Annotated in this window: 53 protein-coding genes (1 of these 53 cut by a window edge); 17 read left to right on the forward strand and 36 right to left on the reverse strand. The window is 61.6% G+C overall.

What is annotated here, in order from left to right; translation table 11 throughout:
• Positions 1–176: 176 nt before the first annotated feature.
• Positions 177–950: an SDR family oxidoreductase gene (locus tag AB4Y36_RS31190; RefSeq protein ID WP_069267258.1), complete on the reverse strand. Its 774-nt coding sequence runs from the start codon at positions 948–950 to the stop codon at positions 177–179.
• A 93-nt stretch (positions 951–1043) separates the two neighbouring features.
• Here AB4Y36_RS31190 and AB4Y36_RS31195 point away from each other — a divergent pair, with 93 nt between their 5' ends.
• Positions 1044–1679, forward strand: coding sequence for a TetR/AcrR family transcriptional regulator (locus tag AB4Y36_RS31195; protein ID WP_069267259.1), 636 nt, complete (start codon positions 1044–1046; stop codon positions 1677–1679).
• A 12-nt stretch (positions 1680–1691) separates the two neighbouring features.
• Here AB4Y36_RS31195 and AB4Y36_RS31200 read toward each other — a convergent pair whose 3' ends face one another.
• The 11 genes from AB4Y36_RS31200 to AB4Y36_RS31250 form a co-directional block, all read right to left on the reverse strand.
• Entirely contained in the window at positions 1692–2726 is a 1035-nt protein-coding gene (locus AB4Y36_RS31200; RefSeq protein WP_368685040.1) for an XdhC family protein, read from the reverse strand.
• 49 nt (positions 2727–2775) lie between these two features.
• On the reverse strand, positions 2776–3159 hold the full coding sequence (locus AB4Y36_RS31205) for a BON domain-containing protein (protein ID WP_069267261.1): 384 nt from the start codon (positions 3157–3159) through the stop codon (positions 2776–2778).
• Positions 3160–3186: 27 nt separating this feature from the next.
• A complete protein-coding gene (locus AB4Y36_RS31210) occupies positions 3187–4332 on the reverse strand; it encodes a porin (protein ID WP_368685041.1) in 1146 nt (381 codons plus the stop codon).
• A gap of 64 nt (positions 4333–4396) precedes the next feature.
• Positions 4397–5683 (reverse strand): MFS transporter, encoded by a 1287-nt coding sequence (locus tag AB4Y36_RS31215; RefSeq protein WP_342950003.1) that lies wholly within the window; start codon positions 5681–5683, stop codon positions 4397–4399.
• A 148-nt stretch (positions 5684–5831) separates the two neighbouring features.
• Positions 5832–6419: an SRPBCC family protein gene (locus tag AB4Y36_RS31220; protein ID WP_368685042.1), complete on the reverse strand. Its 588-nt coding sequence runs from the start codon at positions 6417–6419 to the stop codon at positions 5832–5834.
• Positions 6407–7981 carry an alpha/beta fold hydrolase gene (locus AB4Y36_RS31225; RefSeq protein WP_368685043.1) on the reverse strand — a complete coding sequence of 525 codons (1575 nt, stop codon included), beginning with the start codon at positions 7979–7981 and terminating at the stop codon, positions 6407–6409. Before AB4Y36_RS31225 ends, AB4Y36_RS31220 begins: the two co-directional genes overlap by 13 nt.
• Entirely contained in the window at positions 7978–9225 is a 1248-nt protein-coding gene (locus tag AB4Y36_RS31230; protein WP_368685044.1) for a CaiB/BaiF CoA transferase family protein, read from the reverse strand. Before AB4Y36_RS31230 ends, AB4Y36_RS31225 begins: the two co-directional genes overlap by 4 nt.
• 4 nt (positions 9226–9229) lie before the next feature.
• Entirely contained in the window at positions 9230–12175 is a 2946-nt protein-coding gene (locus tag AB4Y36_RS31235) for a molybdopterin cofactor-binding domain-containing protein (RefSeq protein WP_368685045.1), read from the reverse strand.
• Positions 12176–12182: 7 nt separating this feature from the next.
• Positions 12183–13049: a xanthine dehydrogenase family protein subunit M gene (locus tag AB4Y36_RS31240; protein ID WP_368685046.1), complete on the reverse strand. Its 867-nt coding sequence runs from the start codon at positions 13047–13049 to the stop codon at positions 12183–12185.
• A 3-nt stretch (positions 13050–13052) separates the two neighbouring features.
• A complete protein-coding gene (locus tag AB4Y36_RS31245) occupies positions 13053–14225 on the reverse strand; it encodes a thiolase family protein (RefSeq protein WP_083245486.1) in 1173 nt (390 codons plus the stop codon).
• Positions 14222–14632, reverse strand: coding sequence for a Zn-ribbon domain-containing OB-fold protein (locus AB4Y36_RS31250; RefSeq protein ID WP_176732962.1), 411 nt, complete (start codon positions 14630–14632; stop codon positions 14222–14224). Before AB4Y36_RS31250 ends, AB4Y36_RS31245 begins: the two co-directional genes overlap by 4 nt.
• Before the next feature lie 198 nt (positions 14633–14830).
• On the opposite strand from AB4Y36_RS31250, the gene AB4Y36_RS31255 reads away from it, so the two are divergent.
• From AB4Y36_RS31255 to AB4Y36_RS31275, 5 genes are all read left to right on the forward strand, one after another.
• Positions 14831–15508 (forward strand): TetR/AcrR family transcriptional regulator, encoded by a 678-nt coding sequence (locus AB4Y36_RS31255; protein ID WP_342949997.1) that lies wholly within the window; start codon positions 14831–14833, stop codon positions 15506–15508.
• 85 nt (positions 15509–15593) lie between these two features.
• A complete protein-coding gene (locus tag AB4Y36_RS31260) occupies positions 15594–16499 on the forward strand; it encodes a LysR family transcriptional regulator (RefSeq protein WP_342949996.1) in 906 nt (301 codons plus the stop codon).
• A 118-nt stretch (positions 16500–16617) separates the two neighbouring features.
• Positions 16618–17295 (forward strand): HAD-IA family hydrolase, encoded by a 678-nt coding sequence (locus AB4Y36_RS31265; protein ID WP_368685047.1) that lies wholly within the window; start codon positions 16618–16620, stop codon positions 17293–17295.
• A 4-nt stretch (positions 17296–17299) separates the two neighbouring features.
• Entirely contained in the window at positions 17300–18436 is a 1137-nt protein-coding gene (locus AB4Y36_RS31270) for a DSD1 family PLP-dependent enzyme (protein ID WP_368685048.1), read from the forward strand.
• Positions 18426–18830: a RidA family protein gene (locus AB4Y36_RS31275; RefSeq protein ID WP_069267273.1), complete on the forward strand. Its 405-nt coding sequence runs from the start codon at positions 18426–18428 to the stop codon at positions 18828–18830. The genes AB4Y36_RS31270 and AB4Y36_RS31275 overlap by 11 nt, the downstream gene beginning before the upstream one ends.
• A 23-nt stretch (positions 18831–18853) precedes the next feature.
• Here AB4Y36_RS31275 and AB4Y36_RS31280 read toward each other — a convergent pair whose 3' ends face one another.
• The 6 genes from AB4Y36_RS31280 to AB4Y36_RS31305 all read right to left on the reverse strand — a co-directional run bounded on the left by AB4Y36_RS31280 (position 18854) and on the right by AB4Y36_RS31305 (position 26249).
• On the reverse strand, positions 18854–20410 hold the full coding sequence (locus AB4Y36_RS31280) for a methyl-accepting chemotaxis protein (protein WP_368685049.1): 1557 nt from the start codon (positions 20408–20410) through the stop codon (positions 18854–18856).
• Positions 20411–20506: 96 nt separating this feature from the next.
• The gene (locus AB4Y36_RS31285) at positions 20507–21124 is read right to left on the reverse strand and encodes a hypothetical protein (protein ID WP_368619745.1); all 618 of its coding nucleotides are present in this window, start codon (positions 21122–21124) and stop codon (positions 20507–20509) included.
• A 417-nt stretch (positions 21125–21541) separates the two neighbouring features.
• Positions 21542–22621 (reverse strand): galactofuranose ABC transporter, permease protein YjfF, encoded by a 1080-nt coding sequence (yjfF, locus tag AB4Y36_RS31290; RefSeq protein WP_368685050.1) that lies wholly within the window; start codon positions 22619–22621, stop codon positions 21542–21544.
• On the reverse strand, positions 22618–23658 hold the full coding sequence (locus AB4Y36_RS31295) for an ABC transporter permease (RefSeq protein ID WP_368606101.1): 1041 nt from the start codon (positions 23656–23658) through the stop codon (positions 22618–22620). The genes yjfF and AB4Y36_RS31295 overlap by 4 nt, the downstream gene beginning before the upstream one ends.
• Positions 23655–25169: a sugar ABC transporter ATP-binding protein gene (locus AB4Y36_RS31300; protein WP_368606100.1), complete on the reverse strand. Its 1515-nt coding sequence runs from the start codon at positions 25167–25169 to the stop codon at positions 23655–23657. Before AB4Y36_RS31300 ends, AB4Y36_RS31295 begins: the two co-directional genes overlap by 4 nt.
• A gap of 111 nt (positions 25170–25280) precedes the next feature.
• Positions 25281–26249, reverse strand: coding sequence for an ABC transporter substrate-binding protein (locus tag AB4Y36_RS31305; RefSeq protein WP_368685051.1), 969 nt, complete (start codon positions 26247–26249; stop codon positions 25281–25283).
• A 675-nt stretch (positions 26250–26924) separates the two neighbouring features.
• Here AB4Y36_RS31305 and AB4Y36_RS31310 point away from each other — a divergent pair.
• From AB4Y36_RS31310 to xylB, 7 genes are all read left to right on the forward strand, one after another.
• A complete protein-coding gene (locus tag AB4Y36_RS31310; RefSeq protein WP_368685052.1) occupies positions 26925–28196 on the forward strand; it encodes a sugar ABC transporter substrate-binding protein in 1272 nt (423 codons plus the stop codon).
• 94 nt (positions 28197–28290) lie between these two features.
• Complete coding sequence (locus tag AB4Y36_RS31315; protein WP_368685053.1) at positions 28291–29169, forward strand: carbohydrate ABC transporter permease; 879 nt, start codon at positions 28291–28293, stop codon at positions 29167–29169.
• Positions 29157–29969: a carbohydrate ABC transporter permease gene (locus tag AB4Y36_RS31320; RefSeq protein WP_069267282.1), complete on the forward strand. Its 813-nt coding sequence runs from the start codon at positions 29157–29159 to the stop codon at positions 29967–29969. The genes AB4Y36_RS31315 and AB4Y36_RS31320 overlap by 13 nt, the downstream gene beginning before the upstream one ends.
• Before the next feature lie 10 nt (positions 29970–29979).
• Positions 29980–31014, forward strand: coding sequence for an NAD(P)-dependent alcohol dehydrogenase (locus AB4Y36_RS31325; RefSeq protein ID WP_342949986.1), 1035 nt, complete (start codon positions 29980–29982; stop codon positions 31012–31014).
• A gap of 3 nt (positions 31015–31017) precedes the next feature.
• Complete coding sequence (locus AB4Y36_RS31330; protein WP_368685054.1) at positions 31018–32190, forward strand: ABC transporter ATP-binding protein; 1173 nt, start codon at positions 31018–31020, stop codon at positions 32188–32190.
• A 54-nt stretch (positions 32191–32244) separates the two neighbouring features.
• On the forward strand, positions 32245–33135 hold the full coding sequence (locus AB4Y36_RS31335; RefSeq protein ID WP_368685055.1) for an AraC family transcriptional regulator: 891 nt from the start codon (positions 32245–32247) through the stop codon (positions 33133–33135).
• A gap of 48 nt (positions 33136–33183) precedes the next feature.
• Positions 33184–34644 (forward strand): xylulokinase, encoded by a 1461-nt coding sequence (xylB, locus tag AB4Y36_RS31340; protein WP_368685056.1) that lies wholly within the window; start codon positions 33184–33186, stop codon positions 34642–34644.
• 110 nt (positions 34645–34754) lie between these two features.
• Here xylB and AB4Y36_RS31345 read toward each other — a convergent pair whose 3' ends face one another.
• The 3 genes from AB4Y36_RS31345 to gluP form a co-directional block, all read right to left on the reverse strand.
• Positions 34755–35897, reverse strand: a complete 1143-nt coding sequence (locus AB4Y36_RS31345) for a porin (protein ID WP_368685083.1) — start codon at positions 35895–35897, stop codon at positions 34755–34757.
• 75 nt (positions 35898–35972) lie between these two features.
• Complete coding sequence (locus tag AB4Y36_RS31350; RefSeq protein WP_368685057.1) at positions 35973–37175, reverse strand: ADP-ribosylglycohydrolase family protein; 1203 nt, start codon at positions 37173–37175, stop codon at positions 35973–35975.
• A complete protein-coding gene (gluP, locus tag AB4Y36_RS31355; protein ID WP_368685058.1) occupies positions 37172–38245 on the reverse strand; it encodes a glucose/galactose MFS transporter in 1074 nt (357 codons plus the stop codon). The genes AB4Y36_RS31350 and gluP overlap by 4 nt, the downstream gene beginning before the upstream one ends.
• Here gluP and AB4Y36_RS31360 point away from each other — a divergent pair.
• A complete protein-coding gene (locus AB4Y36_RS31360) occupies positions 38211–38414 on the forward strand; it encodes a hypothetical protein (protein ID WP_368685085.1) in 204 nt (67 codons plus the stop codon). The two genes, gluP and AB4Y36_RS31360, sit on opposite strands and share 35 nt — an antisense overlap.
• Positions 38415–38618: 204 nt before the next feature.
• On the opposite strand, the gene AB4Y36_RS31365 is transcribed toward AB4Y36_RS31360, so the two are convergent.
• Both AB4Y36_RS31365 and AB4Y36_RS31370 read right to left on the reverse strand, forming a co-directional pair.
• Positions 38619–39677 carry a LacI family DNA-binding transcriptional regulator gene (locus tag AB4Y36_RS31365; protein ID WP_368685059.1) on the reverse strand — a complete coding sequence of 353 codons (1059 nt, stop codon included), beginning with the start codon at positions 39675–39677 and terminating at the stop codon, positions 38619–38621.
• A gap of 133 nt (positions 39678–39810) precedes the next feature.
• Positions 39811–40827: a LysR family transcriptional regulator gene (locus AB4Y36_RS31370; protein WP_141710806.1), complete on the reverse strand. Its 1017-nt coding sequence runs from the start codon at positions 40825–40827 to the stop codon at positions 39811–39813.
• A 41-nt stretch (positions 40828–40868) separates the two neighbouring features.
• On the opposite strand from AB4Y36_RS31370, the gene speB reads away from it, so the two are divergent.
• The 3 genes from speB (at position 40869) to AB4Y36_RS31385 (ending at position 44745) form a co-directional block, all read left to right on the forward strand.
• Positions 40869–41846 (forward strand): agmatinase, encoded by a 978-nt coding sequence (gene speB / locus AB4Y36_RS31375; RefSeq protein WP_368685060.1) that lies wholly within the window; start codon positions 40869–40871, stop codon positions 41844–41846.
• A gap of 45 nt (positions 41847–41891) precedes the next feature.
• The gene (locus AB4Y36_RS31380) at positions 41892–42992 is read left to right on the forward strand and encodes a polyamine ABC transporter substrate-binding protein (RefSeq protein WP_368685061.1); all 1101 of its coding nucleotides are present in this window, start codon (positions 41892–41894) and stop codon (positions 42990–42992) included.
• 205 nt (positions 42993–43197) lie between these two features.
• Positions 43198–44745, forward strand: coding sequence for a DUF3138 family protein (locus AB4Y36_RS31385; protein ID WP_368685062.1), 1548 nt, complete (start codon positions 43198–43200; stop codon positions 44743–44745).
• Positions 44746–44784: 39 nt separating this feature from the next.
• Here the strand turns inward: AB4Y36_RS31385 and AB4Y36_RS31390 are convergent, their stop codons facing one another.
• From AB4Y36_RS31390 to AB4Y36_RS31450, 13 genes are all read right to left on the reverse strand, one after another.
• Positions 44785–45552 (reverse strand): MBL fold metallo-hydrolase, encoded by a 768-nt coding sequence (locus AB4Y36_RS31390; protein ID WP_368619758.1) that lies wholly within the window; start codon positions 45550–45552, stop codon positions 44785–44787.
• A 190-nt stretch (positions 45553–45742) separates the two neighbouring features.
• Positions 45743–46243 (reverse strand): aromatic-ring-hydroxylating dioxygenase subunit beta, encoded by a 501-nt coding sequence (locus tag AB4Y36_RS31395; RefSeq protein WP_368685063.1) that lies wholly within the window; start codon positions 46241–46243, stop codon positions 45743–45745.
• Positions 46240–47577: an aromatic ring-hydroxylating dioxygenase subunit alpha gene (locus tag AB4Y36_RS31400; protein WP_368606114.1), complete on the reverse strand. Its 1338-nt coding sequence runs from the start codon at positions 47575–47577 to the stop codon at positions 46240–46242. The genes AB4Y36_RS31395 and AB4Y36_RS31400 overlap by 4 nt, the downstream gene beginning before the upstream one ends.
• Positions 47578–47594: 17 nt before the next feature.
• On the reverse strand, positions 47595–48578 hold the full coding sequence (locus AB4Y36_RS31405; protein ID WP_368685064.1) for a 2Fe-2S iron-sulfur cluster-binding protein: 984 nt from the start codon (positions 48576–48578) through the stop codon (positions 47595–47597).
• Complete coding sequence (locus AB4Y36_RS31410; protein ID WP_368685065.1) at positions 48575–49900, reverse strand: Rieske 2Fe-2S domain-containing protein; 1326 nt, start codon at positions 49898–49900, stop codon at positions 48575–48577. The genes AB4Y36_RS31405 and AB4Y36_RS31410 overlap by 4 nt, the downstream gene beginning before the upstream one ends.
• Positions 49897–50460 carry a V4R domain-containing protein gene (locus tag AB4Y36_RS31415; protein ID WP_368685066.1) on the reverse strand — a complete coding sequence of 188 codons (564 nt, stop codon included), beginning with the start codon at positions 50458–50460 and terminating at the stop codon, positions 49897–49899. Before AB4Y36_RS31415 ends, AB4Y36_RS31410 begins: the two co-directional genes overlap by 4 nt.
• Before the next feature lie 14 nt (positions 50461–50474).
• A complete protein-coding gene (locus tag AB4Y36_RS31420; protein WP_368685067.1) occupies positions 50475–51815 on the reverse strand; it encodes an MFS transporter in 1341 nt (446 codons plus the stop codon).
• A gap of 52 nt (positions 51816–51867) precedes the next feature.
• On the reverse strand, positions 51868–52794 hold the full coding sequence (locus tag AB4Y36_RS31425; protein ID WP_368685068.1) for an amidohydrolase family protein: 927 nt from the start codon (positions 52792–52794) through the stop codon (positions 51868–51870).
• Positions 52795–52831: 37 nt separating this feature from the next.
• Positions 52832–53758, reverse strand: coding sequence for a VOC family protein (locus tag AB4Y36_RS31430; RefSeq protein WP_368685069.1), 927 nt, complete (start codon positions 53756–53758; stop codon positions 52832–52834).
• Positions 53755–55335, reverse strand: a complete 1581-nt coding sequence (locus AB4Y36_RS31435; RefSeq protein ID WP_368685070.1) for an FAD-dependent monooxygenase — start codon at positions 55333–55335, stop codon at positions 53755–53757. The genes AB4Y36_RS31430 and AB4Y36_RS31435 overlap by 4 nt, the downstream gene beginning before the upstream one ends.
• 22 nt (positions 55336–55357) lie before the next feature.
• A complete protein-coding gene (locus AB4Y36_RS31440) occupies positions 55358–56113 on the reverse strand; it encodes an SDR family NAD(P)-dependent oxidoreductase (protein ID WP_368685071.1) in 756 nt (251 codons plus the stop codon).
• Entirely contained in the window at positions 56110–56982 is an 873-nt protein-coding gene (locus AB4Y36_RS31445) for a fumarylacetoacetate hydrolase family protein (protein ID WP_368685072.1), read from the reverse strand. The genes AB4Y36_RS31440 and AB4Y36_RS31445 overlap by 4 nt, the downstream gene beginning before the upstream one ends.
• A gap of 67 nt (positions 56983–57049) precedes the next feature.
• Positions 57050–57117: the 3' portion of a RidA family protein gene (locus tag AB4Y36_RS31450; RefSeq protein ID WP_368619768.1), read on the reverse strand. Its footprint extends 331 nt past the window's final position; only the last 68 of its 399 coding nucleotides appear in the window; its start codon lies beyond the right edge, outside the window — the gene reads right to left on this strand; it ends in the stop codon at positions 57050–57052.

Genomic DNA, 57117 nt, shown 5'->3' on the forward strand with positions numbered 1-57117 from the left:
TAAAACCCTTTCATTTGCTGTCACAGCTTTTTTGTAATGTCTGATTCTGGCTATTTACAGATGTCGTGTTTTTGAGCGCTGGCAAGCTGGCAGACTGCCGCAACCGCTGCGGGGCCTGCCATGAAGCCGGACACGACGCTGGTCGCACACTGGTGCGGCCTTCATGTCAGAGGGACTTAGAGCCGGGCACCGCCCGTCGCATCGATCACCTGCCCCGTCGTCCAGCGTGCCTCATTCGATGCGAGGAACGTGACGACATCAGCGACATCAACAGGTTGACCCACTCGTGAGAACACCGACATGGCCTCCGCGCCGGCACGTGCCTCCGGCACCTTGATCCACGCCGCATTCATGTCGGTCTCCGTGACGCCCGGCATGACCGCATTCACCGTGATGCCACGAGGACCGAACTCAGGGGCAAGCGCCAGCGTCAGCGTTTCAATCGCACCTTTCGAAGCGGCGTAGGCGGGATGCGTTGGAGCCGCGACACGCGTAAAGCCCGTCGAAACATTGATAATTCGCCCATTGTCGCGGATGTGATCTGCAATAGCCTGGATCAGGAAGAACGGTGCCTTGAAGTTGATCGTCAGGACCTCGTCGAATGCGGACTCACTCGTCTCAGACAGGCGGATGGCCGGTGCCACGCCAGCATTGTTGACGAGGATGTCTAGCCTCGGCTCGCCCGTGGCGTCGATGGCAGCGGCCTTGAACTGTTCCCAGATACTGTCCGTTGCTTCCTTTCCGCGACTTAGGTCCGCTTCGATCGCGACGGCTTTCGATCCGAGAGCTTCGATTTCACGGATGGTGGCGTTCGCCGCATCCCGATTGGCGCCGTAGTGCACGCCGATGAGCGCAGCCCCCTCTTTCGCAAATGCCAGGGCTACGGCATGGCCGATGCCACGCGAGCCTCCCGTAATCAGGGCCACCTTGTTTGAAAGCTTCGCAGACATCGACCACTCCTTCCTGACTGAATTAGTAGTGGTCACTATAATATTGACGTCGAAACACGCTTGTCAACGATTTTTATAGGACTCGATATAAAAATGAGCGAACCCGCCCGGAAACGCGGCAGGCCGAGGTTGCTGGACCGCGACGTGGGACTCGATGTCGCCGCTCGGCTGTTCTGGGAGCATGGATACGAGGGCACCTCGATCGCCGATCTGACCGAGGCCATGGGTATCCCGCCGCCGTCCCTCTACGCAACCTACGGCTCGAAGGAGGACCTTTACAGACAGGCGCTCGACCATGTCAGCGAGCGTGAAAACAAAGCCGTGCTGGAAGCGCTAAGCGGAAAGTTGCCGGCGCACGATGCGATAGCGTTCTATCTGCACGACGCTGCGGCACGCTTCACCGACCCGGGAAGGCCGCGCGGCTGCATGATTTCGACTGCTGTTCTCCAACACGCCGAAAAGAGCGAGTCGGTCGCCCAATTGGTCTCCGCGCGACGGGAGCTTGGGCTGCAGACCATCAAGGTACGCTTCGACCGTGCCGTCGCTGAGGGCGAACTTGCCCCGGATACCGACACCGAAGCGCTCGCACGCTTCTATGCCGCAGTGGTGCAAGGCATGTCCGCGCAAGCCTGTGATGGGGCATGCAGGGAAAGACTGAAGCGGCTGGCTGATATTGCGATGTCTGCATGGCCTTCGCCTCCAGTTCGCCGCCGGAAGCCGGTTTCATGAGAGAACCCGCTTTCACCAAACACGATCCAGCGCACTGATCGGTGTGCCATCATTCGTGATTGCCTTTGCCGTCTTCCCACGCTCGACCCTAAGGATTGCCGGCAGCGACACACGATTCTTCGCGGCCGTGACTTCTGCGAGAATCGATACCGCGATTTCGGGCGGCGTGCGGCTGCCGATATAGATCCCGGCCGGACCGCGCAACCGTGCAAGTTCTGCGTCGCTCAGATCGAACTCTTTAAGCCGCTCGCGCCGTGCAGCATTGTTGCGCCGCGAGCCAAGCGCACCGACATAAAACGCGGGTGTCTTCAGCGCTTCCATCAGCGCGAGATCATCGAGTTTAGGGTCATGCGTGAGTGTAATGATTGCACTGCGTTCGTCGGGTCTCATTTCCAGGACCGTATCGTCCGGCATCGTGCGCACGAGTTGCGTGCCGGGTACATTCCATGTCTGCACATACTCCTCGCGTGGATCGCACACCACCACCTGATAGTCGAGTCCTGTCGCGACCTGGCATAAGTAGCGCGATAGCTGTCCCGCGCCAATAACGAGCATACGGTAACGGGGCCCGTGAATCGTCGTCAGATGCATCCCGTTGAAGTGCACACCGTCAGTCGTGCCCGGTGGCCCAAGTGTGACGGCACCCGTTGTCATGTCTAACGTGCGCGCCACCAGTTCGCCACGACTGAGCGCTTCGTGCAGGGCCTGAATACGGCTTTGCCGCGTAATCGGCTCAAGCACGAGTCGCATCGTGCCACCGCAAGGCAACCCGAACCGATGCGCTTCCTCGGCACTAATGCCGTATTCGACCACCTTCGGCACCCCTTGCGCGACGCCGTACCGACGCACCTGGTCGATGAGATCATCTTCGATACAGCCGCCTGAAATGGAGCCCACCACACGACCGTCATCGCGCAGGACAAGCATCGCCCCCTCCGGGCGAGGCGACGAACCCCAAGTCTTCACGACCGTAACAAGCAGCATTCGGTGGCCCGCATCAAGCCAGTGCATCGTAGCTTCCAGCACCTCGAAATCGACACTGCTCATGCTCACATTCTCCTACGGTACGCAGTCGAGCCGCGTCATGCACGTGCGCCTACTGACTGCCGAACGGCGTTTTGACCGTCAGCCGGTTGGTCACGGACCTCACGCCGGGAACGCCCCGCGCGATCTCCGTCATCTCACCGATGTGTGAGGCATCAACCACCGTCCCGTCGAGCGTCACCGCGCCGCGCTTCACCACCACGCTGATGGCGCCCGCGTCGATCTCCTCGTGCTGTGCGATTGCCGCGTAGACCTTGCGGCGCAGCGCAAAATTGTCCTTCCGGCTACTCGTCTGCGTGACGCTGCCGGAGGCTTCGGTCGCTGTGCCTTTCGACACGGTGCGCGCTTCGCTCTCGCTGGCCTGCGCCCAGACGTGAATAGATGTTGATCCAACCAGCAACCCGACAGCGATTTTCAGTGCCCTGCTTGTCTTCATTCATTGCTCCAATCAGCCACGGTGGGATCAGAAGGTGTGCCGAATGCCAATCATCGCGGCGGTGCTGGAGGTACCCTCAGGAACCGGCGCGGCGTAGGCGATCGCCTGGCTCATCTTGCCCCGGTTATTGACATGGCCAATCTGTACATAGGCGATGGTGGTCCTGGACAAACTGTATTCGGCGCCCACCGCGTACGCATCCGATTGATTGGATGAAACGTTGCGGTCCTTGAGGTAATAAAAGCCAGAGGTGACCTTGAAAAACGGCGTGAACTTGTAGCCGAGCCCCGCGGAAATCATCTCGAAGTCGGCCTGACCGCTGTTCGCCGGATCCTTGCCGATGCTGTATGACGTCGATACTGACAGGTCGTGGAACGTGTACATCGCGCCGAAATAGTAAAAGCGATTGTTATCGCGCCCGGTGGACGGTGCCGTGATGATCGCGCCGATCGCTGTCGTCGTGAAGGGATTGCTGTCGTGGCCGTTGTAGTAAGCAGCCGAGAGATTGAGACCGTAGTTCGAATACCTGAGCACGGCAGACTCGCGCGTGCCACCCTGGGATTGACCGGCGACGCCGCCCGGCGCATATTCGAGTCCCAGCGATAGACCGTGAAATTTCGGCGACTGGTAAACGATCGCGTTAGAGTCGTACAGCGCACCTATCGCTCCGTTTGTACTGGTGCCCTGCCAGCCTGCAGCCTGATTCATGCCAAGCCATGCGGTGAGGATACTGCCGAAGAATTGCGCGCCCCGTACGTCGGTGTCGGCCATCGCAAATATTATCGGCACGAACTGACGGCCCGCATCGATCGAACCGAAAGGACCGGAGATGCCGATCGTCGCTTGCTGGTTGAAGATTGCGCTGACGCCCGGTGTGTCGGACAGTCCGAACTTCCCGTTGGTACTGGTGAATGCTCCCTGGAGCTTGAAGTTGACCTTGTAACCACCGCCAATGTCTTCAACGCCCTTGAGCCCCCAGAAACTGGTGAAAATACCCGCGTCCTTGAGTGCGTATAGGTGGCCGAGATTCATTTTCGACTGGAAATTCGGCGCATTCGCGCTTTGATACAGCAATCCCGTATCGAGCGCGCCATACAGCGTCACCGACGATTGCGCGTGTGCCGCGACCGTCCACACAAAGACCGTCGAGGCGACGATCACTTTCATTTTCATGCTGTCTCCAATGTCATATTTTTTGGTGGATGCGTGCCACGCTTCGAACTTCCACGTCGTCTTTTCAGCCCGTTTCCGGCCCGAAAAATATGGCGGCCAATCCCATTCCGAATACGGTTGCGAGAGTGATTCCCACCACACGGAATCCCAGATTCGCCGACGCAAACGACACGAGCAACGGTCCGAACGCGGTAAAGAGACGGGCCATATTCCAGGCGAAGCCTTGTCCTGTGGCGCGAACATGGAGCGGAAAAAGCTCAGTCAGGTACAGAGCGACGATCCCAAATCCGCCCATTGCGAAGAAACCGAATCCAAGCATTGAGAAATAGAACGTCCCCAGTGTTTTCGCCGCTCCAAAAAGGACAACGACTGCAATCCAGGCGCCAGCACAAAACACTGCGTAGACGATCCGTCGGGAGACACGCGGCATCAGACTGACGAGGAGCAGAATCGAGGCGTATCCAAGCACCGCACCGGCGTTGGTCGCCATGAAAGCGATGCCCGTCTGTCGCGTGAATTCCGCGCTGCCGGCGGATGGGAAGAACTCTCTCAGCAACGTGGGAAAGATGATGGATGCCCCCCAGCCACCGATCATCATTGCCGAGGCAATGAGCGTTCCGACAATGGTTCGACGGCGCAACGGGCTGCCAAATATCTCCGATATCGAACCCATTTTCGGACCTGCGTGACGCATTGCGGCCGCACGTGACTGCTCCCAACTCGCCGATTCCGGTGTGATGAACCGCAGGCCAAGGCTCGCGAGCGCCGGTGCCGCCCCCACGCCAAGCACCCAACGCCATCCAGCGCCTGAAAGCAGGATCGCGAGCGCGGAGGCGGCAACCAGCCCTGCCACATTGGCAACCTGCATCACCTGAACGGCCTTCGCCCTGTGTTTTTCTGGCCAGGTCTCCACGACAAGCGCGGCGCCGGCGGCCCACTCACCACCGATTCCAAAGCCCGCCAGCATCTGAAACAGGAGGAGTTGATACCAGTCTCGCGCGAAGGCACCGGCTGCCGTGAATACCGAATAAATCAGCATCGTGCCGAGCATCACTCGCGCTCGCCCGAACCGGTCTGCCACGATACCGGACAGAATCCCGCCGATGCCCCAGCAAAGCAGTTTCGCGCCGACAATGAGCCCTCCAATCCGCATGACGCTGCCCTGTGAAGCCCCGAGCAGGTCGTGAAGGGCCGGAACCATGATCATGGTGAACAGGTAGAGATCCATTGCATCGAACATCCACCCCACAAACGCGGACGCAAGTACTATCCAGGCGGCCTTGCCCACGACAGGAGCACCAACATTGCTCCCATGGTCTGTCGACTCGAAAGGAGTCGAGTTCGTTTCCATCTTCCCATCTCCTGCTTTGCACTACTTATGATTAGACAAAGAGTTCCGGACACTTCGATGGCATCGCGTGCTGGCATGACAGGGTTCAGTAGAAGCGGCTGCCGTTTGCCCGCCTGACCAAACTGATCAGAAACATGAACAAAGGGAACTATGACGAACGCGGTCTGGCAAACCACCGCCTGCACTTCAAAACCAGCATTTTCCACAACAAGCCGAGTACGGAAATCTCGTTCGTTGAGCGTGCTGAGTTGTCGCGGCGTGTTGCCGCCACGGGTTCTCTGTCTCCAAGTTTCTCCAGCAAATTCGCCGCGAATTGACGGACCATCTGTTCCGATACGGCATTGATGATTCCAACTCCGCGGCCATACTGCGCCACCTGCCCCGCCATCTGCACACTGGTGCGAACGTCAACCTGGGTGCCGGCGGCTTCATTGAGGCGTGATAGAGAAAACGTGGTCACCGTCTTGGCCGATCCGCGGTTTTTGGTCTCCTGCCATGTGGCCTCAACGGTCGCCGTATGCGCGTCACCCCGCGGGGCGCTCAAGGTGACATTGCCGGAGAACTCCATCGCGATTGGACCCAGCTTGACGCGAATCAGCCCCCTGTACGAGTCCTTGCCGAGTGTGTCCGTGAGCGTCGCACCGGGAAAGCAGGACACCACCAGCGGAACGTCGAGTAGTGCGTTCCAGGCGTTCTCGATAGTCGAGTCGACCGAAAAGCGATTTACGATCTCCATACTTCTCCACCTTCATCCGTGTATTGCTCAAACTGGCTTAATAAAACGTCCGCGTACGCATCGGGCGCGTCGACACATGCAAGGTGCCCGGCAGCGCGCAGCGTCCGTTCCTCCGCCCCATGGATTCCTTGCGTCAACTGCGCCGATACGGTTCTGGGTACACTTCCGTCGAGTTCGGCGTTGAGCACGAGTGTCGGGACCTCGATGTCGCACAGAAGACTGGAGACGTCATCCGTGGCAATGGCGTGCAATATCTCCAGGTAATCCTTTGAAGCGATGGCCGCAATCTGCTGGGCAAGTCGCTCCCGCTTCGGGTACGCAGTGTTTCTGTGGAGGGTCTGCTCCACGTACATGCGCGCAAAGAGATGCATTGGCAGCTTTTTCAACATCCCTTCGGTTGCTGCGAGCCGCCTGGCTACCGTCGGTCCGGAAACGCTTGCGTAAGCACTCGACAAGACCATGACAGCCACGCGTCGACCCAGCTTCGCGGCAACGCGGATTGCAGTGAGTCCCCCCATCGAGATACCCACCAGGCCAAAACGGTCGAGACCGATGGCCCCCGTCACCGCAACAACGTCGCTGGCAACCGCGTCTGCATTCCACGCGCTTCGCTTCGTCGAGTCGCCGTGACCGCGGGCATCTATTGCCACGACTCGATAATTCGCGGTGAGTGCGGGCAGAATATCGTCCCACAGCGCGCTCGATGTCCCGAGACTATGGAGCAAAACGACCGCGGGCCCGTTGCCGATGTCGATATAGGCAATGCGCTCGCCGTCGACGCTCAGAAACCGCTTGTCGTGGGACGGCGCGAACGGCGCTGTCACGTCGAGGCGAGCCGCAATCGATTCCGCCAGAACGTCGGCGGCAAGCTTTGACGAATCCGGGCCGGCCGATTCGCGCAGGAAGGTCTTGATTCCGAGTAATGCCTGCGGAGCCCGGCTGTTCATGAACGCGATGAAATCGTCCTGCGCGTTGTCCAGTTCCCAAGGAGCGACTATTTCGCCGATGAGCCCATACTCCAGAGCGGTCGTCGCGTCGATGGGCCGACCCGTCAAAACCAGACGCGAAATCGCCTTGACATGGACACGCGAGATGAGCACGGACATCAGCAGTGCAGGAGCAAACTGCTTCTCCAGTTCGTTGGCTTCGAACTGGCTGCGCACGTCGGCGACTGCGTAGTCGCTCGCTGCAACGATTGCGCAACCCATACCCGAAGCGAGCCCTTTGACGAAACACGCAACCGGCACCGCACTCGAACGGATTGCCTCATAGAGTGCGAGAATGGGCACCGCGCCCCGTTCCTTGATTGCAGGGCGTGGATCTTCCATTGGGGAAAGTGCCGGCGGTGGCGAAGAGGCCCGGCCTGCGCAGAAGTTCTCGCCTTCGCCGGACAACACGATTGCCACGGTGCTCTCGGGAGGGTCACTGATCACCTCTGTGAGCGCTCGAGTCATTGCGTCATCCAGCTCGTTCCTGCCGTCAGCACTGTTCAGGGCAATGTGCAAAACATGACCCTTCATCTTCAGCAGAAGATTTTCATGCATTCCGATCTCCACGTTCATCGCGATTTCACGCCGGGCGATGGCATGCCGGGTACAAACTGCCGAACAACCCCCTGGTTCTGAAGTGTCCTCAGTTCGTCAGTATCCAGCCCGACGTACTCTCCGAGCACGACGTTCGTATGCTCCCCCAGATGCGGTGGGTAACTCGCATCGACAGGCCCCGAGGTATCGAGCTTGATTGGATTGCCGGGCACGCGCACATGAGATCCCGCTCGGCTGCGAAGCTCGACGAGCATGTCTCTGTGCGCGACCTGGGAGGCGTTCAGTGCTTTATCCACCGTCTTGACCAGAGCGGCCGGAATCGAGGCCGAATTCAGCAGATCGAGCCAACTCTGCGCGGATTCGGACCGAAAGCGCGCCTCCAGTATTTCCCATAGCGCCGCCTTGTTTGCCAGGCGTTCGTCCGGATCCCTGAATCTCGGGTCGTGGACGAGGTGTGGCAAACCGACTACCTTGCACAGGTCCGCCCACATACGTTCGGTGTTGGCGGTCACAACCAGTGAAACGCCGTCGCCGCATTCGAACGAGCGGTAAGTCGGTATCGAATCGTGGCCTCGTCCCTGGGGTTCCGGCACTTCACCCGATAGCAGGTAATAGGCGCCTTGATAACAAAGCATCGCGATTTGCGCATCGAGCATCGACACATCGACGAACCGTCCTTCGCCGGTAGTCTGGCGCTCGACCAGCGCAGCGAGTACGCCCATTACGCCGTACATGCCGGCCGCCAGATCGCCGATCGGAATGCCAGCGCGAACGGGCGCTCGCCCAGGCTCCCCGGTCAGACTCATGCCCCCTGACATCGCCTGCACGATCATGTCGTAAGCGGGAAGATCCCTGTCCGGGCCGGTCTGTCCGAAGCCGCTGATACTGCAATAGACGAGCCGCGGACTGCGCGCGCGAAGCGCCGCTTGACCGAGCCCGAGCCGCTCCATCACACCGGGCCGATTGTTTTCGACAAGGACATCTGAATGTGCCGCCAGCTCCCGAACGAGTTCGGCTCCCCGCTCCGTCTTGAGGTCAATGACAACGCTCTTCTTGTTGCGATTGACCGCAAGATAATAGGCGCTGTCGCCCTCTACGAAATGCGGTGGCACGCCGCGTGAAAGTTCGCCCGCCGGCGGCTCGACCTTGATGATCTCAGCGCCGAGGTCACCGAGAATTTGCGTTCCGAAAGGGCCCGACAGGAACTGCGTGAGATCCAGAACCCTCACGCCGCTCAGCGGACCCGTTTTTCCAGATTCCATAGCGTTATCCTGCAAGTTCTTCGTTCGAGGTGTGTTGGGGAGCGGCGTCGCTGTAGGCGCCTGCGGCATGCAGCCGATCAGAGATCATTTCAGGCAGCACGGGAGTTTCGTCAAATCGGATAGACCAACGGCTCAGCGCATCCTCGATGGCACTGACGATCGCCGCGGAGGCAGGAATCGTCCCGCCCTCCCCGGCGCCTTTGACGCCAAGCGGGTTGTTCGGCGAGGGGGAAACGAGATGCGCCATCGAGATGTGGGATGGCATGTCGAGAGCGGTCGGCAGCAGAAACTCCGCGAAATTCGTCGCAAGCGGCTGGGCATTCTCGTCGTAGGCATGCCGCTCGAGCAGCGTATTTCCGATCCCATGGGAAATCGCGCCAATCACCTGCCCCTCGACGAGCATCGGATTGATCACATTCCCGCAATCGTGCGCAACGCCATAACGCAAGACCTTTACGTAGCCAGTCCCGAGATCCACCTCGACTTCCGCGAACGCCGTTCCGTTGGCGTAGACACTGGCTTTCGGGGAGAAATAATGCGTGACGGTCATGCCTGCATCCAGCCCGTCAGGAAGCGTGAACCCAGGTATCCCATAGGACATCTGAGCGATTTTCCCGAGCGGCAACGCCCTTTCCGGCTGACCTCGCGCGCATACGACGCCACGCGCGATCTCGATCTGATCCAGCGGAACTCGAAGGGCGTTCGCAGCCAGCGCCCTGATTTTTCCCGCGAGCTTGCCGCATGCAATGTGGACTGCATTTCCGGCGTTGACGGTGATCCGGCTCGCGAATGTCCCGACACCCATTGCAAGCTTGCCCGTATCGCCGACGACTACCGTGATGGCATCCATCTCGACACCGATCTGATCGGCTGCGATCTGGGCAAAGATGGTTTTCATGCCTTGCCCCTGCGCGCCGGCGCCACCGACGTCCAGGTGTATGCGTCCGTCGTTTTGCAACGTGACTTCCGCCCCTTCATAAGGACCTAGACCACAGCCTTCCACATAATTGGCAAAGCCAATGCCGAGATATCGTTGCCGCGTGCGCGCGTCCTCCTGGCGGGCGCGAAACGCGTCCAGACCGGCAAGCTCCTCTGCCTTTTTCTGGGTCTCCGGATAGTTGCCGGAGTCATACACCATCTGCGAACCGTCGCGGAATATCAGGCCAGTTTTGTACGGTAGCTGTTCCGGCTGCACGAAATTGCGACGTCGAATTTCCAGACGAGTGAGGCCGAGCTGGTCGGCTGCGGCATCGAGCATCCGCTCCATCGCGAATACCGCTTTAGGCCGCCCCGCACCACGCACCGGCGTGGTGGGTACCATGTTCGTGCACGCGACTTTCAGCTTCACCTGGAATGCCGGGACGACGTACGGACCCAGCGACGAGGTCACCGCGATGATCGGCACGACTATGCCCCAAGGCACGTACGCACCGTTATCGTGGACCACGGAACCGCGCACGCCGAGGATCTTTCCGTCCTGGTCGAGCGCCATCTCGAGATCCCACAGTTGATCGCGCTCCTGGGTAATACTCAGGAAGTGCTCGCGACGATCTTCGGTCCATTTGACCGGCACACCCAGCCTGAGTGCAGCCGAGGCCACGACGAACTCTTCCGGATAGGCGATACCCTTCGGACCGAACGCCCCCCCAACGTCCGGCATGATGACCCGGATCTTCGCTTCGTCGTAGCCGAGCGCTTGCGCGAGGAGACGTCTTTCGAGATGCGGCGCCTGGCCTGAATTCCAGACGGTCAGATCACCGGTGCCGCCATCGAGCCGCGCGAGGGTTGCGCGGCACTCCATCGGGTGCGCAGTTGCGCGATGATGGAATATCTCGCGCTTGACCACGTGCGCTGCGCTTGCAAAGGCCGAGTCGACTTCGCCGAAAGCAAACGGCATGTCGAGCAGGAGGTTTGTCGGAACGTCGCTGTGAGCCCGTGGCGCATCCGGGTCGAATATCTTCCTGATGTCGCCGGCAACAGGCAGTACCTCGTAGTCGATCTGCACCAGGTTCGCGGCGTCTTCCGCGATGTACCGGCTTTCGGCAAGGACAACGGCAACCGCCTCGCCGACGTAGCACACCTCGTCCGCAGCCAGCGGCGACCACATGCGCGGCTCAGTGAGCATGTGCGTGGGCGCCAGGACAGGCAATGGCCGCCGCAGCGCTTCGTCCAGGTCGGCGAACGTCCAGACATGGTGGACGCCCGGTATGGCCTTTGCCGCTTGCGTATCGACGTGCCTGATGCGGGCGTGCGCGTGCGACGATCGCACGAAACAGCAATGCAATGTTCCGTGAAGGTGGATATCGTCGACGAATTGCCCCTCGCCTTTGAGCAGCGCGGGGTCTTCGGTGCGCTTGACGGGTTTGCCGACATATCGCGCGCCCACGGCCGACTCCGAAGGGGCATCGCTGCTCTTCGAGTGTGCGGTAACCGGTCCGAAAACTGGATCGGGCTCGCCGCGCATTCTCGCTGCGGCGAGCAGCGCGGCTTCGACTATGGCCTGGTAGCCCGTGCAGCGGCAGATATTGCCGCTGATCGCATCACGAACTTGCGCCTCGGACGGGTCGGGGTTGGCCCGCAGAAACTCCGTGAGTGTGGTCAACATGCCCGGGGTGCAGTATCCGCACTGCAACGCATGGCGATCCTGAAACGCCTGCTGCAGGATGCCTAGCGAGCCGTCGGCATTCGCCAGCCCCTCTACGGTTGTGACCTTCCGCCCGTCGACCTGGCCACAGAGCTGAAGGCACGAGCGCATGGAACGTCCATCCACCAGCACCGTGCATGCCCCGCAAACACCATGCTCGCAGCCATAATGCGTGCCGGTCTTGCCAAGCTGGTGACGAAGAAAATCGCCGAGCGTCACTCTGGGGTCGATGTCGCAGGTCACAGCCTGTCCGTTCAGTTCGAAGGCAATCCTTGCCTGTTCCACGAATTCGATTCTCTGATCCATGATTCCCTCAGCTTGCGTTCAATGCGCGAGCGAACGCACGCCCAAGCGCACGCTCGGTTACGGTGCTCGCGAGGCGTTGCCGATAGGCGGCACTGGCACTCGTGTCGCCAAGGGCATCGATCGAGCTTGCTCTGCCGGCTGCTGCCTTTGCGAGACCGTCGCTGGGCTGCTGTCCCTGGAGGACGTCGTCGAGCTGCAGACGGCAAGGTTTGCTGCCCATGCCGCACAGGACCACGTCGGCACGGCCGATAGCGCGATTGGCGTCGACGGACACCATGGCCGCGGCCCCGACGATTGCGAAGTCCCCATGCCTGCGCGCGAATTCCTCGAACGCATAGCCGTGCGGCTCGTTCCAGATGCGCAGGCGAATTTGCGTCACCATTTCGTCCGGTTCGATCGAAGTCGTCATGAAGCCGCACGCGAACTCATGAAACGGGATGCGCCGCTCTCCGCGGGGTCCCACGGCGACGATGGTCGCATTGAAGATTTCGGCGAGTGCGGGCTGCTCCGAGGCCGGGTCGAGATTGCAAACGCTTCCGATAAAAGTGCCCCGATTTCGCGTCTGAATATGACCGACCAATCGATACGCCTCCACCATCAGCGGTGCGTATCGATGAATCAAAGGAGATTGCTCGATATCTCGCTGGCGAACCAGTGCGCCGATGCAGACCTCGCCGCCTTCCAACGCTATCCCGTCGAGGCCGGGTATCGCGTTCACGTCGATCAGATGGTCCACATACGCGTAACGCATGGCCAGCATCGGCATCAGCGTCTGCCCGCCAGCGATGAGGCGTGCGTTGTCCAGCGTGGCAAGCAGCTCGACGGCACGCGCCACGCTTTCCGGGCGGTGCCAGGTAAAGGGTGCTGATTTCACTTCTCACCTTCCAAGAATGTGTATTGCGCAGGCACCGTGATCGAAGCCGTAGGTGCCTCCACCGGTGATGTGCGCCAGCCCGATTCGCGGACCGCGCGGCTTGTCTTTCGCGACCTGCCGTGCGCCGCAGCGGCCCTGCAACTGGCGGGTTATTTCGACGATCTGCGCGATTCCCGACGCGCCAAGCGGATGGCCCCTGCAGAGCAGACCGCCGGACGGGTTGAACGGAATCCGTCCGTTCAGCGACGTTTGACCTTCCCTGATCAAGGCCGCCCCTTCTCCGTGGCGGGCAAAACCCAGTGCTTCGTAGTACAGCAATTCGGCGATGGTGAAGGCGTCGTGACACTCGACGAGATCGATGTCGGAAGGGCCGATGCCGCAGGATTCGTAGGTCTCGTTCGCACAACGCATCGTGACCTCGGGAGTCGTCATATCCCTGCCTCCCTGCATGTAACGGCCCGACGTCAGATGCGACGCAAGAATCTTCACGGCGCCTTGCCGATTCGCAATGGGAAAGTCGGAGGCCGCAAGCACGACCGCCGATGCGCCATCGCCCAGCGGGCAGCACTGATGCAACGTCAGCGGCGAGGCCACCTGCCGACTAGCGAGCACCTCATCCACCGACATGGTGCTGCGGATCTGTGCATACGCGTTGAGCGCGCCATTCGCCCTGGCCTTGACCGCGATCTGCGCGAGATCGCGAGGCGACAAATCGAATTCGTGCATGTACCGCTGTGCGCGCATTGCGTACAGCGCCGGCATCGTCAAACCGTTCGCCGCCTCGACATCCTCATCGCCCAGATCAAGTGGGCCGCTGCCGAGACGGGTCAATTGCTCCGCTCCGACCACCACGGCACAATCCACCGCCCCCGCGGCAATCGCGAGCCAGGCGTGCCGGAATGCGCTCGCCGACGACGAGCAGGCATTTTCGAAATTCGCCGCTTCGATGCCGGTCAGCCCCGTCTCCCGTGCGATACGTTGAGCAGCCAATGGACCACCGGATACCGTTCCGCAATAAATAGCGCCGATGCGCGGTCGATCGATTCCAGCTTCATCAAGTGCCTCGATGACCGCGGGCGCGGCGAGCTGCGCAAGACTCACTTCCGGGAAACGCCCAAAGCGAACCATACCTGTGCCAGCGACGCTCACGCTCCTCAAACCGTTCGTCGCGCTCATGAACTTACCTGCCGGGGAACTTCGCCGGGTGCGGCAAAGAAGTAGATGAACTGGCTCGCTCGTTTGTTTGCTGCTTTCACTCGCAATTCGAGTTGTTGCCCCGTCTGGACAGCGCCAGCCTCCATTTCGATGCGCCCGAAGACCCTCAGACCCTCACTAAAGTCCACGTAGCCGACGGTATAGGGCGTGTCGACGCCCCTTGGTCCCATATGCACCACGCTGTGGCAGTAGAGGGTGCCGATTGTCGGCAGCGGCAACGCAACGAAGTCGCGGCCGCCGCAGTGCGGGCACACGGTGAGGACTGGATAGATGGGCGCTTCACAGCCGGAGCACCTCGCCCCGAGTAATGACCAGCCTTTCCCGCCTCTGATAACCGAGGCTGTGCTTAATCGTCTGAAACCGTTCACGCTGGCTCCCATTTCTGTTCGAGCTTCATGGTGTAGTGTGTATTACACTATAGTACTAAACGGCAGCGAGAAAGGTAGGGAAAACCCGGCATTACCGATGCGTCCGATTTCGAAGGACCGTCCGCAGTCTCGCTTGCTGGCGATTTTTGCCAACGGGGGGCAGAATGCCTTCCAGACCGATAGTTTTGGAGCTTGTGAGTGGAAATAGCGAAGGCAGGAAGGAAGAAGCCCATCTCGCGCGGAGAGACTTCCTCGACGAACGGCGTAGAGGGATATCAGCAGCGTGTTAGCAGGGAAAAGCGCGCGTTGATCCTGGAGGTTGCAATTGCAACGTTCCTGGAAAGCGGATACGACGCGGCCACGATGGATTCCATTGGCGATCGCGCGACAGTGTCATACGCGACCCTGTACAAACATTTTCCCAGCAAGGAAACGCTGTTCGTCGAAGCGGTGGACCATCTGATCCATCAGCTATTCTCGAGCTGGAAAGATCACGTCGTGCCCAACGACGTCGAACCGGGCCTGCGCGAAATTGGACGCGCATTCTGCGAGCTCGTTTCAGACGCGCGGTTGATTTCCGCGATGCGCCTGATCATTGGGCAAGCGCGAAACTTTCCCGCGGTGGGCGCCCGCTTTCAACTTGCGAAGCATTTATTCAGCGATATTACGGATGCCTGGTTGCAAAGGCGCGTTGACGAAGGCGAGCTGCGTGTTGCCGACGTGCAGCTCGCGCGCGCAGAATTCATTGGCATGCTGGGCGAGACCGTTTTTTATCCTCGCCTCATGCAAACAGACTACGCCCTGTCCGACGATCAGGTAGAACGCGTCGTCGAGAGCGCCGTTTGCACTTTCCTGGCGCGATATCGAGTCCAATGAATCGCATCGCGGCGATCCCCGCTGCGTCCCTCCCGGCGCGGGCCCACCGAACAATAATTGCAGCCGCAACCGCGATGAGACCAACATGAGCGATTCAAATGACATTCGCTTCCTGCTGACCATACAGGAAACCGGCAGCCTCGTTGCGGCAGCGAGAAAGCTTGGGCTGTCGCCGCCGGCGGTCACGCAGCGGTTGCAGCAGATCGAAAGAAAACTCGATATCCGCCTCGTCGACCGCAGCGCTCGCCGCTTACGGTTCACGGAAGAAGGAATGTTGCTGTGCCAACGCGGCGCACACCTGGTGACACAGTTCGACACGCTGTTCGAGGATTTGCGCGCACGCCGCGGTGGGCTCGTCGGCACCGTGAGAGTTCGCGCGCCACTGGGTTTCGGGCGGCGCTATCTCGCTTCCGTCGTGTCCCGCTTCCAGCAGGACAACCCCGACGTCGACATCGAGTTGACGCTCACCGATCAACCATTGACCGAGGCCGCCGACCGCTATGACATCGTGGTTCATATCGGCGATCTGCCTGCGTCGAATCTGATCGGCTATGCGATTGCGCCGAATGCACGCTTCGTGTGTGCATCCCCAGCGTTTCTGAAGCGCTTTCCGAACCCGGAAACCCCTGACGATCTGGCCGAACTGCCATGTATCGTGCTGCGAGAGAACAACGAAGACGCATCGCTCTGGCAGTTCCGCAAGGGCCGCACGGCGCGCAGTATCCGCGTGTCGTCGAAGTTGAGCTGCAACGATGGCGAGGTGATTCGCCAATGGGCGTGTGAGGGCCGTGGCGTCATTCTCCGCTCGGAATGGGACGTTGCCGGCGATATCGCGAAGGGAAACCTCGTGCGGCTGCTCCCCGCATGGAAGGCGCACGACGCCGATGTGATCGCACTCACCAACAATCGCGCCGGATTGCCCGCACGCACCCGGCAATTCATGCAGTATCTGCAGGCACATTTTCGCCCACAGCCGCCGTGGCGGAGCTAGCCGACACCTCGAAAGACATTCAATCTTTCTGAATGATTGATTTCGTGGGACTGAATTCCCGGCGCCTGATCGAACTCTATACTTGATGCCATGAACGAACCGCATGGAGGCCGCGCTCATGAGCAGTCCATCTTCAACGACCGGCTATCCGAAGGCGGTCCTCTTCGATCTTCTCACCGCGCTGCTCGACTCGTGGACGCTCTGGAACCGCTCCGCAGGCTCGGAGCAGGCGGGGCGTGCGTGGCGCGCCGAGTACCTACGTCTAACCTACGGTTGCGGGCGCTACGTCGCCTACGAACAGTTGGTAAAGCAGTCCGCGGTGCACGTGGGCTTGCCCGAATCCTCCGCACTCGCGCTTGAGGCAGACTGGCTTCAACTGACACCGTGGAGCGGTGCCGTCGAGGCAGTGCAACAGCTTCAACCGCATTGCAAGATCGCCATCGTAACCAACTGCTCGATACGACTTGGCCGCCAGGCGGCAGGAATCTTTCCCGTCAAATGGGATGCCGTAATCACCGCCGAAGAAGCCGGCGCATACAAACCCGACCCGACGCCCTATCGCCTGGCGCTCGACGTGCTCGGCGTGACGCCTTCGGAGGCCGTCTTCGTCGCCGGCTCGAGCTACGACATGTTCGGCACCGCCTCGGTCGGCTTGCGGACTTATTGGCACAACGGGGCTGCCCTGCCCTTGGTAGAAGGTGCGCCGCCTCCCGAAATCGAGGCGCCGACACTGGAATCACTTGTGCCCTGGTGCAGCCGGTTCGACATTTCGGCGCACAACAAACTGCCCAACTGAAATCATGAAACTTGATCAACTCGATACCCCTGCAGCCCTGGTCGATATCCCGCGGATGAACAGGAATATTGCGCGCATGCAGTCGCGCCTGAACGCGCTCGGCGTGAAGTTTCGCCCGCACGTGAAAACGACCAAATGTAGGGAGGTGGTGCACGCGCAACTGGCGGCCGGCGCGAACGGCATCACGGTTTCGACGCTGAAGGAAGCGGAAGCGTTCTTTGCGGCTGGCGTGACCGATATTCTCTACGCGGTCAGTATCGTGCCGTCGAAGCTGCCAAGAGCGATGGCGCTCCGACAACGGGGCTGCGATCTGAAGCTGGTGGTGGACAACACGCGCGCAGCGGTAGAAGTCGCGAGGTATTGCGCCGGGCAGAAGGAAGCCTTCGAAGTCTGGATCGAGGTGGATACGGATGGGCATCGCTCAGGGATCGCGCCGGAGCAGGATGCGTTGCTGGAGGTCGGGCGTATCCTGCATGACAGCGGCGTCAAGCTCGGCGGCGTGATGACACACGCGGGCTCCAGCTACGAGCTTCACACGCCCGATGCGCTGTCTGCGCTCGCCGAACAGGAACGCGCAGGCTGTGTTCGCGCAGCGCAACGGCTGCGTGACGCGGGCTTCCCTTGTGATGCGGTGAGCGTCGGTTCGACACCCACCGCGTTGTCCGCCGAGAAACTGGATGGCGTATCCGAGGTGCGCGCGGGTGTTTACGTCTTTTTTGATCTCGTGATGCGCAACATCGGCGTATGCTCGACCGATGACATCGCTTTGAGCGTGCTCACGACGGTCATCGGCCATCAGCCGGAAAAAGACTGGGTGATCGTGGACGCAGGCTGGATGGCGATGAGCCGCGACCGCGGGACGTCGCGGCAGACGGAAGATTTCGGATATGGTCTGCCCTGTCGTCTCGATGGCACGCCTTTGACAGACTGGGTCTTAAGCGGTGCAAACCAGGAGCACGGGATTTTGTCGCCGGCTCATGAAACACAGCAAACAACGAACCTGGCGACCCGCTTTCCGATTGGAACGAGGCTGCGTATCCTGCCCAATCATGCCTGCGCAACAGGCACGCAGTTCCCGGAGTATCACGCGCTATCCGCAGATGGCGAAACAACCGTATGGAGCCGCTTTCATGGCTGGTAACGAATCGGGCACGCGATTGCCGCGCACGGAAAACCCGGTGAACCTGCGTCCCCCGGGGGGCCACTACAGTCACGTGGCGATTGCAAACGGACTGGTCTTCGTGTCGGGTCAGTTGCCGATCGACGCGCAGGGCCAAAAGCTGACCGACGCGTCGTTCGAGGCGCAGGCCGAGCAGGTGCTGGCGAATCTCAAGGTTGCGCTAGAAGGCGCAGGCAGCAGCATCGCGCAACTGGTCCAGGTTCGCGTCTATCTCGACGATATCGAGCATTGGCCGAGTTTCAATCAGATCTACGCGGATTGGGCGAGCGAGGCGCGGCCGGCACGCACAATCGTGCCGACGGGACCGCTCCACTTCGGCTTCAAGATCGAGATCGAAGCGACAGCAGTGCTATAAGGTTGCTTGTGCTCGCGGCAGAGTCACGACGTACCCGATGCGATCTTGAATTCCGAAACGACATTGTCGAGCAGCGCGGCCTGCTCCTTGAGCGACTGGGCTGCGGCTGCAGCCTGCTCGACGAGTGCCGCATTTTGCTGAGTCGTTGTGTCCATTTGCACGACCGCGCCACTCACCTGCTCGATGTCGTGACTCTGTTCCTGCGTAGCCCGGTGCAACTCAGCCATCAACCCGCTTACCGCTGAGACTGACGACACGACCTCGGTCATGATCGTGCCTGCCCTTTGCGCGAGCAGCGAACCTTGGTCGATCTTCCCGACCGTCGCATCGATCAACTGCTTGATCTCTTTTGCCGCCTGCGCACTTCGTTGAGCGAGACTTCGGACCTCACTCGCAACGACCGCAAAACCGCGCCCGAGTTCTCCAGCCCGTGCCGCCTCGACGGCGGCATTCAGCGCCAGAATGTTGGTCTGGAAGGCGATGCTCTCTATCAGGCCCACGATTTCGGCGACCTTGCTGGAATGCACCGATATGCCTTGCATCGTCCGGACGACTTCGTGAACCACCTCGCCGCCCGCAGATGCCGTTTGTGAAGCCGCCAAGGCCTGTCGACTCACGGTATCGGCAGTCTCCGCGTTCTTCTTGACGGCCCGCGTCAGCTGCGCCATGTTCGCGGCTGCAAGCTCGAGCGACGCTGCCTGTTGCTCGGTTCGCCGCGAAAGATCCGCGCTGCCGGAGGCAATCTCCTGTGCGCCGACGTTGATGGTTTCCGTGCCGCCGCGAACGCTCCGGACAGTTCGCACCAGCGCGTCCTGCATCGTCCTGACGTCCGCCATGAGCATTCCCATCTCGTTCCGATATTCAGCGAGCACATCACCCTGAAGATTGCCTGAGGCAATGCGCGCGAGATGTGTCTTGATTTCAGCGATAGGGCTCACCACGATTCCAACGAGGATCCGCCGAGCGCCTATTCCCACGGCAAGTGCGACCACCGCCGTTGCCGCAAGCATGGCGACCATCAAATGAAAGCGCGACTGCGCCTGCGCAAAACGCTCTCGTTGCAGGTCGACGACCGCGTTCTCGCGTTCCTTCATCGCGCTCTGATAAGACGCCACCGCATCCTGTGTCGCCTTCCCCTGGAGTTCCTTGAAGTGGCCGAAATCCATTTGGCCGAGCGCGTCAGCCGCGGGCAGGATTGCCTTGTCGAGGACCGACCGGCGGCGCTCTGCCAGCTGCTTCGCCGCATCGGAGTCTGCGCCCGATTGCAGTGAAAGATATTTCGAGAATTCTAGTTCGGAATCCTTTAGATCCTGTCGCGCGCCCGAGAGCAAGTCCGGCTCCGGGTCACCCAGACCATACAACGAAAGGTAGCTGTCGAGTGAAACGCGTGCGCGCTGAAGCAAGGCGTCACTGGTCTTCAGCGCGACCAGCGAACTGGTATCCACTTCATACATCGCTCGCAGCTCGTCGTTGTTCAGCTTCAGCGCCAGAATGCCCGCAGAGCTCGTCACAGCAAGGATGACGACAAACACCGAAATTACGCAGGTCAGCCCGCTTTTGATACTGAGCCCCTTGAGCATGTTTCCCCCCGATTCATGATGTGTCAAATCGACCTCTCCACACGGGCCGTGACGACCTTTTTATTAGTATGAAAAGATTCCAACTGCAATAAACCACTACTCCGCCGAGTAGCGCGCGGTCCTCGTCAGAGACGCCAGACGTTCGACTGTGAAGCTGACCCGACGGCTGAGCGTTTGTCCCGCAGCAAGAACCGAAAGCCCGTGCAAGCCATCGCCGTCGCGGATGTAGCGGTGTTCCGATTGATCATTCATCACCTGGAACGAAAACGAATCGTCTTCCGGATATGCACAAAGGCGATAGCAGTCCGTGTTTCCCACGATCGCGAGAGAAAACTGTCGCGCCGGCCATTCGACCAGCGCCCTCCCTCCCCAGCCAGTGAACGCGTGGTCTACCGCCTTCGCCGGTAAAGGGTATGTCACCCCGAATTGCCACGCGAACGGAGCCGGAACGAGCCTGGGAGTCTTTCCGTTCTCTCGTGCAATCCAGATCCAGCCCGCCGGCGCGCTTATGCGGGTATCCGCGTCGCGCACCAGGGCCGGACTGACCTCGATTTCGCACGGTAGCGGCGTGTGTCCCGTATTCTCGAGTTCGACGGCGATTTCCAGTGTCGGCCCGTCAAGCTCATATGTCTGGACTGCCCTATAGCGCTCTGCGACTTCGGCTATCAAGCGGAGACATTTTTCTCCGGTCGAGTCGATTTTCCAGTCGCCCATAAGTGCAACATCGGCCAGCGGAACCCGCCGACTTGCGCCGATTGGCTGTGATCCTGACGACGTCGCCGCAGCCCGGATGTCCTGCGCCACGTTCTGAACCCAGATCGACGGTTGACACGATAGTCGACGGGGAGCAGTTCTATGCCCTCGCCGCTGCGCCTGTCGAAAGACGGGCGTCCACACGCCCCGGTCGTTCCACTCTAGTTGCGCAATCCCGCCGTGGCGCCCCGCCTCTACGTCGAGCCTCAGATAGGCATTCGAAAGCGTCGTCTGCCGATACGCCTTCCCGCCTGTGCCCTGCTCTGGCTCTCCAGGTTGCGCCGCCTTCCCGAAGCCTGGCTCTCGTAAATCCGTTTCCCGCAACTCGAGCATGTTCTCCCCTCTCGTTCGGCCAGACTGGATATCAACCTGAGACGTTCAGGTCGTCGTGACGAGATCACCGCGACCACGCTTATCCCGCCCCCGCTGCCCACCGTGCGATGGCCCGGCCGAGGTCGGCACGAAATCCCCGCCGCCCTTGCGGCGTCGGCCCGCGTGCCGCTCGATGATCCGCTGCAGCAGACAGAACACGCAGAGCAATGCGCCGATGACGATGCGCGTCCACCACGAACTCAACGTGCCGTCGAAGGTGATCAGCGTCTGGATGGTGCCGAGGATGCCGACGCCGAATAGCGAGCCAATTACGTAGCCGACCCCGCCGGTCAACAACGTTCCGCCGATCACCGTTGCAGCGATCGCATCGAGTTCCATCCCCTGTGCCTGCAGTCCGTACCCGGAGAGCACATACAACGTAAAGATCACCCCGCCCAGCGCCGAGCAGAAGCCGCTCAACGCATAGACAGCGATCTTCGTTCTTGCGACTGGCAAGCCCATAAGGAGCGCAGAGCGCTCATTGCCGCCAATTGCATAAACGTTGCGCCCGAAGCGCGTAAAGTGCGCGATGAAAATGGCGATCACGAGCGTCGCAATGCCAACCAGCGATCCGGCATTGAGGGAGCCGCCGCCGACCGGAATATTCAGAGACGCGACAGCATGGAACGTCGGCTCGTCGATCGTGATCGATTCCGTCGTGATCAGGAAGCATGCGCCGCGAGCCAGGAACATGCCCGCGAGCGTGATGATGAACGGCTGCAGGCGGAAGAAGTGAATCAGCGCTCCCATCGCCGCACCGTAGAGCGCGCCGAAAACCAGCACGATCGGCACGACGACCCAGATGGGCCAATGCAGCCACTGCGCGCCCACAGCGCACAGTATCGTGGTCAGGGCAACCACAGCGCCGACCGACAGGTCGATGCCTCCCGACAGGATCACGAACGTCATGCCAATCGCCACGACGAGCAGAAACGCGTTGTCAACGAACAGGCCCGTCAAAACCTGCATCGAAAAGAAGCCGGTGTACATGACAGAACCAAAACCGAACAGCGCGGCGAACAGCACGATCGTTGCGACGATGGGCAGGGTTCTCGGATCGGCCAGACGGCCAGTCAGCTTTCTCATGATGGACTCGTTCCGGTGGATGCGCGTTCGCGCGCCGGGGAAAGAAGATGTTTCACCTGCCTGACAACCAGCGCACGCGCAACCTCCGACTGAATGACACTCACGGCGACCACGACAATCGCCTTGACAACGAGCGTTGCTTCCGGCGGCACACCGATCGAATAGGTCGTGTAGGTCAACGTCTGGATGATCAATGCGCCGAGCACCGTGCCGCCAAGACTGAAGCGGCCGCCAAGCAACGACGTCCCGCCGAGCGTCACGGCCAGAATCGCGTCGAGTTCGAGCAACAGACCCGCATTGTTTCCATCGGCACTCCGTACGTTCGAGCTGGCGATGATCCCGGCGAGCGCCGCCATCAACCCACAGATGACATACACGCCGAAGACGATCGCGCCGGAACGCAGCCCGACCAGCCGCGTTGCGACAGGATTGACGCCAATGGAGCGGACGAAGAGTCCGAGCGCGGTGCGGTTCACCAGAAGCGCGAGCGCGAGCGTCACGACGACCGCGATCCAGACCGAGCAGGGAACCATCGCCAGATATCCATCTCCCAGCCTGAGGTAGCCAGGTGCACCGATGGGAATAATCTGGCCGCCGGTCAGCAACTGTGCAACGCCCCGCCCTGCGACCATCAATATGAGTGTGGCGATGATCGGTTGCATCCCGACGAGCGCGACAAGCAGGCCGTTCCACATCCCGGCCAACAGTCCGACGGCAATCGCCGCCCCAAGCGCCATGCCAACGCGCGACGGATCCGCCTCGAGGATGATCGCGGCGGCCGCGCCCGCAATGGCTACCGTTGCACCGACCGAGATGTCGATGCCTCGCGTCGCGATGACGAGCGTCATGCCGAGGGAGACCATCACGAGCGGCGCAGCACGATTGAGGATGTCGATCGGCGCACCGAAAAGATGACCGTCGAGGACTGTCACAGAGAGAAAGCTTGCGCGATGCGCCACGTCCAGAAGAATCAGCAAGACGAGTGTGATGGCGGGCCAGACCAATTGATGCCGCACCAGCGCGCGAACCGGTTTCATGACTCGCCTCCTGCGATGAGTTGATACACCTGATCCTCCGAGAGGCGATCGCCCGCGATCTCGGCGACCTTGCGACGGTCGCGCAGGACAGCAATCCTGTGACTGACGCGAACCACCTCGCTCATTTCAGAAGAGATAAAGAGAATTGCGAGGCCTTTCGCGCAAAGCGAACGCACACGGTCCATGATCTCGAACTTCGCGGCGACGTCGATACCGCGCGTTGGCTCATCCATAATCAACAGTTTCGGCTCGGTCGCGAGCCAGCGGGCGAGCAGCACCTTTTGCTGGTTTCCCCCCGAGAGCAGGCCGATGGGCTGCTCTGCGTCGCGTGCCTTGATCCCGAGTTGCGCGATGTATTCATCGGCCATTTTTCTTTGGCGGGCGTAACTCAGCATGCGCCACCATCCACGTCGTGCCTGCAACGCCAGAACAATGTTTTCCCGGATCGACAATGCCGCTACGATTCCTTCTTTTTTTCGATCCTCGGGGCAATAGGCAATGCCATGTCGCACAGCGTCACGCGGCGAAGTGAGCTTCGCGCGATGTCCGTCGATCAGCATCGTCCCAGTGTCCGGGCGTTCCGCGCCGAACACCAGCCGCGCTGTTTCGGTGCGGCCAGAACCGAGCAGTCCAGCAAGGCCGACGATCTGGCCTGGACACACGTCGAGATCGACGGGACTCATCAATCCACGCCGACCCACACCCTGCATGGAAAGAAAGGGGGTTGCCGCTGCATCCGGGTGTGGTCCGTCCGATGCGCCAGCCTTCATTGCCTCATTCATGCCTTCGCGGCCAGTCATCTTTGCGACCAGCACGTCGACGGGCAAGTCCTTTGCCAGGTACTCGCCTTCTCGTGCGCCATTACGCATGACGGTGATGCGATCCGACACGGCATAGGTCTGCTCAAGAAAGTGCGTCACGAACAGAATCGCCATTCCCGATTCCTTCAAGCGGCGCAGCACAGCGAAAAGCCGCGCGACTTCGCCGTCATCGAGACTTGACGTCGGCTCGTCGAGAATGAGCACGCTCGCGTCGACGGAGACGGCGCGCGCGATTGCCACCATCTGCTGGACCGCGATCGGGTAGGAATCCAGTGAGCGCGTGACGTCAATGTAAAGATCCAGAGCGGCCAGCGCGTCCCGCGCCTGCAGGTTGATCGCTTTCCAGTCGATTGCTCCGCGCTTCTTGGGGTGCCGGCCGGCGAAGATGTTCTCCGCCACGGAAAGGTTCGGGCAAAGGTTCACTTCCTGATAGAGCGTCTGGATGCCGGCGGCTTCGGCGTCCAGCGGCGCGGTGAAGCGAACCGGCTTCCCAGCGAGGCAGATTTCGCCGCGATCGTGTGCGAATACGCCCGTGAGTACGTTGATGAGCGTTGATTTGCCCGCGCCGTTCTGGCCCATCAACGTGTGAATCTCACCGGGAAACAGCCGAAAATCGACCTGCTGCAACGCCTTGACGCCCGGGAACGTCTTGTCGATGCCGGTCATTTCGAGTATGGGTAAAGGCTTCATGATGTTCGCGAGATCCGCGGACGGCCTCGGCAGTGGTGTCGGGGACGAGCCGGCGCGCTCAGGAGTGACGCTCCCGAGCGCGCCCGTCAGCGGCTAGATATGACGTGCAGATCAGTACTTTCGGCTCGGCATGACTTGCGCTGCGACATTCATCGGGAAGATGCCTTCGTCGGTCACGATGCGCCGCGGAATCTGCTTGCCGGCCACGATGTCCTTCACCGCGGCCATCAACTGAGGACCGAGCAACGGGCTGCATTCGACGTCCACGTTGATCTTCCCGTCCACCATGGCCTGGAAGCCACCCTTCGTCGCGTCGAAGGAAACGACCGTGACATCCTTGCCCGGTTTGATGCCTGCTTCTTCCATGGCCTGGATTGCTCCGAGCGCCATATCGTCGTTATGGGCATAGACCACGTTGATCTTTTTGCCGTACGTCTTCGCAAACGCTTCCATCACCTGCTTGCCGCCCGCAAGCGTGAAGTCACCGCTTTGCGACGCGATCACCTTGAACTTCCGATCGCTCTTGATCACTTCCATCAGGCCCGCATGACGATCGTTGGCTGGCGCGGAACCGACCGTCCCTTGCAGTTCTGCGATGTTGATGGGACCTGGCTCGTTCTTGTAACGCTCCTCGAGCCAGTGGCCTGCGCGCCGCCCCTCTTCCATGAAGTCGGAGCCGATCATCGTCACGTACAGCGAGGGATCCTTTACGTCGATCGCGCGATCGGTCAGGACGACCGGAATCTTTGCACGCTTCGCCTCTTCGAGCACCGGCTCCCAGCCGGATTCGACGACAGGCGAAAACGCGATAACGTCGACCTTCTGCGCGATGAACGAGCGGATCGCCCTGATCTGGTTTTCCTGCTTCTGCTGGGCGTCCGAGAACTTCAGGTTGACGCCGGCATCCTTGGCTGCCGCTTTCACCGACACGGTGTTTGCCGTGCGCCATGCACTTTCGGCGCCAACCTGGGAGAACCCAAGCGTAATCGGCTTGCCCTGTGCGAATGCGCTTGTCCCGGCAGCAATCGCGAACGCCGCCCCCACCATCGTACGTAGTGCGATCTTTCTGACCAGCTTCATTATTCTGTCTCCGATGTACGAGTTTCTAATTACTATTTTTCGCCACAGCCTGATGCTGTTCGAATCACCGATCGAATGGATGCTTTAGCCAAAACGCAAGTATTCCGCTCCCCTGTCTCGTTAGATTTGAATTTCCGGGCAAAGCCGGGTAAGGCAAGAACGTCGTCGACTCGGCCCCTTGCCTCGAGACAGCGCTCGATCAACGGGTTCGGCACAGTCTATGGAGAAGCCCGATAACCTTCCAATGAAAAATTCGCCTTCTCCGATACACGTTTTGGCATTGGTGTAAATACCTATCTGTGCCTTCGCGAATTGTCTTGCCAACCTGATCTCCAGCGGATCTTGTCCTCGCGACTATAATAATTACATAGGGATACTTATGATTAGAATCGGAGTGATCTGTCGCGTGACAAAGCGAAAGGCTGTGCGCGCGACGATCCCCGAACCACCCATCGAACCGAAATCGCGCCCTGCCAGAGCGCATAACCACGCTCTCGGTCCGACACAAACTTTTGCGCTGCACACAAAAACTGAGCAAAAAGTACAGAACCGCTGCCCAGTTTTGGCGTGGCTGGCGCGCCAGGCCGGTGCTAACTTACGCTCGCTATCTACCGGCACGCAACCTCCACCGGCCGATAACAAACCACTCGAACTAAAACCTTCCAGGAGACGGCAGTGAAAAGGTTCCACTATTCCGCACTGTGTGCGTTGCTGGGCGCGACCCTGCCTGTCGTGTCGGTCGCGCAGTCGTGCAATGTTCCTGTCATCAAGGTGCTCGCGCAGAAAAGTCTCGGCCTTACCGTGATGGAAAAATCCTTGCCGGACTACGAGAAAAAGACCGGAACGAAGATCGAGATCAGCTATTTTGGAGAGAACGACCGCCGTGCAAAATCGCGGCTCGACGCGTCGACCGGCGCCGGCTCATACCAGGTCTACTACGTGGATGAGGCGAATGTCTCCGAGTTCGCGACGGCGGGCTGGATCGTGCCCCTGCTGAAGTACTACCCCAAGGAAGCCGACTACAACGACTTCCTGCCCGGACGTCGCGCTGTCGCGAGCTATAAGGGCGTCGCGTATTTCGCGCCGCTCATCGGCGGTTCCGACTTCCTGTTTTATCGCCGGGATATTCTCGAAAAAGCGCATATGCCGGTGCCGCGCACGCTCGACGAGCTGGTTGCCGACATCAAGAAACTCAACGCGCCGCCGAACCTGTACGGCTGGGTTGCGCGAGGCCAGCGCGGCTCCGGCATGAACGTCTGGCGCTGGGCGCCGTTCATGCTCGCCGAAGGCGGCACATGGACCGACAAGCAGCAGCAACCCGCATTCAATTCACCCTCTGCCGTCAAGGCCACGCAGCTTTACACGGACCTCTTCAAGTATGCGCCGCCGGGCTCCGCCACCTATGACTGGAGCAACGCACTCGAAGCATTCCGCTCTGGCAAGGTGGCGTTCATGATCGAGTCGACGCCGTTCGCCGACTGGATGGAAGACCCCACCAAGTCGAGTGTCGCCGACAAGGTCGGCTACGCGAGACCGCCCTCACCGCTGCCGTCCGCCGCTTACGGGCATGGTCTGGCCATTTCTGCAGTCGGCGCAAAGGACGAATGCGCCCGCCAGGCAGCCGGCAAGTTCATTGCGTGGGCAACGAGCAAGGAGCAGGAACAGGCGCGCCTGCGCGACAACGTGTTCAGCGACTACAACCGCACGAGCACAGTCGAAAGCGACTATTTCCAGAAGCATGTCAAACCGCAGATTCTCGCCGGGTTGAAGGATACGACGCCGGTGTCGAAGGTTACGTTCTGGCCGAGCCCCCAATGGCCGGATATCGGTGACAACCTTGGCGTGGCGCTCGAGGAAATCTTTACGGGCACCCAAAAGGACATTCAGGGCGCGCTCAACGATTCGACCCAGTACGCGGAAGATGCCATGGAGCATGCGCGCAAGTGAGGGGCACCGCGGGGACGCGCGCGAGGCGCGCGAATCCCTTCTGTGCAACGGAGCGGCGGCATGCGCTCCCGCGTATTCGAAGCTGGAGAGCTGAATGTTCAATCGCGGTAAGACTAGCCTTCCGTTCGTATTTCTGGTGCCGCCTCTCGTTGCGATGGCGGTCCTGGGATTCGTGCCTACCATCGCGGCGATCAACCTCGCGCTCCGCAATCGCGTGTTGCGCTACCCGGACAGCGAGTTCGTCTGGATGCGCAATTTCGTGCGCCTTGCTGCCGATCGGCGCTTCATCAACTCCATCGAGGTCTCGGCCATCTGGGAGGTCGTGACGGTGCTAGGCGCGGTCGCGTTCGGAATCGTCGTTGCCATTTATCTGTTCGAGCATGTGCACGGCCGGTTGCGCAATGCCATCAGTGTGCTGTTGATCATCCCTGTGCTGTTGCCACGTGTTTCTGCGGCGTTTATCTGGAAGTTCATGTACTCGCCGCTCAATGGCATTCTCAGCTGGTTGATCGGCCTCTTTGGCATCACGAACACGGCCTTTCTCTCGGACCCGGCGCTTGCGCTCTATGCGGTCGCGCTGGTCGATATCTGGCAATGGGGACTGTTCTTTTCCGTGGTGGTGCTGAAGCTGCTCGAGACGCTGCCGCCCGAGCCGCTCGAAGCCGCACGGCTCGACTATGCGAGCACATGGCAGGTTTATGCATACATCGCGCTGCCAATGCTGAAGGCGCCGATCATGAGTCTCGTGTTCATCAAGATGGTGGAATCGCTGCGCTCGTTCGACCTGATCTACGTGATGACCAAAGGCGGCCCGGGCGTATCCACCGAAACGCTGGACATGTACGCGTACTCCCAGGGAATCGGCCTCGCAGGAAAGGTGTCATACGCGTCGAGCATGGCGGTCCTGATGATGGTCGCCACGACCTTGATTTTCACGCTTATCTGGAAGCGGGTGAACAAATGGGAAGACTGATCTCCCGCAGTACGATTCTGCTGCTCGGTGTAGCGCTCGCCGTCGCGGCGGTGTTCCCCGTACTCTGGGCAGTGCTCAATTCACTGAAGAACCTGCTCGATATCGTCACACCCACGCCGCGTTTCATCTTCACGCCCACTCTGGACAATTACCGGCAGGTGATTTCGAGCCCGGAGGTGCTGATCGCACTGGAGAACAGTTCGGTCATCGTGGGCACCGCGGTCATCCTGGGCACGGTGCTTGGCGTGCCAGCAGCCTATGTGATCGCGCGTTTTCACGTTCCGGCAAAACGCGACATCCAGTTCTTCCTGCTGTCGCTGCGTTTCCTGCCGCCGGTCGCGGTAGCGATTCCGCTCATCGCGATCTGGGTGGACCTCGGGCTGTATGACACGCGGTTCTCGATGATCGTCACCTATCTGCTAACGACCTTGTCCACCATCACATGGCTGTCGATACCCGTGTTCCAGCGCATGCCGCGCGAGATCGAGGAAGCCGCCACGCTCGACGGTTATGGACCTTACGCCGTGTTCTGGCGCATTGCCTTGCCGACCTGTGGCAACACACTGCTGGGCGGCATCATCTTCAGCTTCGTGCTGGTCTGGAACGAACTGATGATGGGACTTGCGCTGACGTCCTCGCGCAGCGCCACCCTGCCGGTCGTCGCATCCGCGTTTACGTCGCTCGGTCAGGAGGTGCCGTGGGGCGTGATCAACGCGTCGACAGTTCTACTCGCACTGCCGCCAATCATCTTCGTGGGCGTGCTGATTCGCCTCCTGAACTCAATGGTCAAAGGAAAATAAGGAGAATGTTGTGAAGGCACTTGTACTGGAAGAAGCTAGACGCCTGAGCCTGCGGGACATCGATTTGCCGCTTGCGATCGGGCCACGCGATGTCAAGGTTCGCATTCATACCGTTGGCGTGTGCGGAAGTGACGTGCACTACTTCACGCACGGCCGCATTGGGCCGTTCAAGGTCGAACAGCCGATGGTGCTCGGTCATGAGGCGTCGGGCACGATCGTCGAGGTGGGGGCCGAAGTCGGTCACCTGAAAGTTGGCGACCGCGTTTGCATGGAACCCGGCGTGCCGCAGTTCGATTCACGTGCCACCATGCGCGGACTGTACAACCTCGACCCCGCCGTGAGGTTCTGGGCCACTCCCCCGGTGCATGGCTGCCTGACTCCCTACGTGGTGCACCCAGCCGCGTTCACTTTCCGGCTTCCGGACAACGTCTCGTTCGCGCAAGGCGCCATTGTCGAGCCCTTGTCGATCGGCCTGCAAGCAGCCACGAAGGCCGCGATGAAGCCCGGCGACGTGGCCGTCGTAATTGGTGCAGGCACCATCGGCGCGATGACGGCGCTCGCGGCGCTCGCGGGCGGCGCGTCGCGCGTGATCCTCGCCGACGTCGTGAAAGAGAAATTGCGCCATTTCGCGGGCAATCCGGCGGTGACTACTGTGAATGCCGCAGTGGAATCGCTCCAGGACGTGGTGCGCCGGGTGACCGAAGACTGGGGCGCCGATGTCGTGTTCGAAGCCTCGGGCAATGCGAACGTCTTCGAGACGCTGCTGGACCTCGTGTGTCCGGGCGGCTGCGCGGTGCTGGTTGGCATGCCGCCAGGCCCGGTCGCGCTCGACGTGGTAGCGATGCAGGCAAAGGAGATCCGGCTCGAATCCGTGTTCCGCTACGCGAACATTTTTCCGCGGGCGCTGGCCCTCATCAGTTCGGGAATGATCGACGTGAACCCGTTCATCACCCGCAAATTCGCATTTTCAGACGGCATCAAGGCGTTCGAGGAAGCCGCTGCTGGCCGGCCCGAGGACGTGAAGATCCAGATCGAGATGGATTGAATCATGGCGACTATCGTCTGCGAAGGGCTCATGAAGCAGTACGACGCCGGGCAACCGGTACTGCATCCACTCGACCTGCATATCGACGAAGGCGAGTTCGTCGTTCTGCTGGGGCCGTCGGGATGCGGCAAGTCGACGATGCTGCGCATGATCGCCGGGCTGGAGGAGATATCGGGAGGCAATCTCTCGATCGGCGGCACTGTCGTGAACGACGTACCCGCACGCGAGCGCAATGTCGCGATGGTCTTTCAGAACTACGCGCTCTATCCGCACATGAGCGTGTACGAGAACATCGCATTTGGCCTGCGGCGCCTCAAAACGCCCAAGGCCGAGATCGACCGCCGCGTGCGCGAGGTGGCCGCCATGCTCAATCTCGATGCGCTGCTAGAGCGCAAGCCGCGCGCCATGTCGGGCGGCCAGCAGCAGCGCGCCGCCATCGCCCGGGCGATGATCAAGACGCCCGCGGTCTTCCTGTTCGACGAGCCTTTGTCGAACCTCGACGCCAGGTTGCGCGCCCAGTTGCGCACCGACATCAAACGCTTGCATCAGCGCCTGAAAACGACCACGGTCTACGTGACGCACGACCAGCTCGAGGCGATGACGCTAGCCGACCGCGTCATTCTGATGCGCGGCGGACGCATCGAGCAGGAAGGCACGCCGACCGAGCTTTACCGCTATCCGCGCACGATTTTTGGTGCGGGCTTTATCGGCACGCCTGCGATGAATTTTCTCGATGCCTCGGTGCAACGCACTGGCGAAAGAGTCATCGCGTCGTCTGCCGTCGGTCACTGGGAACTACGCGCAAACCGCTTTCAGCGCTTGCAGGACGGACAGGCGATCAAGCTGGCGGTTCGCCCAAATTTCGTATGGATTCCCGATGATGTGAGAGCGGATGATGCACTCATGCCCAGCGGTGCGGTGGAGCTGGTTGAAGTGTTGGGCGCAGAAGCGCTCATTACCGTTGACTGCTCAGGCGAGCGTATCACCGCGCTTGTACCGGCGAATGCCGTGCCTCACACCGGGGATCACGTCAGACTCGCGTTGCGCGAACACGATCTGCATGTTTTCGACGTCGCGACGGGGGCTAACGTGTCGCTTGGGCTGGCAGAAGAGGCAGCTGCGGCGCCCCTACCCGACCCGCGCCTGCACGCGGCGCCCGGCGTGGGAGTACATTAGCGTGCGAGCGCGCGTGTTGGCCGCGAAGCCAGGTTTCCCGTGGAGACGAGAGCAATGAATCCGGATCTCGAATTGGTCCATACCCGTCAGGACGAGTCCTTTCGGGCCTGGGTGCACGACTATCCGCATATGGTTGCGAAATGGCACTTCCACCCGGAGTACGAAGTGCATGTCATTCGTGCTTCATCGGGCAAGTTCTTCGTGGGCGACCACATCGGGGACTTCCATCCTGGCAACATCGTGCTGACGGGCCCGAATCTGCCTCATAACTGGGTGACAGACAGCGGCGGCGCGAGCGTGCCCTCCCGCGACCTCGTGCTGCAGTTCTCGCGCGATGCAGTCGAAAAGATGGTCGCGGCATTCGCTGAACTCAGCCCCGCGATCGCGCTAATCGATCAGGCGTCGCGAGGTATCCAGTTTCCGGACGCACTCGGCCTCGCGATTGCCCCTGTGATGCAGGAGGTTTCAGGTGCGCACGGTGCGCGCCGCGTGATGCTGCTGATGTCGATCCTCGACCAGTTGATCGCCTGCACCAGCAGGAAACTGCTCGCCGGTCCGGCATACAACGTCAGTGCGCAGCGCTATATGTCGTCGACCATCAACCAGGTGCTGTCCTACATCCAGCAGAATCTCGCCGGCAATCTGCGTGAAGTCGACGTTGCGGAAATGTCGAGCATGAGCGTCAGCACCTTTACGCGCTTCTTCAAGCGGCATACGGGCTGCACGTTTGTGCAGTATCAGAACCGGCTGCGCCTCAACGAAGCCTGCGAACTGCTCATGTGCTCGGATCTCGGCGTGACCGATATCTGTTACCGCGTCGGATTCAATAACGTATCGAACTTCAACCGGCAGTTTCTCGCGCAAAAAGGGATTCCGCCGTCGAAATTTCGCGCGTTGCACCGGCTCAACGACGCCCCTTCACACGCTCACAAGGCAGCGGCCTGAGACCACGCCAAGGCGGCGCAGCCGCCCGCTCACCGTCGGGAATACACTTTGAGTTATCTGGGAATCGACCTCGGCACGTCCGAGGTAAAGGTTGTGCTCACCGATGCCGAATCGAACGTCATCGCCAGCAGCCGGGCCCGACTGCGCGTCGATAACCCTCACCCCCTGTGGTCGGAGCAAAGCCCCCAGGACTGGTGGAACGCTACGCTCGACGCCGTCGCGGCGCTACGCAGTGAGCAGCCTCGCGCGTTCAGGGCGCTGCGTGGGATCGGCCTTTCCGGCCAGATGCACGGCGCGACGCTACTCGATCGCAGTGGCAACGTCCTGCGTCCGGCGATTCTGTGGAATGACACGCGCGCCTACGCGGAGTGCGTCGAACTCGAGGCGCTCGTGCCCGACTCGCGCAATATCACCGGGAATCAGGCCATGCCGGGCTTCACGGCGCCCAAGCTGCTCTGGCTTTCGAAGTACGAGCCAGCCGTTTTTCGTGCAGTGCAGAAAGTACTGCTTCCGAAAGATTACATTGCGTGGCGTCTGACCGGTGAGCTTACATCCGACATGTCCGACGCCTCGGGGACGCTATGGCTCGACGTTGCAAAACGTGACTGGTCCGACCGCATGCTCAACGCGACCGGGTTGTCGAGGGAGCACATGCCCCGGCTGGTTGAGGGCAGCGAGCCTGCGGCCCAGTTACGGGGAGACCTTCGGCGCGAGTGGGGCCTCGATGGCAGCGTGACGGTTTGTGGCGGCGCCGGTGACAACGCCGCGAGCGCAGTTGGCATCGGCGTTGCCCGGCCGGGCGATGCGTTTCTGTCTCTGGGGACGTCGGGCGTGCTCTTCGCCGCGACCGCGAGCTATGCACCGAACCCGGCGCAGGCAGTCCATGCTTTCTGCCATTGCGTGCCGCGGCATTGGCATCAGATGAGTGTCATCCTCAGCGCAGCGGCAAGCCTGCACTGGCTGTCCGGCTTGCTCAAGAGCAGCGTTGCCGAGCTGATCGAAATCGCCCCCTCGGGACAAAGCGCCATCGCGCCGATTTTCCTTCCCTATTTGAACGGGGAGCGGACGCCGCACAACGATGCCGCAGCAAAGGGTGTCTTCTACGGGATGACTTCGGCGCATGGCCCCCAGCATCTCGCATACAGCGTGATGGAAGGCGTCGCGTTCGCGATGGCGGATGGATATGCGGCGCTGCGGGAAGCGGGAACGACGCTCACCGCGGCCGCATTGATCGGCGGCGGTTCTCGCAGCGCATACTGGGGAAAACTCTGTGCTTCCGCGCTCGGCTTCGAACTCAATCGAAACGAAGGGGGCGAACTCGGAGCGGCACTTGGAGCGAGTCGCCTCGCTCGTCTCGCGTGCACACGGGAAGAACTCGCGGCAGTGGTCAAAGCGCCCGCTGTCCTTGAACGATACGAGCCTGAGACAGCACTTCGGAGCGTGCTGAGAGACCGGTTCGAACGGTATAGGCGGCTCTATCAGGCGTTGAAATCCGAGTTTCGTACCTGAACGGCTCTGGACCGAAGGGCGTTGCAGCAGGAGCCCGAATCGGTCTGGGCGCACGGCATCGCCCCACGCCCACACCCAACTGATCTACGGCAAACCACCGGCTAGCGCACTCAGAACTTGTGCCGCAGTCCCACGTGCACGAGCATCTGGCTAGCCGTACTCGACTGCCCCGCACTGCCGAGTATCAACGCCCCGCCCATTCCGCCCATGTCATCAGCCACGCCGCTCACGTGCTGCCACACGCCCTGGACATACACGTCGGTGCGCTTTGATAGCAGGTAGTCGCCCATCACCCCAATCTCGTTCCAGTTCGGGCGGACGGTTCCGTTGCTCGCGGCGTAGTCGCCATGTGTAAAGGTGTACATCGCCATCACGGAAAACTGCGGAGTCACCTGGTATGACCCGTTGATTTCGTAGTTGCTGAATCTCAAGCGCGTGCCGTTCAGTGTCGCGCGAACGAGGTTGTTCCTTACGGGCTGGCCGATGTCCGTATAGGTATAAACGAAGGCGACTGCCGCAGGTCCGAAAGCGTACTTGATTCCCGCGCCAGCTATCTTCTGGGAATCTGCGACGAACGGCGCGGTGTCGGGCGTGACGGCACCGTTCGTGCTGGTGCCGAGGCCGTTGACGTTCGAGTACGCGCCGGCGATTACCAGAGGACCGTGCGTGTACTGAACCCCCACGCTGTATTCACGGTCTTGCGCGAAACCCGTTGTGTTGCTGAACGCGTATGTCGCCCCGACACTTAGGCCCAGATAGTTCGCGCTGGTGTACTTGATCGCGTTGTTGATGCGAAACGAGCCGTCCGTATTGTCGTTATCGAACGGGTGCGAGAAGGCATAACCTCCCCACGACGAGTTTGCCGTCATTGGCGCCACATAATCATTGATCATGTCGAGTTGGCGACCCAGCGTCAGCGTCCCGAGCGTGCTCGAAGCCAATCCGAAATACGCTTGACGTCCGAACTCCCGTCCGCCCTGCGATAGCGTGCCGTTATTGATGTTGAAGCCGTTTTCGAGCCTGAATATCGTCGTGAGGCCACCTCCCAGGTCTTCAATTCCCTTTAGCCCCCAACGACTTCCCTGCGCGCTTCCGCTGACCATTTGCCAGCCAGCGTGGCCACCCGCATTGCTCGTGTAACTGGGGCCATCGTCGACGATCCCGTAGAGCGTAACGCTTGACTGTGCGTGCGCGATGCCAGTCAATGCAAACATTGCGATTGCAATCGCAGAAAATGGGATAGTGTCTCTCATTAAATCACTCGTTGTACTAATCAATTTGAAAACGGAGGTCGATACGAATACCGACCACCCGGGCATAAGTTCTGACTATTCCGTGCCGAACGCTTCAGGACTCCCTGTCCTCCGTGCGAGGTCCGCGCGCACCTTGAACTTCTTCTCGGCGAACGCACGGTCCGCCTCGTGAACAGCCTTCACCGTTTGACCGAAGCAATCGGCCGCGAACAGCAGATCCAGCCGGTTCACCTCGTCAAGTTGCCGGCAAATGCGCTCCTCGATCACGGTGTTGCCATGCATTGCCCCGAGCACCGCTCCGATCATCACGCCAATCGAATCGGTGTCGCGTCCCGAATTGATGCCGTCCTCGATCGCCTGATGGAAGTCGCCGTAGTTCGTCATGATGAAGCCGAGCGCCAGCGGCAATTCTTCGATCGAAAGACGCCGCGAGGGCCGATAGGCGTCGGACGCAATACCGGCTTTTCTCGCGGTATGCTCGACATCGTCACCAATCGGCGAGAAGCGTCCGATGATCCGGTGAAATTCCGTGACCACCGTCTCGTAGTCTTTGCCGCGCAGTCGCACTGCGGCATCGGCGATCGCGTCAATCGCTGCACGCGTGCCGTCCTTTGCGACGCCGAGCGCTGCCTCGACAACCGCTTCGATCGCGACGCCAGGCACGAACGCCGCGGCTACCGCACTGGCGAGCACACCGGCTGCTTCGAGCCCATAGCTCTCCTGATGCCCGCTGGCAAATGCGATCGCTTCGTCATAGGCGCCCTTGGGATCGCCGGCGTTGATCGCGCCGATCGGCGCGATGTACATGGCCGCACCGCAGTTGACCATGTTCCCGATTCCTCCTTGACGCGGATCGCAGGAAGCAAGCTGATGCCGCAAATAGATCCATTTCTCCGGATAAAACAATCGCTCGATCAGCACCGTCTCGCGCTGCAGTTCGGGTATCCATCGCGGAACCCAGGCGATCTGGCGCACCATTGCATCGGCCATATCCCACGCGTCGAGGTGCCGACCGACCTCGTTGTACACACTCATCAGCGATAGCACCATGAAGGTGTCGTCGGTGACAATGCCGCCTCCACGTATGCGTCCCTTACGGCCGGCTTCGTCATCTTTCGCGCGGTGCCATTCGGTATTGATCGAAGTGACTCGCCCGAAGCGCTCACGGATTTGCGACGCCGAAAGCTTCTCGACCGTGGCGCCGAGCGCGTCGCCGTACGCGATCCCGTACAGAAGTCCACGGATACGGTCCTGCAGTGACTGGTGGGCAATGCTCATACGTTTTCCTTGTCCTTGTTTTCGCCGCTGCCGTGTCGGGTCCGTTGCGTTTGGGACCTCGTTACGCTCGATTCCCGCCTGCCCACCATATGGCCATGGAAGCCGTAGTACATGATGTACAGATAGCACGACACGGTTAGCACCATGTACACAAACTGAAAGTCATACACTCGCTTCAGGTGTGCAAAGAGTTGAGGCATCACGGCTCCCCCCACAATTCCCATAATCAGCAATGCCGATCCGGTTTCGGTAAACCGGCCCAGTCCTTTGATCGCGAGCGGAAAAATCGCCGGCCACATCATCGCGTGCGCAAAGCCCAGTGCAGCGATGAACGCAATCGACGTATAGCCGCCAGAGAGATATGCGCAAACGCTGAGCAGCACGCCAATGAGTGCGGAGACGACCAGATAGCGCTGCTGCGAGATAAAGCGCGGCACGAGAACGAGCCCGACCAGGTAGCCAACGAGCATCGCGGACATCGTGTAAGAGGTGAAGTGTTTGGTTGCGTCGAGCGGCAGATTCAGGCTTTGCCCGTATAGGCCGATGGCGTCACCGGCCAGCACTTCAGCGCCTATGTACGTGAAGATGCAAAGCACTCCAAACCAAAGATGAGGAAATGAAAAGATGCTGCGCGCGGAATGACTACTGCGCTCAGCGACATTGACTTCCGATGGCTTGATGTCGGGGAGAGACGAAAATGCGATGAAAACGGCGAGCGCCGCGAGAATGGCCGCGAGCGTGAGATACGGTCCGTGCAGTCTGGCGGCAAATGCGTTGAGCAGAGCGTCGGCATGTGCTGCTGTCGGCGCCGCTTTGACCCGGCTGACGAATTCGCCCACGCTACCCATAACCAATGCGCCGAATACGTAGGGGGCAAGGATACCCGCGGTCTTGTTGCAGATTCCCATGGTAGCCACACGCCGCGCCGCGCTGTCGATCGGCCCCAGAATGCTGACGTACGGGTTGTAGGCAGTCTGCATCAAGGACAGGCCGGTTCCGATCACCAAAAGGCTTGCAAGTACGCCGGGGGTAGCTGTGCGCACCAACGAACCAGCTGAAGGACAGCGCACCGATCGACATGACGCCCAGGCCCGCCGCCATCCCTCTTTTCATCCCGATTCGCTTCAGCGCAGCGGCATACGGCAATGCGAACAGGAAGTATGGAACATAGAAGACGACGGTAATCAGGAGCGCCTGAACGTCATCAAGCCTGAAGGCCAATTTGACGAAGACGGTTAACGGCCCGTTTAGCCAACTGAAGGCCCCGGTCACGAAGTACAGCATGCCGATGGTCAGCATCGGCCGGAGATATGTTCTGCCGGGCGGTTGGACGATTGGTTGAACGGTCAACATGGTTCCTGTCTCCTCCAATAAGTTTTGGCTTTGTCATGAATATGGGAACGTTCCCATTCTGCAGAAAAAATATATCGATGTCGTCGCGACTCAGCGCCTCTCCCCTGATGCCACGGAGTCGCGCATCGATTTGCGACGCAGATCGGCGATCGATCCACGTTCAGTTAACGTGCATGGCAGATAAATCCGCGAGCCTTGGGCTGCCTCGACATCGCGTTTGAGGAGTTGCGCGACGGCCTCGGCGCCGATCTGACGAGCGGGCTTTTCTATCGTTGTGAGTCCTGGCCACGCGAATGCGCCCGCTTGAATGCCGTCGAAGCCAAGAATCGACACATCTTGTGGACAATGCAAACCCGTCTCTCGAACGGCGCCCATCGCTCCGAGCGCCATGAGGTCGTTCGCGGCGAACACACATAGATGTCCGCCCTCATGCCGCTCCAGCAAACGTCGCATAGCGAGTGCGCCGCCTTCCGTCGTGTAGTCGGCGTCTTCCACGGGCAGGGTGACGGGATCGATGTCATGCTTGATGCAATGTTCGTGTACCGCGCGCAAAAACCGCGCACGGGCAAGGCGGGTGCGCTGTCCGACGATGAGGGCGGGCCGAAGATGGCCTTGGGAGCGCAGGTAATCCATGCCCAGAGCCACGCCTTGTGCAATGTCCGAGCCAATCGAAGCACTGTCGGGAAATCGCTCCGCGCTCGATCCAATCATGATGCAAGGCAATCCAAAGCGCTCGAGATCGCCGAGTTGGTCGGCGACCGGATTAATGATCGCGCCATCGACACGCGCCTGCATCATGGTGCTCAAATGCATCCTTTCCTTTTCCGCGCTCCAGTTGGACGAAAAAATCAGGATGGAAACCCCTGCATCCGCGGCCCGATCCTGTGCACCGCGCGCAACCTCGCCCCAAAACGGATTCGCGATGTCCGGCAAGACAAGCCCCAGCATGCCGCTGCGGCCCGAACGCATGCTGACCGCCAGTTCATTACGTGTGTAGCCCAGCGCTTTCGCAGCCAGCAGCACCTGCTCTCTCGCCGAATCGGAAATGTTAGGCGCGTCCGACAGCACCCGTGCCGCAGTACTTTTGGAGACCCCTGCACGCTTCGCTACGTCGATGACGGTCGGCCTGCGTCCGTTGAGGGACTCCATGGCTGGTCTCCTGTTCGCTTATCGATTTTGATTTGGGAACGATACCACAGATTTTCCGATGGTCAAGATGAACGCGGAAAACGTGCATCGATCTGTTGATCTCGCGCGCCGCGGTGCTTGATGTGTTGTGAAATCACTGCATCGGCGTGGACGCATCATCGACGCAGGCACCGCATGCCGATGCAATCCATCGGAAGGCGGGCTCGACCGCCGTCGAGCGCGCGGGCAGCTTCGATTTCATGAGCCACAGAGGCGGCATTGCAACCCCTGGCACCTGTGGCAGTCGGCATACGCGCTGTTGCGCCAGCGCTTCGCTCGCGAACAGCTGCGAGACCATGGCAATGCCGGCCTCCCGCTGCGCAGCCGCCACGAGCAAATGCGGATCGGCACTCGTCATGACGCGCCGGGTTTGCAGACCGCTGCGCCGCAGTTCGGGCAACCAGGGTGCCCATTCCTGTGATTGTTCGTGCACGAGCAGCGGTGCACGCGCCAGCACCTCGGGAAACGGCGCGTGATACAGCCGGCTCGCAGTCTCGGGTCCGCAGATCGCCACTTTTTCTTGCTCCATCAGCAGCAGGCATTCGACATCCGGCGACTTGATCGGCTTGGCCGATATCACGAGATCGATGTCGACGCGGTCGATCTCGGTGACCTCCATATCGGTCACCAGCCAGATCTCGACGTTCGGCATCGCGGCCGTCAGTTCGTCCATGCGCGGAATCAGCCAGCCCGAGGCAAATTCCGGCGGGCAATAGAGCAGCACCGAATCGGGGTTGCCATACGGCTCGATCCTCTCGCGGCCGTCGCTCAGCAGCGCGAGCGCGCCGGCCACTGTCTGCGCAAACAGCTTGCCGGCCGCGGTCAACACGACGCCCCGGCCCACACGCAAAAAGAGAGATTGCCCGGTCCATTCCTCGAGTTGGAGGATCTGATGGCTAATCGCGGACTGGGTCAGCGACAGCTCCTGAGCCGCACGTGTGAACGAGCCCAGTCGGGCCGCCGAATCGAAGGCCAGCAATGCCTGGAGAGGTGGAAGTCTTCGCATCGAGGTATGAACGAAATCGATCGTTCCAGAAAAATCCTTCGCTTTTATATCAATTGTGTCCGGCGAATCATAGCGTTTATGGAATTCCGTCTGAAAAGACGACAAGTCATATGAATCGATTTACTGGCACCTTACATACCGAGATCATGACCTCCGCCTTGCAAAAAGACCCATTCGCCACCGACTCCGCGCAAGCAACCAATCGTTCCCCGCAGCAGCAAGACCCCGCTTCGCCGACCTACGCCGGACCGCTGTCATTCTTGCGTCGCCCCTATAGCCGTGATCTCACCGGCGTCGACGTTGCCATTTCCGGTGTGCCGCTCGACCTTGCAACCACCTACCGCCCCGGCGCGCGCCTCGGCCCCGCTGCCGTGCGTGCGGCCTCGGTACAACTGGCGGAGTTGGGCATTTATCCATGGGGCCTTGCGCCGCTCGACGCACTGAACGTGATCGACTATGGCGACTGCTGGTTCGATGCGCATCGGCCGTGGACGATCCGCGATGCCATTGCGGCCCACGCCCGCACTATCCTCGCCTCAGGGGCCAAGATGCTGACGCTGGGCGGCGACCACTACATCACATACCCTCTGTTGATCGCACACGTCGAACGTTTCGGCCGCCCCCTCGGGCTGATTCATTTCGACGCGCATTGCGATACATGGCCCGACGAGCACGCGGATTCGCTCAATCACGGCACGATGTTCTACAAGGCGATCCGCGAAGGCCTGATCGATCCGGCTCGGTCGGTTCAGGTCGGCATCCGGACCTGGAACAGCGACTTCATGGGTGTACGCGTACTCGATGCCCCCTGGGTGCATCGTCACGGCACAGCAGCTGTGGTCGACCGGATTTTCGAGGTGGTAGGCGATGCCCCCGTGTATCTGACCTTCGATATCGACTGTCTCGATCCTGCCTTCGCCCCGGGCACCGGCACGCCCGTCGCGGGCGGACTCTCCTCGGCGCAGGCACTGGAGATCGTGCGCGAGCTGGACGGGATTCAGCTTGTCGGCGCCGACGTCGTGGAAGTGGCGCCGTCCTACGATCAGAGCGATGTCACCGCGCTCGCGGCCGCGCATCTCGCGGCCGACATTCTGTTCCTCATGCGCAAGCAACCCCACCCCTGAACGCGCCAACTCACTATAACGACCATAGACCCTATCGGAGACATCATGCCAGCACCGAATTTACGGATAGCGCTCGCCTTGCTCACCTGTTGTGCATTCGCGACGACAGCGCTCGCAGACGAGAACACACTCAACGTCTATAACTGGGACGATTTTATCGCTAAGGATACCGTACCAAACTTCGAGAAGGAGACAGGCATCCACGTCCGCTACGACGTGTTCGATAGCGACGATACGTTGCAGGCGAAGCTGCTTACCGGTTCGTCTGGCTATGACATCGTCGTGCCTTCGTCGAGCTACCTCGGCGCGCAAGCGGCCGCGGGGATCTACCTGAAGCTGGACAAGTCCAGGCTGCCGAACCTTGCCAACCTGGATCCGCAACTGTTGAAGCTGACCGACGCGGCCGACCCGGGTCATCAATACGGCGTGCCCTGGGCATGGGGCACGACCGGTCTCGCGTACAACGTCAGCCAGGCGCGCAAGGCACTCGGGCCCTCCGTCGCGCTCGACAACTGGGACGTCCTGTTCAAGCCGGAATACCTGAGCAAGTTGAAGAGCTGCGGCGTCTCGCTGCTCGACTCGCCGACCGACATGTTTTCCATCGCCCTGCACTATCTCGGCAAGGATCCGAACAGTCACAATCCGGCTGATTATCAGGCCGCCTATGAATTGCTGAAGAGCATTCGCCCTTATGTGACGCAATTCGCCCTTTATTCATGGATCAATGACCTCGCCGGCGGGGACATCTGCTTCGGGGTGAGTTGGTCGGGCGACGTCAAGATGGCTGCGAGCCGCGTGCGCGAGGCACACAAAGATATCGTGCTGGCGTACGTCATACCGAAGAGCGGTGCACCGGTCTCGTTCCAGATGATGGCGATCCCGAAGGACGCGCCTCATCCGGAAGCGGCGCTCAAGTGGATCAACTACATCGAGCGGCCTGAAGTTCACGCAGCGATAACCAATACGATTTACTACCCCAACGCCGACAGCGCCGCTTCGAAGTTCGTCAAACCCGAGCTGCTCGACGACCCGATGGTTTATCCAAAGCCCGAGGTCCTTGCAACGCTGTTCATGCAACAGCCGCTGCCCGCGGCAATCAAGCGTCTGGAAACGCGTCTTTGGTCGCAACTGAAGGACGGCCGCTAAGGTCGCGCCTGTCACACGGCGGCGGCACGCCGCCATAACAGCACTTCAGCCCCCCGACGACACCGTCGCGAACTGACTGATGGCTTGCCGCTTCGCCGGCAAGCCTTGGCGGGCGGCTGCACCACTTCCCCCGACGCCAACCGATTTGGGCCCGGATAGGGACTCGCTTTGCCCTTTAAAAGGCCACACAGTAAGGAGACTTTCCATGCGATGGAAACTGATCTGCCTGTTCGTGAGCGGCACCGTCCCGTGTCTCGCGACAGCCGATCCGATCTCCGCGCGGATCGAAGGACTGCAGCAAGAACTCAAGGCGCTGCAGAAGGAAGTGGAGTCGCTGAAGGCCGAACTCGCCGCAAAACCGCCCGCTGCAAACGCGCCACAAATCGTCGATGCGTCGGTATCCGGCTACGGAAACGCGCCTGCAAGGCTGACCAACGACGACGTCGCCGACATGAAGCAGCAGCTCGCGAGCCAGCAGCTGAAAGTCGACTCGCTCTCCGATGCCGCCACCTCGGGACCGCTCGCCGGACTTTCGGTGACCGGATATATCGATCCCGCGTACGTCTATAACCGGGCCGCCAGGACCTCGTCGTTTCTCTTCGCGAATCACGAGTCATCCTATACGTACTTCAACGGCACGATCGGCGACGTCTACCTCAACATCAAGAAGACGTTCGGTGTCGGCCCCATGGCGCCATCGGCCGAATTCTCGCTGATGCCCAATCGGGGCAATGGCATTTCGCTGCTGGCAAACGAGCATGGCAACATTGGCAACAACATTCTCAACACGGCATTCGTCACCGTGCCGTTGTCGGGCACGACGACCTTCCTTGCCGGACTGATGAGCGCGTTCGGCGGATATGAATATCAGCTGTCCACGCAAACGCTGACTCTGACCCATAACCTGCTCTATGACTTCTCGGACCCGGCCGCCTACGTCGGCGTCGGCCTCAATTACACGCCCCAAGCCAGTAACTGGTCCTGGAAGTTCATGCTCGGCAATGAACAGGCCCGGACCTACGGCGCCGTCACGCAGACAGGACAGAATGCGCTTGGCGACCCTGTCACGACAAGCAACCGCGTGCCGAGCTTCGCCGCGCGAGCGGACTATACGTGGTCCACGGCGCTCGACACCGGTGGCTCGTTCACCATCGGGCGGCAGACGTTGCCGAGCGCCCACGATCCGGTGACGGGCCGCACCGTTTATGGAGCGGGCGGCCAGGCATCGAGTTCGGGCGGATACTTCATATTCGGCGAGCTCGACGCCACTTACACGCTTGCCGATGCGCAGTTCAATGCCGAGGCCGACTATGGCACGCAGCAACGCGCCGCGTTCAATGGCGGCAATGCACAGTGGTATGGCTTGTCATTGCTGGCACACCGCAAGTTCTCGATGCCGGTCGTTGGCCGCATGGGCGCCACCGCGCGCTACGACTTCCTCGTCAATAGCCAGAACGGTGGTGGGGGTGGGGGCATATTCCTGAACGGCAACGGCATGGACCCTTACAACGGCTTTGGCATTGGCGCGGACTGCCTGGCAAACTCGAAGGCAAACGGCGGCCTCGGATTCGAATGCAAGGGGGCGGTTCGTCAGGACGTTGCGCTGAATCTGCTCTTCTATCCGACGCAGCAGATTACGGTGAAGGTCGAGTATCGGCACGATTGGGCAAACAACCGGGTCTTCCTCCGCAATGATGGATCGTATGCCAAGGCGAATGACTTGTTCGCCATGCAGTTCATTTACGCCTTCTGAGCGGCATCGAAGCGAGCGCCGGCATGCGGCGCCCCCCGCTCACGCACCGATGCGCTTGAGATACGTACCAACGAGTTCGAGGAGCCGCTCCCTGCTGAAGCTCGCGTCATGGCCGCCGTGGACGACCTTGACTGGCAAACGCGCGAGACGCTGCATGGTCTTCACGTAATCCGGCACCGACGAGTGATGAAGGTCGTCGATCAACGGGCCATCATAGATCGCATCCCCCGAAAATAGCGTTTGTGTACGCGCTTCCCAAAGGCCGATGCTGCCCGGTGAATGCCCCGGCAGATGCAGCACCTCGAAATGCCGGTCGCCGGTATCGATGATGTCGCCGTCGACGAGTTCGCGTGTCACATGAGCTGGCTTGATGTGCCAGCTCGCGAGCTCATATCCCGCGTGCGGCAACGCATCCACCACGGAGCCCTCGTAAGGGAAATCGGCAAATGCACTCTTGAAGTACTCGGGATTGAAGCGGTCGTCCGCGAGCGTATATGACCATTGCGGATTACGCAGCCCCGGCGCCTCGAGCCGATGGACCATGCATTCGTCGAACTCATGAAGATTGCCCACGTGATCGAGATGCGCGTGCGTCGCGATCGCTGCCGTGCGTTTGCCAAACAGGTGCTTGCCGGCCTCCTTGAGGCTCGAAAAGCCCATTCCAGAATCGATAATCAGATCGCGATCACGGCCACGCACGTACCAGATGTTGCACCGGAACAAGGGAATCACATGTGGCTCCCAGAACAGATAGACGTCGTCGTCTAACTGCTTGCACTCGAACCATTTGGCAGCGATTTTTAGCATCACGGTCGATCGAAATTAATCTGGATTACATAATTCTTGCACGAGGCAACGGGTGACACAATATCGATTCCGCCATGATTTAACTGGCTGAAGAAGGAATACGTATCGTATTTGAACTAACCGACTCTTGCGCTTACCGCGACAGAAGCAGACTGGGTATTCAGCGGCGCGCCGCGCGCCGCCGGTAGCTCTACATAAAAAGCTGGACCGAGGGCAATGCGGCGTCGCAGTTCAGCAGGTTGACCCGTTTCTGCCGCACCTTCAGCATGCCGTCGCGCAGCACAAGGGTGTGCTCGGCCGTACAGGCATAGACCTGCTGTTCCTCGCCCCGCGTCTCCACGTAGATGTAGCGGGTGCGCGTGAGGTACGTACCGCTCTCGTGGTCCTGCGCCAACACTTCCGGACACTGCAGCACGTGCAGGCAACGGCTTTCCGGCTGCAGGGAGAAAGCACGCGGGCTGCGCATGCGCTCGATGCGCAGTTGAAGCAGCAGGCGGTCTTCGTACATCAGCGACGCGTGGTTAATGCCATCCGGCTGGCCCGGCACGAGCGGAATCCAGTAGCGGCCGTCGTCCGCGAAGAGCGCGAGCCAATCGTCGAGGCGTTTGTCGTCGATCAGCCGTGCTTCTTCATAGACGAAGGCGATCAGGTCATCCCGCGCGGGCAGCGTCGTGAGTTGGGGCTGGCTCATTTTGTTTTATCTCCTGACTGGATTTCCGGTGACATGTATCGGGCCCATGCGCGGAACTGATTGCGCATGGAGATTTCGCTCGTGCCGTTGGCGGTGGTGTCCTCCTGCCCGACTTCGGAGGCATCGAAGTTGCGGTGCAGGCTCACCCACTCATTGCCGCCTGCACGCAACCCTTCCTGCATCGCGCGGTAGGCGTGCAGGTCGTCGTGGCCGACTACGGACATCGGCGAGTTGATCAGTCGCGTGTACATCAGCGTACGGCGCAACAGGTCCTCCGGCGCACCCTTGGGGCGGAAAGTCCACGATTCCACGATCGTCTTGCCGGGCGCCACCGGCCGCACTACGCGGATCGCCTGAATGGCGCCCTTGATTGTCAGGCTCGGATAGAAGACGGTGTTGTGCCGCACCGTTGCGAGGATCTCCGCGGCACGTGTCACACCATAGACCTCGGCCATGCGCTCCTCGTATTCGGGCATGCGGACATAATTGGCATGCAATGACACCGTGCCGACTCCCGTGTAACTGTGCCCGTTGGCGAACACCCTCACGCCCATCTCGTCGGAGAACGCATAGCCCGATGTGAAGGGCACCAGCTGTTCGATCGCCATCGGCAGGGGCTCGTCTTGCGGCTTGCCGGCCCACAGCTGTCTTGCCGTGCCCGCAGACGACTCGTGCGCCACCATGGGGTGCATGGTGTCGTTCAGGTTCTCGATGAACATCTTCCAGTTGCAGTCGTGGGTGTAGCGCAGTACGCCCCCCGCGACTTCAAGCTCGCCCTCCGGCGCGCGATCGGCCATGTTGTCGATGGACGTCAGCGCCTCGCCAAAGTACGCGTGGAACGCCGGACCGTCGTCAGCCAGGCGGGCAAACACAAAACCGCGATAGCTCGCCACGTGCCGCAACGCCCCCATGCCCTGGCTCGCGGGGCAGGCATCCAGGCTGGTGCCCTCGTAGCCTTGCCGCAGCGGTATCGACAGCAGCGCGCCATCCGTCTTGTACGTCCACGCGTGATACGGGCAACGGAAGAAGCGACCGACATTCCCGCTGGCCTGCGAAACCAGCCGGGCGCCCTTGTGTGCGCACCGGTTGCGCAGGACTTTCACCGTGCCATCGGGCTGCCGCACCATGATGACGGGCTGCCCCGCGATGTCCGCCGTGATGAAGTCGCCGGCTTGCGGCACCTGGCTGTCGTGACCGACGTACACCCACGCCCGTGACCAGAGCCGCTCCATTTCCAGCGCGAAGACCTCCTCATCGAGATAGACGTCCCGATGGACCTGCTCGTCCTGCACCAGCCGGCGCAGGGCTTCCGGATTGTCCCGGTATTGACCCATGATGTTCCCGCTCCCCTTCATGCATCGAGCACCAGCCGCCCGCAGCCGGCGCGCGACACGCAGATTTGCATCACATTGCCTGCCTGCCGTTCCGACTCACTGAGGCAATAGTCGCGGTGATCGAGTGCCCCTTCCAGCACCGTCGTCCGGCACAGCCCGCATTCACCGCGCTTGCAGTCGTAAAGCGGGTCGAGGCCGGCCTCCAGCATGGCGTCAAGAATCGATTCCCCGGCCGCCACCGTGAGCGTGCGACCCGACTGGCGCAGCTCGACTTCGAAGCCGGTGTCGGACGCCGCGGCAGGCGGCGCGGCAAACCGCTCGAAGTGAATGTCCTCACGAGCCCACCCGCGCGCGTACGCCTGGGCCAGCACCGCGTCGATCATCCCCGCCGGGCCACAGACGTAGAGGGGCTGGCCGGGACGCAAGCCTTGCAACAGTGCCGCGATATCCAGCACCGGCAGTACGCCCTCGTCGGCGTAAAGCGATAGGTGCGCGCCGGCGATGCCGCGCAGTTCCTGCGCAAATGCCAGCTGACGGGTGTCGCGGGCGCTGTAGTGCACGCGGTAGCGCCGCCCGGCGCCCGCCAACGCGGCCGCCATCGACACAATGGGCGTGACCCCGATGCCACCGGCAATCAGCACGGCGTCTTCGGCATCCAAGTCGAGCACAAAGGCGTTGCGCGGCTGGCTGGTCAGCAACCGGCTGCCAGGCTTCAGCATGGTGTGCATCCAGCGAGAGCCGCCCAGACCATTGTCTTCGCGCCGCACGGCGATGCGGTAGACCTCAGGCGCCAGCGTGGCGCCCACCGTGCCGTTGATCAACGAGTAATGCCGCCAGTCCGCGGTGCCGCCAGGCGCGACCCGCACGCGCAGATGGGCGCCCGCGGTGTACCCCGGCAGCGCCCTGCCCGCCGGATCCCGCAGACGGAACTCGGTGATGGTGCCGGTCAGCGGAATCACTTCGTCGACCACCAGTTCGATCGTTGCGTCGGAGCCAGTCATGCCGATGCTCCTTTCGCATCCGCCGTCATCAGCGTCGCCCACGCGCGGAACTGGTTGCGCATCAGCAGTTCGTTAGTGCCGCTCACCTCCTGCTCCAGCTCCAGCTGTTCGCCGTCGCGGTACTCACGATGCAGGCTGATCCATGGATTGCCCTGGGCGGCTAGCGATCTCTGGACGCCCTCGAAAATATGGATGTCGTCATGTGCCACCACCGACATCGGCGAGAACGTCAGCCGGTTGTAGGTCAGCGTGCGCTCCAGTAGCACCTGCGGCGCTCCTTTGGGTGCCAGCGCCCAGACCTCGACCAGCGTACGGTCCATGCCCAGCGGCTTGATCACACGCAGCGTCTGCGGCGATCCCTTGAGCGCGAGTGACGGAAACAGGACCACGTTCTGCGGCGCGAAGCCGAGAATTTCAGCTGTTCGCTGCGCGCCATGGGCCGCCTCCAGCGCCTGCCGGTAATCCTCCGGCATGTCATATCCCGAATGGATGCTGGCGTGGATACCCAGCACGCTGTGCCCGTTCGGATAGATACGCGCGCCAGTTCTCGTGAAGAAGTCATAGCCCGAGCCGAATGGCAGCAGTTGCTGCAGGGCTATCGACTCCGGCGCATCGGCCGGCTGCGTGTCCTGCACGGACCTGGCCGTCGCCGAGACCGACTCGTGCGTGGAAACCGGGTGCACCGAATCATTGACGTTCTCGAGGTACATCTTCCAGTTGCACCGCATCACGCTGCGCAGGCAGCCGCCGGCAATTTGCAGTTCGCCCATGGGGGAGCGGTCGGCGAGGCTGTCGAGCACCGTCAGCACGGGACCGAGGTAATCCGAAAACTCCGGGCCCTCCGCCGACAAACAAGTGAAGACGAAACCGCGATGCACCGCCATGCGTGGCGCCACCAGGCCAGCTCCGGACTCGCAGGCGTGCATGCGGGTATGTTCATAGCCAGTCTTCAGCGGCACGGCCAGCAAGGCGCCATCGGTCTTGTAGGCCCACGCGTGGTATGGACAACGAAAGAATTTGCCGGTGTTGCCTTGCACCTGGCAAACGAGTCGCGCACCTTTGTGGGCACAGCGGTTCATCAGCACCCGCAGGTTGCGGTCCGGCTGGCGCACCAGGATCAGAGGCTGGCCGGCGATCTCCGTGGTGTAGTAGTCGCCCGGTTCGGGCACCTGGCTTTCGTGGCCGACGTAATTCCAGCTGCGCTGGAACAAGCGTTCCTGCTCGAGGCGGAACAATTCCTCGCTGAGGTAGACGTCGCGGTGCACGCGGTCTTCCTGCACCAGCGCGCGGATGGCGCCGGCATCGTCCCGGTAGCGGGTCATGTCAAGTCTCCTTCCTCGTTGCTCGCCAGTGCCGGGCGGGCGACAAAACGGCAAGTGGCATATGGATGCACGGCGGCGCACGCGGTTTCCTGCACGCGCACAGGTTGCCCCAACACAATCGCGGCGACGGTGCGGAACATGCCTGCGATCGGCGCGCAGACCGGCTGGGCCGCCGACCCGTAGCCCGCGGCAAAGGGGCTGTTGAAAACATTGAGAACCAGACCATCGCCGCTGCGCTCGAAGTCCCACCGCCCCCAGCCAAGCGCGGGCGACGTTTCGCAGATCAGATCGAGCAGCGCATTGCCGTCGCCCGCCCCGCGGCCGGGCAGGCCGTCGAGATAGGCGAGAATGCTGAGCTTGCCGTGCCGGGCCGTAGAGTCGGCGAAGGCGCACAGCGCTTGCGCCCGCGTGGTGTCATCCAGCAACTGCAGCATGCCCATGAGGACATCGGGGCGCATCAGCAGGTAGCGGCGATCATGGTCACGGACCTCTCCGCGCACCAGATCGAAAACGAGCCGCTGTGCGATCGGCGTGGCCAGGGGTGAAGTCGGGGTTGTCATGGCGCTCCCTTCCTTCAGGCCTGCCCGGGGCGCCTGCGCGCCTCACTGGGCAGCGTTTCCGGCGTGAACATGAGCGCGATCACCGTGATGCCCCCCAGCACGATCAGATAGAGCGCGACAGGCGTCGCCGAGTGATACTTCGCCAGCAGGGCCGTGGCGACCATCGGCGCCACGCCGCCGCCGATCACCGACGACAGTTCGCGGCCAACGCCCATGCCGGAGTAGCGCACTTCCGTCCGGAACAGCTCTGCCATATAGCTCGGCTGTACACCGACCATGGCGGCCAGCACCACGGAATCGGCCAGCACGTAAGCAAGCAGCACCAGAGACGGCTGGCGCGTATCGATCAGCCAGAAGAACGGGAACGCCACCAGCATCACGCCGACCGCGCCCGCCATATAGACGGTGCGTCGGCCGATTCGGTCGGACAGGTGGCCATACGCCAGTGCGGTGCCCATGACCAGCACCATCGAGATCGTCAGCCCTTCCAGCATGACCTGGTTAGGAATGCCAAGATGCGCGCCATAGGCGAGCGAGAATGCGAAGAAGATATAGGACGCGCCGCCTTCCGCCATGCGCAGCCCCACCACCATCAGCACTTCCTTCGGCTGCTGGCGCAGCACTTCGATCACGGGCAGGCGCACACCGTGGCCGCTGCGCCTGGCCGCCACGAACTCCGCGCTTTCGGGAATCCGGCTGCGGATGTAGTAGCCCGCCAGGACCAGCACGATGCTGGCGAGGAACGGGACGCGCCATCCCCAGCTCATGAAGTCTTCGGCAGGCAGCTTCTGCGCCGCCCAGAAGGCGACTGCCGACAGCACGAAGCCGACGGTCGCCCCGCTCGGGCTCCAGGCCGACAGGAAGCCTCGCCGCGTCGGCGGCGCATTCTCACTGATCAGCAGGATGCTGCCGCTCCATTCGCCGCCAGCAGCCAGCCCTTGCAAGAGACGCAGCAACACCAGCAGCACGGGCGCCCAGATCCCGATCTGCCGATACGTCGGCAGGAGGCCCATCAGGGCGGTGGCAAGCCCCATCACGACCAGCGTCAGCACCAGAACCAGCTTGCGGCCGTAGCGGTCGCCCACGTGACCGCAGATCACGCCGCCGAGCGGGCGCGCGACGAACCCCACCGCGAAGCCGCCGAAGGCCGCCAGCGTGCCCACCAGCGGGTCCGTGCCGATCGGGAAGAACAGCTTGCCGAAGATCAGCGCCGCGGCCGTGCCATATAGAAAGAAGTCGTACCATTCGAGTGCCTGCCCGACGATCGATGTCATGACGGTCTTGCGCAACATCGCCCGCCGCCCATCGGCAGCCGCCGGCATACCGGCCGCGGCTGATCCTTGTTCCACATTCATGTTGTCTCCTTGATTCTCGTTCTCTGCCTGTTGTGGTGTGTGCGCCGGGCCGTTACGGCGTGGCGTCTTGTCTCCACGCGCGCACGGTGTCATCGGTGCCCGGCGAGGGGATGCCCATGGGAAACGGCCAGTCCGAGCCGAACAGCACATTAGGGCGGCCGAATACCTCCTGTGCCAGCCGCAGGCCGGCGGGCTGGTGCGCGATGCAGTCGGCGAAGAAGCGCCTCGCCGCCTGCAAGGGCGGCTCGATCTGTGCCGGCACTCCCGGACGCCCGGTGTCGAAGCCACGCTGCAAGCGTCCGCACACCGCCGGGAACGCGCCGCCAGCGTGCGCGAGGCAGAAGCGGATGCGCGGGTACTGCTTCGGGACATCCGCCATCAGCAGTTGCGACGCCGCGACCGCGGTCTCGTAAGGATTACCAAGCAAGTTTTCCATGTAATGCCGTGTGAGCCTGCCGTCGCAACAGTGCGCCGGATGAAGGAAGACGAAGGCGCCCTGCGCGTCCAGCCGCTCCCACAGCGGCCGGTGCGCCGGATCGCCGTAATCGACGGCGTCAACGCCTCCTGCCGCCAGCGCGTATCCTGCATGAGCCGACTCGCCATAACACGCGGCCAATGCCTGCGCCACCGCCGGGTGCTCCATCGGCAAATGCAGCAAGGCACCCAGCTTTGCACTGTGGCGAGCGGCGATCTCGAGCAGGCCATCGTTGACGTAACAAGCCCAGGTGTGGGCCGCGACGGCGTCCAGGTGCTGCCGGTAGAGCGGCGGCGGCACCGATACCAGCGCACGCCGCACGCCGTTGGCCTCCATCCAGGCGAGCAATCGCTCGGGGTGATACAGGTCCATGGCCATCAGCGGCTGGCCGTCGATCACCATCACACCGTCGGCAGTCCGCCTGACGACACCGTCCAATGGCGGCAATGCAGCCCTGCCGCCGGGCACAAGGTGAGTATGGACATCCAATGCGATCGAGGACATGGGTTTTCCTTCGTCTTCCGACAATCCATACGCGGGGTCACCGTGGCTCCAGGTTGGCATTCATCTCCCCTCCCCAGAATTCCGGCGACCACGTCGGCCCCCAGATGTACGGCAAGACCGTCCAGTCCCGGCTCACCCATTGGTCGCTGATCTTGTCCATGTCGGCGTAGTACTCCACCCAGCTACCCCACGGATCCCGCACATACTGGAACAGGTTCGACGCCAGCGCATGTCGTCCCGGGCCGAAGCTGTCCCGGTAACCCGCCTCGCGCATGCGCCAGGCGCCGAAACCGATGTCGTCGATCCCGCCCATCTGGAAGCTGGCATGCTGGAAGCCGCGGTGCGTACTGGCGATCAGGCCGAAACAGTGGTGGTCGATCACGCCCTCGCCCGCAGCGAGGAAGCTCACCTTTCCGACTGCCCTGTCGGCCACACGCAGGCCGAGCGTATCGCACAGGAAGCGCTCCGCCCTTGCCAGGTCGGGGGTGAAGATCAGCACGTGGCCTATCTTGAGCGGGGCGCGCCCGCCATCGAGTGCCTGCCACGCCGCGACGTCCACCGGCCGGCGCAGCACGGCATCGGCGGCGGGCTCCGCGAGCGACCCCGGAACATGTGGGCTGAGATGAATCCATGTACCCCACGGGTCCTGGAACCAGAGCCCGTCCCGGTGGCCGCCGGGCGGGGCCTGCTCGAGGACGTCGAGTCCGGCCTGAGTCAGCTTCTCGATGAAGTCCGCGCGCTGCAGCGGATCAAAGTAGAAAGACACATGATGCAGCCGTTTGCCCGCGCCGGCCGACAAGATCAGTTCATCGTTGGTTCGGCCAGGCGAGCGCATGCGCAGCACGCCCGGTTGCACCGTCGCGGTTTCGAGGCCGAAGGTCTCGTAGAAGGCCCGGGCGGCGCCCAGGTCCGGTACTTCCAGGCCAAAGCCGTTCAGGCCGAGCACGCTGGGTCCACGGATCATTGCGAACTCCCTTGCGGCGCGGGCACGCCGACGATGGATGCATAGAGGTCTTCGGCACGTTGCGGCGCGATCGGCACGATGGCGGCGACATGGTCGTCCGGGCGAATCAGCACCAGCGTGCCGTCCGCCACGCCGAGGCGCTCGCGCAACTGGTTGCCGACATCGAGCAGGGCGCGGTCGCGCAGGCCGGAGTCGAGGGGGGCGTCCCAGCGCGACACCACGAAGTGACGCAAGGCGGGGGACGTGTTGTGTGGGATCTGCGGCTGGCGGCGCACGTCGTCGAAATACAGCGCGAGGAAATTGCCGTCGACGAGATCGTGGACCCGGACTGGCCGTCCGGCGGGGCCATGCAGCAGGAAATCCGGGATGCGCTCGCCCACCTGCAGCGGCGGCGGCTCGGCCTCCGTTCGGATCATCGACCAGTCGCCACTGCCGTTGATATCCAGCCGCACGCCCAGCAGCGTGCGCGTATAGGCGTTGCCCCAGTCCTGCAGCGCCGCGGTGGGTTTTGCCTCGCCCTGCATGGCCATGTGGTGACGCGCGGCCTCCGCCATCTCGCCCGCGCCTTCCTCCGCAACCGGGCGCTGTTCGCGCTCGTAGCCGTCCAGCAGGCTGCTGTCGGCCCAGCCGCGCAGCACCCACGCGAGGCGCCATGGCAGGCTGATGGCATCCAGCACGCCGGTATTGAGGCCAAGCGCCCACATCGGTGTAATCAGATGCGCAGCGTCGCCCATCAGGAACACGCGGTCGCGCCGCCACTGGCGCGCAATGCGGTGGTGCACGCGGTAGCTCACCCGCCCCAGCAACTCGACCTTGTCGACCTTGCCGATGAAGCGCAGCACCTTGCTGCGCAGCGCCTCGTCGGTGGGTTCGTCCGCGTCCCTGGCGAGCGGATAGAGGAAGCGCCAGCAGTGCGGCTGCCGCACCAGGATCATCCACTCCTGCGCATCCGAGAAGTACGCGAGATAGGGATAGTCGCGCGGATTGGCCACATCGAGGTCGACCTTGAGATCCACCAGCATGTAGCGCACATCGAGCGACGTGCCGACCACCGGAACACCGCATTGCGCGCGCACCGTGCTGCGGCCGCCATCGCACGCCAGCAGGTAGCTGCCCTCGAAGCGCTGCGGGCCATCGGGCGTGTCGAAGATGGCTTGCACACCGCTGGCGCCGGAGTCGAACGACACCAGGCGGTGCTTCATCAGCAAGCGGCCTTGCGGCACACGCTCCACCGCGTCGCGCAGGATCGGCTCGAGATGGTGCTGCGGCAGGTTGACGACGAACGGGTAGCGCGTCTCGTCGCGCAGCACGGCCGTGCGCACAGACGACTGCGAGAGATTGCTCTCCCGTTCGATCTCGCCGATCTCTTCGACTCGAAGCGCACGCTCCAGCACGGCATCGGCGACGCCATAGCGGCGAAAGGCCTCCAACGTGCGCGTCAGCAGCGTGCCCGCCTTGGTGTCGAGCGACAGGCTGCCGTCTTCCTCGAACAGCAGAAAGGGAATGCCGTAGTACGCAAGACCGAGCGCCGTGGTCAGCCCGATCGGCCCAGCGCCAACGATCAGTACAGGCTGCATGGTTGTGGTTCTCCGGTGAATGTCATTGCTCGTGCCCCGCGGGTTCGCTGGCCTGCCAGGCATAGTCCCGGCTGAGCACCGACGCGGTCATGGTGGCGGCGTCGGACAGCAGGAACATCAGCGGCCCCGTGACGTCCTCCGGCTGGCCTACCCCGAGCGTGGCGGCCCAGTGCGCGTCGTCGCTCCCGGCATTGGCATGCCGGTACTGGGGCGTGTCGATGACGCCGGGGGCGATCAGGTTGACCCGCACCCGATGCCGGGCCACCTCCTTCGCAGCACTTTTGATGAAGGCCACCAGTGCGGCTTTGCTGGCGGCATACGCGGCAGAGTCGGCCCAGCCGCTATGGGCCAGTCCCGACGAGAACGCCAGCACGCTGCCGCGCCGCCGCCGGATCATGCCGGGCATCGCAGCCTGGTAGCACCACACCACGCCATCGAGATTGATGCCGAGCGTGCGCTGCCAGTCAGCCGGCGCCGTGTCATGCACAGCCCGGCGCGGCTGCACCGCCGCTGCGCAGACCAGACCGTCAATGTGGCCGTGTTCGTTCTCGATGGACTGCATGGCGGCCATCACGGCATCGCGGTCGCTGACGTCGAGCCGGACAAACTGCAGGCGCGGCTCGGCGGCCAGCAACGCCGCGGCGGCGTGCTCGTCCACGTCGCAGACAATCACCGCTGCCCCCGCCCCCGCGCAGGCACGCGCAAGCGCCGCGCCGATCCCGTTCGCGCCGCCCGTGATGACGATCACGTCGCCGCTTGCATCGAAGCTGGCTTTCATGGGCGCCTCCGCATGTCCGTAACACTCGATTGTCCATACAGGTCGGTCTCGACCACCCGGTTGACCAGTTCGCCCAAGCCCGTACCGCGCGCGGTCACGACGTCGCCGGCTTGCAGGAAAACCTGCGGCTCGCGTGCGTTGCCCACGCCGGCCGGCGTGCCGGTCAGAACGAGGTCGCCCGCGTGCAGCGTCATACCGAACGACAACTCGGCGATGAGTTCGGGAATATCGAAAGCCATCTGCGACACTGAGGCGTCCTGCAGCAGCTCGCCGTTGACGAGGCATTGCAGCCGGACTTCGCGCGGATCGATCTCGTCGGCCGTCACCAGGAAGGGCCCCAACGGCATGGTGCTGTCGATGCTCTTGCCCTTCAGCCACTGGCCGCCGTGACGGCGTTGCAGGTCGCGCTGAGAAATGTCGTTTGCGAGGCAATAGCCCCAGACGTGCCGCATGGCGTCTCTCGCGGCGATGCTGCGGCCGCCGGTGCCGATGACCAGCGCGAGTTCGGCCTCGTAGTCCCATTTGGCCGAGATGCGCGGATCGAAAGCGATGTCGTCGCGCGGTCCAATGACGGTGTGCGGGCTCTTGGTGAAGAAGGTCGGGGCTTCGGGACGCGGCACGTCCTGCCCTTCACGCTTGCCCTCGCCTTCCAGAAAATGGTCCCAGTAGTTCCAGCCGACACAAAGCACATCGCGCGGCAAGCGCTGCAGCGGCGGCAGCAGGCGCAGGCCATCGATTGCGATGCACTCCAGCGTGCCGTCGCACAACGCGCTGGCGATACTGCACAGCGCATCCTGGCCACCGGCGATCACATCGCGCAGGTCGCCCATAGACAGCGGCAATGGGGCCACCTGGTCGCCTTCGACCACCCCGATGCGCGCCCGGCCCTCGTAGATGAAACTTGCAAATCGCATGATTCGGACTCCGATACGTGTCTCAGGCGTTCGGCAGAACCGCGATCGCGCTGATCTCGATCAGGTATTCCGGCGAGACCAGCTTGCTGA

The organism is Paraburkholderia sp. BR10936 (genome assembly GCF_040965735.1).
Taxonomy (GTDB): Bacteria; Pseudomonadota; Gammaproteobacteria; order Burkholderiales; family Burkholderiaceae; genus Paraburkholderia; species Paraburkholderia nodosa_A.

What these genes read in the sequence shown, in the direction of transcription:
- AB4Y36_RS31190 (WP_069267258.1), bottom strand. Translation starts at nt 950, where the DNA reads ATGTCTGCGAAGCTTTCAAACAAGGTGGCCCTGATTACGGGAGGCTCG.
- AB4Y36_RS31195 (WP_069267259.1), top strand. Translation starts at nt 1,044, where the DNA reads ATGAGCGAACCCGCCCGGAAACGCGGCAGGCCGAGGTTGCTGGACCGC.
- AB4Y36_RS31200 (WP_368685040.1), bottom strand. Translation starts at nt 2,726, where the DNA reads ATGAGCAGTGTCGATTTCGAGGTGCTGGAAGCTACGATGCACTGGCTT.
- AB4Y36_RS31205 (WP_069267261.1), bottom strand. Translation starts at nt 3,159, where the DNA reads ATGAAGACAAGCAGGGCACTGAAAATCGCTGTCGGGTTGCTGGTTGGA.
- AB4Y36_RS31210 (WP_368685041.1), bottom strand. Translation starts at nt 4,332, where the DNA reads ATGAAAATGAAAGTGATCGTCGCCTCGACGGTCTTTGTGTGGACGGTC.
- AB4Y36_RS31215 (WP_342950003.1), bottom strand. Translation starts at nt 5,683, where the DNA reads ATGGAAACGAACTCGACTCCTTTCGAGTCGACAGACCATGGGAGCAAT.
- AB4Y36_RS31220 (WP_368685042.1), bottom strand. Translation starts at nt 6,419, where the DNA reads ATGGAGATCGTAAATCGCTTTTCGGTCGACTCGACTATCGAGAACGCC.
- AB4Y36_RS31225 (WP_368685043.1), bottom strand. Translation starts at nt 7,981, where the DNA reads ATGAACGTGGAGATCGGAATGCATGAAAATCTTCTGCTGAAGATGAAG.
- AB4Y36_RS31230 (WP_368685044.1), bottom strand. Translation starts at nt 9,225, where the DNA reads ATGGAATCTGGAAAAACGGGTCCGCTGAGCGGCGTGAGGGTTCTGGAT.
- AB4Y36_RS31235 (WP_368685045.1), bottom strand. Translation starts at nt 12,175, where the DNA reads ATGGATCAGAGAATCGAATTCGTGGAACAGGCAAGGATTGCCTTCGAA.
- AB4Y36_RS31245 (WP_083245486.1), bottom strand. Translation starts at nt 14,225, where the DNA reads ATGAGCGCGACGAACGGTTTGAGGAGCGTGAGCGTCGCTGGCACAGGT.
- AB4Y36_RS31260 (WP_342949996.1), top strand. Translation starts at nt 15,594, where the DNA reads ATGAGCGATTCAAATGACATTCGCTTCCTGCTGACCATACAGGAAACC.
- AB4Y36_RS31265 (WP_368685047.1), top strand. Translation starts at nt 16,618, where the DNA reads ATGAGCAGTCCATCTTCAACGACCGGCTATCCGAAGGCGGTCCTCTTC.
- AB4Y36_RS31270 (WP_368685048.1), top strand. Translation starts at nt 17,300, where the DNA reads ATGAAACTTGATCAACTCGATACCCCTGCAGCCCTGGTCGATATCCCG.
- AB4Y36_RS31275 (WP_069267273.1), top strand. Translation starts at nt 18,426, where the DNA reads ATGGCTGGTAACGAATCGGGCACGCGATTGCCGCGCACGGAAAACCCG.
- AB4Y36_RS31280 (WP_368685049.1), bottom strand. Translation starts at nt 20,410, where the DNA reads ATGCTCAAGGGGCTCAGTATCAAAAGCGGGCTGACCTGCGTAATTTCG.
- AB4Y36_RS31285 (WP_368619745.1), bottom strand. Translation starts at nt 21,124, where the DNA reads ATGGGCGACTGGAAAATCGACTCGACCGGAGAAAAATGTCTCCGCTTG.
- yjfF (WP_368685050.1), bottom strand. Translation starts at nt 22,621, where the DNA reads ATGAGAAAGCTGACTGGCCGTCTGGCCGATCCGAGAACCCTGCCCATC.
- AB4Y36_RS31295 (WP_368606101.1), bottom strand. Translation starts at nt 23,658, where the DNA reads ATGAAACCGGTTCGCGCGCTGGTGCGGCATCAATTGGTCTGGCCCGCC.
- AB4Y36_RS31300 (WP_368606100.1), bottom strand. Translation starts at nt 25,169, where the DNA reads ATGAAGCCTTTACCCATACTCGAAATGACCGGCATCGACAAGACGTTC.
- AB4Y36_RS31305 (WP_368685051.1), bottom strand. Translation starts at nt 26,249, where the DNA reads ATGAAGCTGGTCAGAAAGATCGCACTACGTACGATGGTGGGGGCGGCG.
- AB4Y36_RS31315 (WP_368685053.1), top strand. Translation starts at nt 28,291, where the DNA reads ATGTTCAATCGCGGTAAGACTAGCCTTCCGTTCGTATTTCTGGTGCCG.
- AB4Y36_RS31320 (WP_069267282.1), top strand. Translation starts at nt 29,157, where the DNA reads ATGGGAAGACTGATCTCCCGCAGTACGATTCTGCTGCTCGGTGTAGCG.
- AB4Y36_RS31330 (WP_368685054.1), top strand. Translation starts at nt 31,018, where the DNA reads ATGGCGACTATCGTCTGCGAAGGGCTCATGAAGCAGTACGACGCCGGG.
- AB4Y36_RS31335 (WP_368685055.1), top strand. Translation starts at nt 32,245, where the DNA reads ATGAATCCGGATCTCGAATTGGTCCATACCCGTCAGGACGAGTCCTTT.
- AB4Y36_RS31345 (WP_368685083.1), bottom strand. Translation starts at nt 35,897, where the DNA reads ATGAGAGACACTATCCCATTTTCTGCGATTGCAATCGCAATGTTTGCA.
- AB4Y36_RS31350 (WP_368685057.1), bottom strand. Translation starts at nt 37,175, where the DNA reads ATGAGCATTGCCCACCAGTCACTGCAGGACCGTATCCGTGGACTTCTG.
- AB4Y36_RS31365 (WP_368685059.1), bottom strand. Translation starts at nt 39,677, where the DNA reads ATGGAGTCCCTCAACGGACGCAGGCCGACCGTCATCGACGTAGCGAAG.
- speB (WP_368685060.1), top strand. Translation starts at nt 40,869, where the DNA reads ATGACCTCCGCCTTGCAAAAAGACCCATTCGCCACCGACTCCGCGCAA.
- AB4Y36_RS31380 (WP_368685061.1), top strand. Translation starts at nt 41,892, where the DNA reads ATGCCAGCACCGAATTTACGGATAGCGCTCGCCTTGCTCACCTGTTGT.
- AB4Y36_RS31385 (WP_368685062.1), top strand. Translation starts at nt 43,198, where the DNA reads ATGCGATGGAAACTGATCTGCCTGTTCGTGAGCGGCACCGTCCCGTGT.
- AB4Y36_RS31390 (WP_368619758.1), bottom strand. Translation starts at nt 45,552, where the DNA reads ATGCTAAAAATCGCTGCCAAATGGTTCGAGTGCAAGCAGTTAGACGAC.
- AB4Y36_RS31395 (WP_368685063.1), bottom strand. Translation starts at nt 46,243, where the DNA reads ATGAGCCAGCCCCAACTCACGACGCTGCCCGCGCGGGATGACCTGATC.
- AB4Y36_RS31400 (WP_368606114.1), bottom strand. Translation starts at nt 47,577, where the DNA reads ATGGGTCAATACCGGGACAATCCGGAAGCCCTGCGCCGGCTGGTGCAG.
- AB4Y36_RS31405 (WP_368685064.1), bottom strand. Translation starts at nt 48,578, where the DNA reads ATGACTGGCTCCGACGCAACGATCGAACTGGTGGTCGACGAAGTGATT.
- AB4Y36_RS31410 (WP_368685065.1), bottom strand. Translation starts at nt 49,900, where the DNA reads ATGACCCGCTACCGGGACGATGCCGGCGCCATCCGCGCGCTGGTGCAG.
- AB4Y36_RS31415 (WP_368685066.1), bottom strand. Translation starts at nt 50,460, where the DNA reads ATGACAACCCCGACTTCACCCCTGGCCACGCCGATCGCACAGCGGCTC.
- AB4Y36_RS31420 (WP_368685067.1), bottom strand. Translation starts at nt 51,815, where the DNA reads ATGAATGTGGAACAAGGATCAGCCGCGGCCGGTATGCCGGCGGCTGCC.
- AB4Y36_RS31425 (WP_368685068.1), bottom strand. Translation starts at nt 52,794, where the DNA reads ATGTCCTCGATCGCATTGGATGTCCATACTCACCTTGTGCCCGGCGGC.
- AB4Y36_RS31430 (WP_368685069.1), bottom strand. Translation starts at nt 53,758, where the DNA reads ATGATCCGTGGACCCAGCGTGCTCGGCCTGAACGGCTTTGGCCTGGAA.
- AB4Y36_RS31435 (WP_368685070.1), bottom strand. Translation starts at nt 55,335, where the DNA reads ATGCAGCCTGTACTGATCGTTGGCGCTGGGCCGATCGGGCTGACCACG.
- AB4Y36_RS31440 (WP_368685071.1), bottom strand. Translation starts at nt 56,113, where the DNA reads ATGAAAGCCAGCTTCGATGCAAGCGGCGACGTGATCGTCATCACGGGC.